We start from the raw sequence: 57,671 nt of genomic DNA, 5'->3' as shown, positions 1-57,671 counted from the left end.
GACGACCCGCTGCGCGCAGGCGACGACGGCGAGGCGGCGTGGGCGCGGATCTCGCACAGCCGCGCGCCGGTCGCCACGCTCCTCATGGACCAGCGGGTGATCTCCGGCGTCGGCAACATCTACCGCACCGAGGTCCTCTTCCGGCACGGCATCGACCCGTACCGCGCGGGGCGCGACCTCGGCCGCGCCGCCTGGGAGGCGGTCTGGGCGGACCTCGCGGTGCTGATGCGCGAGGGCGTGCGCACCGGGCGCATCGACACCGTACGGCCGGAGCATCTGCCCGAGGCGATGGGCCGCCCGCCGCGCGTCGACGAGCACGGCGGCGAGGTCTACGTCTACCGCCGCGCGGGCCGCCCCTGCCACCTCTGCGGCACCGACGTACGCACCGCCACGCTCGCCGCGCGCAACCTTTTCTGGTGCCCCGCATGCCAGCCCACGTGACCCTCGTCCCAACTGCGTTCGCGCAGGCCCTCCTTCGTTCAAAACTCCGTGAATTCGCATACGATTCCGGCAGTGCCGCCCGAAGAGTGCGGTCGGCACGCCGTGAATCGACGCCCGGCGCGGCGGGTGGATAGGGTCCCGGGGCATGGCCGGAGGTGTGGGTTCCACCTCGCAAGCGGCCCGGTGGCACAAGGCGCTGCACCGGGCCCGCGTAGGCGTGCGCAGGGCCGGTGTCGACTACTTCCGCGGTGAGGGCTCCGACTGGATGGCCCTCGTCTTCCTCCTGCTGACCATCCCGGCGCTCGCCGCCGGCACGATCCTCTCGGCGGCCTGGATCTCGCCGGCCGCGCTGGTGCTGCCGATCTTCATCGGCGGCCTGGTGCTGCGGCCCGCCAGCCTCCTCGCGCTGTACGCCGCCTCCGCCACCGCGCTCATCGTCGAGGCGATGCTTCTCGGCCCGTACGCGGAAGGCCCGGCCCGGGTCACTCCCGGCACCGTGCTCGTGATCGCCTCGGTGGGGCTGACGGGTCTGACCGTCGCGCAGTTCCGCAGCCGCGTCGGCGTGCCGTGGCGGCGCGGCGGCACGATGCTCTTCGACCTGCGCGAGCGGATCCGGGTGCAGAGCAAGCTGCCCCGGCTGCCGCGCGGCTGGCACGCGGAGATGTCGCTGCGCCCGGCCGGCGGCCAGTCCTTCTCCGGCGACTTCGTCGTCGCCTCCCGCACCCACGGCGGCCAGATCCTGGAGGCCGTGCTCACCGACGTCTCCGGCAAGGGCATGGCCGCCGGCTCGCGGGCGCTGCTGCTCTCCGGCGCCTTCGGCGGGCTGCTCGGATCGCTGCCCCCGCACGACTTCCTGCCCGCCGCCAACGGCTATCTGCTGCGCCAGGAGTGGCAGGAGGGCTTCGCCACCTCCGTGCACCTGGTGCTGGACCTGGAGTCGGGGGACTACGAGCTGTTCTCCGCGGGGCACGTGCCCGGCGTGCAGCTCAGCGCCGGAACGGGCCGCTGGGAGGAGAAGGGCGCGGAGGGGCCGCTGCTCGGCGTGGTGGAGGAGGCGCAGTTCGACCCGCTGAAGGGCACGCTGCGCCGCGGGGACGTGCTGATGCTCTTCTCGGACGGGCTGGTCGAGGCGCCGGACCGGGATCTGACCGAGGGCATGGACCGGTTGATAGGCGAGGCGGACCACTACGCGTCGAGCACGTTCCGGGGCGCGGCCTGGCATCTGATCGAGAAGGTGGCCAAGGACGTCAAGGACGACCGGGCGCTGCTGCTGATCTGCCGCGAGTGAGGCGGACGTGCCGGGACCGGGGCGCTCGCGCGTCGCCGTCGCGCGCGTACGCCCCGGTCCCCGCGGTCACGTGGCCCCGGCCGTCTCCGGCGCGGGTTCCAGTGCCGTCCCGCCCGCGGGCGGTTTGCCCCCGGGCAGGAAGCGGGCCAGCCAGTGCGACCGCCCCGCCGCCAGCGGCGCGAGCACGGCGAGCACCAGCACGTACCCGGCGATGAACGGCGACAGCCGCCGGTCGAGCCCGGCCGTGGCCGCCATCGTGGCCAGGATGAGCGCGAACTCGCCCCGGGCCAGCAGCGTCAGCGCGATGTTCGAGGCGGGCACCGCCCCGAACCCGTACAGCTTCGCCGCGGCGAGGCCCGCGCTGACGTTCATCACGATCGTCAGCAGCACCGCGAGGGCCACGGGGGCCGCGACCGAGGGCAGGTCGCCCGGGTCGATCGAGAGCCCGAAGCCGAAGAAGAAGATGGCGCCGAAGGCGTCCCGCAGCGGGTGCACGAGCGTGCGGATCCGCTCCGCGGACGTCGTACTGCCGAGCATCAGGCCGACCATGAACGCGCCGATGGCGTCCGCCACCCCGAACCACTCCGAGATCCCGGCGACGAGCACCGCGGCGCCGAGGAAGGAGATGACGAGCAGCTCGTTGTCGCGGGTGTCGAAGAGCCGGCCGATGACCTTCGTGCCGAAGCGCGCGATCGTGGCCAGGACGAGCAGGAAGGCCATCGCCTTGCCGGCCTGCAGGGCGGCCTCGCCGGGGCCTTCGGCACCGGACAGGACGGGCTGCAGCACGGCCAGGTAGAGGGCGAGGAAGATGTCCTCGATCACGATGATGCCGAGGATCGGTTTGGTCTCGCCGTTCCCGATCCGGCCGAGGTCGACGAGGATCTTCGTGACGATGGCGGACGAGGAGATGCCGAGCACACCGGCGAGCACCAGCGCCTCGGACGTGCCCCAGCCGAGCGCGAAGCCGAAGCCGACTCCCGCGCCCACGTTGAGCAGCAGATAGATGCCGCCCGCCACGGCCATGCGACGACCGCCCGACTTGAGGTCGTCCATGTGGAATTCGAGACCGAGGTAGAACAGCAGCAGGACGAGGCCCAGAGCGGTGAGCATCTCCAAGTCGTGCGGGTCCTTGACCAGCACGATGCCGGGGGTGTTCGGGCCGAGCAGGATGCCGGCGAGGATGAAGAGCGGGATGGTGGGCAGCCCGATGCGGCTGCCGATACGGGCGAGGATGGCGGCCGCCATGAAGGCGCCGCCCATGGCAATCAAGGTGTCTGCGTGTCCGATGGGTTCCTCCCGGGGTCGTGGGGACGGCCGTTCCGGGACCTGAGCCCTTTACTTACTTTACCTCATTGTTGCCCTGGCAATTAATCCACCGAGCCCACTTCCCCCGCTCTTCCGCCCCCGGCCACCGCCGCCACCTCGGGTTAACCCCACCTCGGGTCCGCCAGCAGCCGCCATGGCCCCGCGTACCCCCGCTCCCTAGCGTCGACACCACGATGACCAGGGCGGCAGCCCCGGCGACACCACGGCGAACGGCACGGAAGAAGGGCGGACGACATGCGGCTGCGGACCAGGGGAGAGCGGCAGGACCACGAGGCACCCGCCCCGGGCCACGCCGTCGAACTGCGCGGCGTACAGCGGCGCTACGGTCGCGGCGCCGGCGCGGTCCACGCGCTGCGCGGCATCGACCTCGCCCTCCCCCGGGGCACGTACACCGCCGTCATGGGCCCCTCGGGGTCCGGCAAGTCCACGCTCCTGCAGTGCGCCGCGGGCCTCGACCGGCCGACCGCGGGCTCGGTGCTCCTCGGCGGTACGGAGCTGACGCGGCTCGGCGAGAACAAGCTCACCGAACTGCGCCGCAGCCGCCTGGGGTTCGTCTTCCAGGCGTTCAACCTGCTGCCGTCGCTGACCGTCTCGCAGAACGTCCTGCTGCCCATGCGGCTCGCCGGGCTGCGCGCCGACCACGCGCGGGCGGCGGAGGTGCTGGCGCAGGTCGGCCTCGCGGCGCACGGCAGGCGGCGCCCCGCGGAGCTGTCCGGCGGCCAGCAGCAGCGGGTGGCGATCGCCCGCGCGCTGGTCACCAGGCCGGACGTGATCTTCGCGGACGAGCCGACGGGGGCGCTGGACACCCGCACGGCGGCGGAGATCCTGTCGCTGCTGCGGCACGCGGTGGACTCCCTGGGGGCGACCGTGGTCATGGTCACGCACGACCCGGTGGCCGCGTCGTACGCGGACGTGGCGCTGTTCCTCGCCGACGGCGAGTTGGCCGGCAGCCTCCAGCGGCCGACGGCGGAGCAGGTCGCGGCCCGGATGACGACGCTGGACCCGCGGGGTGCGTCTCGCGCGGCGGAGCCGGCGGCGTGAGCGGCGGACTGCCCGGGGCGGGGGTGCGGGCGCGTACGAACGGTCTTGCGCGGGCCGCGCTCCGGTTCCGGCCCGCGGGCTTCGCCGGGACGTTCGTCGCGCTGATGATGGCGGCGCTGATCGTGTCGGCGTGCGGGATCCTGCTGGAGACGGGCGTACGGGCCTCGGTGCCGCCGGAGCGGTACGCGCAGGCGCCCGTGGTGGTCGCCGCGGACCAGCGGGCGCACATGACGGTGGGCAGCGGCGACGACGCGTACGACGCCTCGGAGCAGGTGCCGGACCGGGCCCGGGTGCGGGCGGAGCTGGCGGAGCGCGTCGCGTCCGCGCCGGGCGTCGCGGCGGCGGTCCCCGACGTCACCTTCCCGGCCCGCCTGGCGGCCGGGGAGGGCGCGCCGGACGGCCCCGCGCTCACCGCGCAGGGCTGGGGCTCCCACGCCTTCACCGGCACCGCGCTCACGGCGGGCTCGGCACCGGGGGCGGACGAGGTGGTCCTGGACCGGGCGACGGCCCGCGCGGCGGGCGCGGACGTGGGGGACACGGTCGCGCTCGTACTCCCGTCGGGACAGCAGGAGTTCCGCGTCTCCGGCATCGCGGCGGCCGCGTCGGCGCAGACCTCCGGTGCCGCGTACCTCGCCGACGATGCCGCCGCCCGGGCCGCCGGGCATCCGGGGCGGTTCGACGCCGTCGCCGTGCTGGCCGCCGAGGGGGCCGGTGCAGGGCAGCTCGCCGACGCCGTGCGCGGCGCCGTGGGGGACCGGGCCGAGGTGCACACCGGGGACGGGCGCGGGGGCGTCGAGGACACCGGGGTCGCGGCGGCCGAGGAGCTGCTGACCGGGCTCGGCGGCTCGTTCGGCGGCATCGCCGCCACCGTCGCCGTCTTCACCGCCGCGGGCACCGTCGCCCTCTCCGTGGCGCAGCGCAAGCGCGAGTTCGCCCTGCTCCGGGCCATCGGCGCCACCCCGCGGCAGATCCGCCGCTCCGTGGCCGCCGAGGCGCTGCTCGTCGCACCCGTCGCCGGGCTCGCCGGGCTGCTGCCCGGCATCGGGCTCGCCTCCTGGTGGTTCGGCCAGCTCAAGGACCGCGGCGCCGTGCCGGCCGCCGTCGACCTGCATGTCTCCCCGATCCCGCTCGCCGTCGCCGTCGGCACGGCGCTGCTCAGCGCGCTGGTCGCCGGCTGGGCGGCCGCCCGCAGGCCCGCGAGGACCAAGCCCGGCCAGGCGCTCACCGAGGCGTCCGTGGAGCGGCTGCGCCCCGGGATCGTCCGCACGGTCCTCGGGCTCGGCGCCGTCACGGGCGGCATCCTGCTCAGCGGTGTCGCCGCCCGCTCCGCCGGGGACGACGCGGCCGAGGCGGCGCTCGGCGTCGTGATGCTCTTCATGCTCGCCGTCGCCCTCCTGGGGCCGCTGATCGCGCGGCTGGCCGCCGGGCTGTTCGGCCTGCCGCTGCGCGCCGGCGACGCCAGCGCGGAGCTGGCCGCCGCCAACTCCCGTACGAACGCCCGCAGGCTGGCCTCCGCGATCACGCCGATCGTGCTGGCGACGGCGTTCGCCTCGGTGCTGGTCTTCATGCACACCAGCGAGGACCACGCCACCGCGGCCCAGCAGCGCGCCGGCGTCACCGCCGACCACGTCGTCACCCACCCCGACGGGCTGCCCGCCGACGCCGCCGAGCGCGCGGCGCGGCAGCCCGGGGTGGACGCGGCGGTGGGCGTGCTGCGCTCGGAGGTGCTGGTGCCGGTCGGCGGCGGGGGCGACCGCTGGCTCCAGGGCGCGACGGCGCAGGGCGTCTATTGCGACGGGCTCACCCGCGTCCAGGACCTCGACGTCCGCGACGGCGCCCTGGACCGGTTGCCGGAGCCCGGCACGGTGGCGCTCGACGAGAACCTGGCCCGCTCCGCGGGCGCCGGCGTCGGCGAGCGCGTCGAGCTGCGGCTGCCGGACGGCACGTCGGAGAAGGCCGAGGTGGTGGCCACGTACGGGCGCGGCCTCGGGCTCGCCCAGGTGACGCTCGACCGCGCGGCGCTGACCGGGCACGTCACCGCCGGGTACGACACGGACCTGCTGGTCAGCGGCGGTCGCGCCGCCGATCTCGGCGCCCTGGGCGGCGCCGGCACCGCGGTGACCGACGCGGCCGGCTACGCGCAGCAGCAGGACGTCGACCGCAGCCTCAACCGCTGGGCGAACTTCACCATGGCCGGCGTCCTCGGCGGCTTCGCCGCCGTCGCCGCGCTCAACACCCTCGTCATGACGGTGCTGGACCGCCGCCGCGAGCTGGGCATGCTGCGGCTGATCGGCTCCACCCGGCGCCAGGTGCTGGGCATGATCCGCTGGGAGGGGCTGCTCGTCGGGGTAGCGGGCCTGGTGCTGGGCGGGGCGATCGCGGCGGCGACGCTGGTGCCGATGGTCCGCGGGATCACCGGCGGGGATCCGTACCTGCCGCCGCTGACGGTCGCCGCGTTCACGGCGGGTGCCGTGGGGCTGGGGCTGCTGGGCACCGTGCTGCCGGCCCGCGCGGCGCTGCGGCGGGCGGAGCCGGCGGGCTGACGGGCCGCTGCCGTACGGGCGGGGGCGCGGCCCGTACGGGCAGGGGCCCGGGAACGCGAGCGGCCCGGGGCGCCCTTCCGCGAGGAGGGACGGCCCGGGCCGCGTGCCGTACGGGACTCAGCGGGTGGCGGCCGCCCGCTCCCGCTCGGGGGCGTGCTCCGCCGCCGGCTTCGCGCCCGGCGAACCGCCGCGGCCGCCGTCGTCGTCGGACCTGAACAGCCAGTTCATCTTCGGCTCCATGGCCCACCGGAACATCCGCCGCACCGGCGGGGTGCACAGCACTGTGACGATCACGGCCGCGATCGCCGTCACCGCGAGGGCGCCCAGCGGCGTGTGCGCGAAGTCGTTGTCGTACCAGTCCCAGAAGCGCGAGCCCTTGGCGAGGAACCCGTGCAGCAGGTAGCCGTACAGCGTGCCGGCGCCCAGCACCGTGAACCACATCGTGCGCCGCGGCACCCAGGCCAGGAAGCACACCGTGAGCACCAGCGCACAGCCGAACATCGCGAACGTCATCACCGGACCTGCCCAGATGGGCGCGCCCAACTCCTGTGCGGAGTCGCGGTGGTAGAACCAGCCGGCGTTCATCCGCGGCACCGCCCAGTACGCGACGACCGCTGCCATCAGGCCCACGGGCACGGACAGCAGCCGCACCTCGCGTCGGCGCACCAGGTCGAAGTGCTCGGGCTTGAGCATCAGGCCGAGGACGAAGAAGGGCATGAACTGCAGCACGCGCTGCAGGTCGAGGTCGTTGCCGACGGTGTCGCTCATGGACGCGGCGGTCGCGATGAGCAGCGCCAGCGGCACCGGCCAGCGCACCGCCTTCCACAGCGGTGTCGTCATCCGCCAGACGAAGAGCGCGATGAGGAACCACGTCAGATACCACGGATCGAGGATGCTGATGCGGTAGCCGGGGACGTCGCCCGCCCAGCGGTTGAAGAACGTGTACGCGGTCTCGAAGATCACGTACGGCACGAGGACGCCGGTGACCAGGCGCTGTACGCGTCCGGGGCGGCCGAGGTCGAACGAGCGTGACATATAGCCGGAGATGAGGATGAACGCCGGCATGTGGAACGAGTAGACGAGCATGTAGAGCGCGGAGGCGGCGCGGCTGTCGTCGCGCAGTGGCTCCCACGCGTGGCCGAGTGCCACCAGCACGATGGCCAGGTACTTTGCGTTGTCGAAGAAAGGGTCGCGGGTCTTCGGCTTGCCGGAGTCGCCGGCCGGACGAGCCGCGGTCTGCGGCAGGTGGGTCACGAAGCCTCCAGGTACGAGTCCGGCGGCGGAACCCGGAACCGCACCGGCGGGTTGGGGTCGAGGGGGGATCGGAACATCGTCGGCACCCTAGCGTCCGAGTGTCGGGCCCGTAAATTCGAAGTCAGCGTCGGGAATTTCATAGACATGGAGACAGGCGGCGTGGTCAGCGAGCATCACTGTATGCCAGTTTTGTCCTGAATGAACCGGACATAGGGGTACGAAGCCTCGGCGTGTCCGGTGATCAGTTTTCGGCCGGTTCCGGATGCCGGCGGGCGGTCCGAATGGGGAATTCCGAGCGGTGGGAACGCCCGTCCGCGTACCGCTTATTGCGTATATCCGTGCGCCTGGAACCCGGAATTCGGATTCGCCGCTCCGGTTTCCGCAGGACCGCCGCCGGGGATGGACCGCATGGGCGCGCCACCGGCGCGGAGGTCGTGCGGCGCTCCGCGTGCGCCGTGGGCGCAGATCGGTGTAAGGGGCGCGAGATATCAGCCAGTTGGGCATCCCACGCACCCCCGTGCACCTCTTGGTGGCACGATGGATCCACCGGGGTGTGCGGGCGGCGGGTGCCCTGGGTGGGTGAACGAGAACCTAGGGGTGATCAGGGCGTGGCTATCTCACTGTCATTGGTGCTGCTGATGGGGATCATCCTGGTCGTGCTGATCCGTGGCGGCTCGATCAAGATGGGCCCGGCGATCGTTGCGGTGCTCTTCGGCTTCTTCCTGGCCTCCACCAGTGCTGCACCGGACATTCAGGACGCCCTCGACGAAATAAGCCAGAGCATCAGCGACATCGGCACCTGACGCTGCCACCGGGGCGACCCGGCCGGCCCGCACACGACAACGGCCGGGGCCCCGGCCCGCGCACGTCCCGGAGGACGCGGCGCGGACAGGGCCCCGGCCGTCTCGCGGAGCGGGTGACGGGAATCGAACCCGCGTAGCCAGCTTGGAAGGCTGGAGCTCTACCATTGAGCTACACCCGCAAGCGCCACCCGCGGCGGGTGGCACGCCCAGCATCGTAGCCGCTGCGCCCCCGGTCCCGCACGCCGCTATGCCTTCGGGCGCCCGGCTGCGTGTACCCGCGCGCGGCGCCGCCTGTCGCGTACGGGTCACGACCCCGGCCGGGCGCGGGCCGCGTACGGCGTCACCAGGGGCGTAATCCGCCCCGCCGTGGCTGCGCGGGCATGTACCCTACTGCTCGCACATGCGGGGTGTGGCGCAGCTTGGTAGCGCGTCCGCTTTGGGAGCGGAAGGTCGTCGGTTCGAATCCGGCCACCCCGACCGCGCGGGGACCTTCGTGACGAAGGTCCCTTTATGGGGAGCGGACCCGGCACCGGTACTATGCAAGCTGCGTTCCTGCGTGCCTGGACCGGGCCGCTCCACGCTTCTGCCGGAAGCCGGACGCAGCCACAAGAAGTCCAGAAGAAGTACAGCACTTCCCAGACGCCATCCCAAGGAGACCGACCGTGAAGAGCGCCGTGGAGACCCTGAACCCGACCCGGGTTCGGCTCACTGTCGAGGTGCCCTTCGAGGAGCTCAAGCCCAGCCTCGACGCGGCGTACAAGAAGATCAACCAGCAGGTCACGGTGCCGGGCTTCCGCAAGGGCAAGATCCCGGCCCGCATCATCGACCAGCGGTTCGGTCGCGGCGCCGTCCTGGAGGAGGCCGTCAACGACGCGCTGCCGAAGCTCTACGAGGACGCCGTCAACGAGGGTGACCTCAAGCCGCTGGGCCGGCCCGAGGTCGACATCACCGAGCTGAAGGACAACGAGACGCTGACCTTCACCGCCGAGGTCGACATCCGCCCCGAGTTCGAGATCCCCGACTACTCCGGCATCAGCGTCGAGGTCGACGCCATCGAGGTGCCCGACGAGGACGTCGACAAGTCGGTCGAGCAGCTCCGCGAGCGCTTCGCCTCCACCACGCCGGTGGAGCGGGCCGCGGCCGAGGGCGACGTCGTCACCATCGACCTGGAGGCGAGCGTCGACGGCGAGGTGCTGGACGACGGCGTCGCCAGCGGCGTGACGTACACCATCGGCTCCGGCGAGCTGCTCGACGGCATCGACGAGGCCGTCACGGGCCTGGAGGCCGGCGGCTCCGCGACCTTCGCCTCCGAGCTGAAGGGCGGCTCCGCGGCCGGCCAGGAGGCCCAGGTCAAGGTCGACGTCACGCAGGTCGCCGAGCGCGAGCTGCCGGAGCTGGACGACGAATTCGCCCAGATGGCCAGCGAGTTCGACACGCTGGAGGAGATGCGGGCGGACAGCCGCAAGCGGCTGGAGCAGATGAAGCGCTACGACCAGGCGCAGCAGGCCCAGGAGAAGGTGCTGGACGAGCTGCTCGGCCTGGTGGAGATCCCGGTGCCGGAGAAGCTGCTGGAGGAGGAGATCTCCACCCGCCGGCACAACCTGGAGAACCACCAGTTGGCGCAGATGGGCATGAACCTGGAGGGCTACCTGAAGCTCCAGGAGAAGACCGCCGAGGAGTTCGAGACCGAGCTCAAGGAGCAGGCGGAGCGCGGCATCCGCACGCAGTTCGTCCTCGACGAGCTGGTGGGCAAGGAGCAGGTGAACGTCGGCCAGGAAGAGCTGACCGAGCACCTGATGCGCCGCGCCCAGTCGTCGGGCATGAGCCCGGACCAGTTCGCCCAGGCGGTCGTCGAGGGCGGCCAGGTCCCGGTCCTGGTCGGCGAGGTCGCCCGCGGCAAGGCGCTGGCGGTCGTGGTGGAAGCCGCGACGATCAAGGACACGAACGGCGAGCCGGTGGACCTCTCGGACGAGGACGAGACCGCGGAGACGGTCGAGGCGACGTCGGAGGAGACCGCGGACGCCGCGGATGCCGCGGCGACCGAAGACGAGCAGAAGCCGGAGAAGGCAGACGCCTGACCCGAACCCCACCCACGCGGGCCCCGCGCACACAGCGCCGGGGCCCGCGGCATGCCGCGGGCAGCGGTGTACGACCCGTACCCGCCCCGCCGGCCGGGGCCGCTCCGACCCGCCGCCGGGCCGCACCGCCCACCCACGCGCTCCGCGCGTGGTGGCGGTGGCGCGCGGCGGGGACGACGCGATCACGCCCCACCCTCTGCGCCTCGGGGCGCCCGCCAGAGCCGCACCTGCACCCCACCGCCTCCGGCGGGCGGCGCGGTCGCCCGCGACCGGCCGGCGGCCAGGGCCGTCCGGCACTGGGAATGCCGCCCTGCCCGGCAGCCGCACCTGCTCTCCGCTGCCTCCGCCGGACGCCCGCAGGGTGTCCACCCACGTGGGCTACGCGGGCGCGGCGCCGCGTGGAGCGGGCCGTCGCTCACTTATCCGGCCGCCGGGCGGAGTCACCCGGTCTGGTCCGCTGTCCCGCAGCGCCGCCCGCAGCGCCGCCCGCGGGGCACCGTCGCCGGGCGGCGGGCGGATCCGGCCCGCCCCGGTGCCGGCCATCCCGCCACCCCGCCGCGCACCCCGCCGGGCCTGCGCTCACAGCGAACAGTTCCGGAACCGGGATGGCCGCCGCCTACCTGCGCGTTAGGGTCCATAAGCAAGTCAGGCAACTCAGGAACGTACAGTCAGACGGCCTCAGGCGGCCGTCGCAGAATGAGCAGGTGGACACGTGACGAACCCGATGCTTTCCGGCCCGGGCGAGCCGTCCTTCGGCGGCCTTGGCGACCAGGTCTACAACCGGCTGCTCAACGAGCGCATCATCTTCCTCGGCCAGCCGGTCGACGACGACATCGCCAACAAGATCACGGCGCAGCTCCTCCTCCTCGCCGCCGACCCGGACAAGGACATCAACCTCTACATCAACAGCCCGGGCGGCTCCGTGACCGCAGGCATGGCGATCTACGACACGATGCAGTTCATCAAGAACGACATCGTCACCATCGCCCTCGGCCTCGCCGCCTCCATGGGCCAGTTCCTGCTCAGCGCCGGCACCCCCGGCAAGCGCTTCGCGCTGCCGAACGCCGAGATCCTGATCCACCAGCCGTCCGCCGGCCTGGCCGGCTCCGCGACGGACATCAAGATCCACGCCGAGCAGCTCATCCGCACCAAGAAGAAGATGGCGGAGCTCACCTCGCTGCACACCGGCCAGACCGTCGAGCAGGTCACCCACGACTCCGACCGCGACCGCTGGTTCTCCGCCGAGGAGGCCAAGGAGTACGGCCTGATCGACGAAGTCATGCCGTCGGCCTCGGGCATCCCCGGCGGCGGCGGCACCGGCGCCTGAGGTCCCGGCGCCCGGCCAGCGACCCGCAACAGCCCGCGCAGCCCTTCACAGCCGCACTGCCACCAGGACGGAACACCACGATGCAGAACTTCCCCGGAAGCGGTCTCTACGACCGCTTGGCCGACGAGGCCGCCGACGCCCGTCGATCGCTGGGCGCCGAGTCACGCTACGTCATCCCGCGCTTCGTCGAGCGCACCTCGCAGGGCATCCGCGAGTACGACCCGTACGCGAAGCTCTTCGAGGAGCGCGTCATCTTCCTCGGCGTGCAGATCGACGACGCCTCGGCGAACGACGTGATGGCCCAGCTCCTGTGCCTGGAGTCGATGGACCCCGACCGGGACATCTCGGTCTACATCAACAGCCCCGGCGGCTCCTTCACGGCGCTCACCGCCATTTACGACACGATGCAGTTCGTCAAGCCGGACATCCAGACCGTCTGCATGGGCCAGGCCGCCTCGGCCGCCGCCGTGCTGCTGGCCGCCGGTACGGAGGGCAAGCGCATGGCCCTGCCGAACGCGCGCATCCTCATCCACCAGCCGTACACCGAGACCGGCCGCGGCCAGGTCTCCGACCTGGAGATCGCCGCGAAGGAGATCTTCCGGATGCGTAACCAGCTCGAGGAGATGCTGGCCAAGCACTCGACGACGCCGATCGAGAAGGTCCGTGACGACATCGAGCGGGACAAGATCCTCACCGCCGAGGAGTCCCTCGAGTACGGGCTGATCGACCAGATCGTCTCCACCCGCAAGCTGTCCGCCGGCATCGGCGGCTGACGGCTCGCGGCCGGCTCCCGGCTCCGTATCCGCGGCGCCGGACCTGACGTCCGGGCCCTTGTCCTCTGGACAGGGCCGCCCGTGGAGCGGTCCCCTGGGAAGCGAACCAGTGAGTTGGGCTCAAGGGGACCGCTCGGGGCTCCGGGCAAGGTACCGTCGATACGCAACCAGGTTCCGCCCCCCAAGAGCGGATCCCAGGCGAAGGGGAAGCACCTCGTGGCACGCATCGGTGACGGCGGCGATCTGCTCAAATGCTCGTTCTGCGGAAAGAGCCAGAAGCAGGTCAAGAAGCTCATCGCAGGACCCGGTGTCTACATCTGCGACGAGTGCATCGACCTCTGTAACGAGATCATCGAAGAGGAGCTGGCGGAGACCTCCGAGGTGCGCTGGGAGGAACTGCCCAAGCCCCGCGAGATCTACGAGTTCCTGGAGGGCTACGTCGTCGGCCAGGAGGCCGCCAAGAAGGCGCTCTCCGTAGCGGTCTACAACCACTACAAGCGGGTCCAGGCCGGCGAGAACGGCGCCGCGGCGCAGAACCGCGAGGACGGCATCGAGCTGTCGAAGTCCAACATCCTGCTGCTCGGCCCCACCGGTTCCGGCAAGACGCTGCTGGCGCAGACCCTGGCCCGGATGCTCAACGTCCCCTTCGCCATCGCCGACGCCACCGCCCTCACCGAGGCGGGGTATGTCGGCGAGGACGTCGAGAACATCCTGCTGAAGCTGATCCAGGCCGCCGACTACGACGTCAAGAAGGCCGAGACCGGCATCATCTACATCGACGAGATCGACAAGGTCGCACGGAAGAGTGAGAACCCGTCGATCACCCGTGACGTCTCCGGCGAAGGCGTGCAGCAGGCGCTGCTGAAGATCCTGGAGGGCACCACGGCCTCCGTGCCGCCGCAGGGCGGCAGGAAGCACCCGCACCAGGAGTTCATCCAGATCGACACGACGAACGTGCTGTTCATCGTCGGCGGGGCCTTCGCCGGTCTGGAGAAGCTCATCGAGTCCCGGGCGGGCGCCAAGGGCATCGGCTTCGGCGCCACCATCCGCTCCAAGCGCGAGCTGGCGAACGAGGACCCGTTCCAGGAGGTCATGCCCGAGGACCTGGTGAAGTACGGCATGATCCCCGAGTTCATCGGGCGGCTGCCGGTCATCACCAGCGTGCACAACCTGGACCGGGCCGCCCTGCTGAAGATCCTCGTCGAGCCGCGGAACGCGCTCGTCAAGCAGTACCAGCGCCTCTTCGAACTCGACGGCGTCGAGCTGGACTTCGACCGTCCGGCGCTGGAGGCCATCGCCGACCAGGCCATCCTCCGCGGCACCGGCGCCCGCGGGCTGCGCGCCATCATGGAGGAGGTGCTGCAGTCCGTGATGTACGAGGTGCCGTCGCGCAAGGACGTCGCCCGCGTGGTCATCACGGAGGAGGCGGTCCACTCCAACGTCAACCCGACGCTGGTGCCCCGCTCCCGCGCCGCCGAGACGGAGCAGCGCCACCAGGAGAGCGCCTGAGCCGCACGCCGTCTCCGGCTGGTACGTCCCGTACGAGCCGGGTGCAGCACCCGATACGAAAAGGGGCCGCCCACCGGGCGGCCCCTTCGCGTGTGCCCTGCGGCTCAGCCGAGCGGCACGCGGACGTCGTTGCGGACCTCCGCGGTGGTGGTCGCGGCCTCGTCGATGCTCGTCTCGCCGCCGGTGATGATCAGCGTCGGGTCGGTCATGGCGATGTAGCCGATGGTGCTGCTGTCGGCCCAGGCGCAGGTCGGGAAGTTGAAGCTGTCGACCGGTGCGCCGGAGTCGTCGCTGGAGAACTTCACGTACTGGCACTTCATCGAAGCGCCCTCCTCCAGCCCGTCGGGCTGGACCTCCTCCGGGCTGCCGACCAGCTCGGCCGTGTCGCCCCCGCCCGCGGACGGGTCGGCGGCGGCCTCCTTCGCCATGTAGGTGAAGAACGCGTCCAGCACCATGTCCGGGTTGGAGATGTCGCCGTAGACGCCCTGGAACTGCAGGATCTTGGCCGTTGCCTCGGTGCCCGCCGTGTAGCCGGCGCCGACGTCCTTCGGGTTGGAGACGCCGATGGTCTCCAACTGGTCGATGTCGCTGGAGTTGAGCTCGCCGCCGGGGGCGGAGTCGTCCTTCTGGTACTCGGAGGCGACCGTCGCGGGCGTTGTCAGCTTGTACTTCTTGCCGTCGTCGGCGGGCGGGTCGTCCCCGCTGTCGCCGTCGCCCCCGTCGTCCTTCTTGTCCCCGTCGTTCTGCGAGTTCTTCGACTCGTCCTTCTTGCCGTCATCGTCGTCGCCGCCGATGAGGAAGAACGCGGCCACGGCTATCAGCGCGACCGCGACCACCGCGCCGACGACGACGAAGAGGGTCTTGTTCTTGCCGCCGCCGGGCGGCGGGGGCGGCGGGGGCTGGCCGTATCCGGGCTGCTGCTGACCGTACGGGCCCGCCTGCTGCTGGCCGTACTGCTGCTGCTGGCCGTAATCCCCGGGCTGCCCGTACCCGCCCGGCTGTTGCTGCTGCTGCCCGTAGCCCTGGTCGCCGCCCTGCTGCGGGTAGCCGTAACCGGGCTGGCCCGGCTGGCCGCCCTGGCCGGGCTGGGCCGGCTGGGCGTAGGGCGACTGCGCGGGCTGCTGCGGGGGCTGGCCGTAGGGACCGGGCTGCCCGTACGGGCCTGGCTGCTGCCCTCCACCCCCGTACGGTCCGGGTGGCGGCGGCTGGTTGTGACTCATTACGGTCCCCTCCGTGAGTTAATGCTGCTCCGCCCATACTGTCGGATCGCGCCGCGTTGCGCTGCCTCGGGTCCCGATCGGCGGAGGCGGTTGTCCACAAGGACGCAGCCCGTCCACAAGTGGTTCGCAGCAGGGCGTGACGCGGCTCTACACTGACCGTCGTGACCGACGCAAAGAACCCGCAGAGCAGCGCAGCAGAACTCCCCACGCAGTACACGCCCGGCGAGGTCGAGACCTCGCTGTACGAGGGCTGGGTAGAGCGCGGTTACTTCGCGGCGGACGCCAAGAGCGACAAGCCTCCGTACGCGATCGTCATCCCCCCGCCGAACGTCACGGGAAGCCTGCATCTCGGCCACGCCTTCGAGCACACGCTGATCGACGCCCTCACCCGCCGCAAGCGGATGCAGGGGTACGAGACGCTGTGGCAGCCCGGCATGGACCACGCCGGCATCGCCACGCAGAACGTGGTGGAGCGCGAGCTGGCCAAGGAGGGCCTGTCGCGGCACGATCTGGGCCGCGAGGCGTTCGTCGAGCGGGTGTGGAAGTGGAAGGCGGAGTCCGGCGGGCAGATCGCCGGCCAGATGCGCCGCCTCGGCGACGGCGTGGACTGGAGCCGCGACCGCTTCACCATGGACGAGGGCCTGTCCCGCGCCGTCCAGACCATCTTCAAGCGGCTGTTCGACGACGAGTTGATCTACCGCGCCGAGCGCATCATCAACTGGTGCCCCCGCTGCCTCACCGCGATCTCCGACATCGAGGTGGAGTACCAGGACGACGACGGCGAGCTGGTCTCCATCCGCTACGGGGAGGGCGAGCAGTCCATCGTCGTGGCCACCACCCGCGCCGAGACGATGCTCGGCGACACCGCCGTCGCCGTCCACCCGGACGACGAGCGCTACCGCCACCTCGTCGGCACGGAGATCGTGCTGCCGCTCACCGGCCGCCGCATCCCCGTCCTCGCCGACGAGCACGTCGACCCCGAGTTCGGCACCGGCGCCGTGAAGGTGACCCCGGCGCACGACCCGAACGACTTCGAGATCGGCCGCCGGCACGACCTGCCGATGCTTACGATCATGGACGAGCACGCGGTCATCACCGCCCACGGCCCGTTCCAGGGCCTGGACCGGCTGGAGGCCCGCTCGGCGATCGTCGCCGCGCTGCGCGCCGACGGCCGGATCGTGGCCGAGAAGCGTCCTTACACGCACTCGGTGGGCCACTGTTCCCGCTGCAAGACCACGATCGAGCCGCGGCTGTCCATGCAGTGGTGGGTCAAGGTCGGCCCGCTGGCGAAGGCCGCGGGCGACGCGGTGCGCGACGGCCGGGTCGCCATCCACCCCAAGGAGATGGAGTCCCGCTACTTCGGCTGGGTCGACCACCTCAACGACTGGTGTATCTCCCGCCAGCTCTGGTGGGGCCACCGCATCCCCGTCTGGCACGGCCCGGACGGCGAGCTGGTGTGCGTCGGCCCGGACGAGGAGCCGCCGAGCGGCGAGGGCTGGACCCAGGACAGCGACGTGCTGGACACCTGGTTCTCGTCCGGCCTGTGGCCCTTCTCCACGCTGGGCTGGCCGGAGGAGACCGAGAGCCTGGCGAAGTTCTATCCGAACTCCGTCATGGTCACGGGCTACGACATCCTCTTCTTCTGGGTCGCCCGGATGATGATGTTCGGGCTGTACGCGATGGACGGCGAGATCCCGTTCCGCACGATCGCGCTGCACGGCATGGTGCGTGACCAGTTCGGCAAGAAGATGTCGAAGTCCTTCGGGAACGCGGTGGATCCGCTGGAGTGGATGGACAAGTACGGCTCCGACGCCGTCCGGTTCACCCTCGCCCGCGGCGCCAACCCGGGCACCGACGTGCCGATCGGCGAGGACTGGGTGCAGGGCTCGCGCAACTTCGCGAACAAGGTGTGGAACGCCACGCGCTTCGCGCTGATGAACGGCGCCACGGTCGAGGGCCCGCTGCCCGCAGAGGCGGAGCTGTCCACCACGGACCGCTGGATCCTGTCCCGGCTCGGCGCCGTCGTCGCCGAGGTCGACGCGCTCTACGACGACTACCAGTTCGCGAAGCTCTCCGACGTGCTGTTCCACTTCGCCTGGGACGAGGTCTTCGACTGGTACGTGGAGCTGTCCAAGACCACGTTCGCGGCCGGCGGCCCCGCGGCCGACGCCTCGCGCCGCGTCCTCGGCGAGGTCCTGGACGTCACGCTGCGGCTGCTGCACCCGGTGGTCCCCTTCGTCACCGAGACGCTGTGGACGACGCTGACGGGCCGCGAATCCCTCGTGATCGCCGACTGGCCCGCCGACTCCGGCTTCCGGGACCCGGCGGCCGAGGCGGAGATCGTGAAGCTCCAGGAGGTCGTCACCGAGGTCCGCCGCTTCCGCGCCGACCAGGGCCTGCAGCCGGGCCAGCGGGTGCCCGCCCGGGTGGAGCTGTCCGGCGCAGGACTCGACGCGCACGAGGCCGCCATGCGGCAACTGCTGCGCCTCCAGCCGGAGGGCGACTCCTTCGCCGCCACCGCGTCGCTGCCGGTGGCCGGGGCGACCGTCGCGCTGGACCTGTCCGGGACGATCGACGTGGCGGCCGAGCGCAAGCGGCTGACGAAGGACCTGGCCGCGGCCGAGAAGGAGAAGACGCAGGCGGAGGCCAAGCTCGGGAACGAGGGCTTCCTCGCCAAGGCGCCGGAGCCGGTCGTCGCCAAGATCCGTACCAGGCTGGCGAAGGCCGAGGAGGACATCGTCCGCATCGGCGCCCAGTTGGAGCGCCTGCCGCAGGCGTAGCGCGCATGCGCACGGGCCCGGGGTGCTGCCCCGGGCCCGTACCCGCGGTTACGCGCTGTGGCCCAGGGACTCCGGCCGCACCGGGTGCGCGAAGGGCAACCCCGCGGCGTAGCGGGCCAGTTCGTCGGCCGCCGCCCGGCCCAGCCGCGGCAGCTCGCCCGCCAGCGACCCCGCGACATGGGGCGTCAGCAGCACGTTCGGCAATTCGTACAGCGGCGAGCCGGCCGGCAGGAACTCCGGCTCGGTCACGTCCACCACGGCGTGCAGCCGCCCCGAGACCAGCTCCTCCGTCAGCGCCTCCTGGTCCACCAGCGAGCCGCGCGCGGTGTTGACGAGCGTCGCACCGTCCCGCATCGACGCCAGCCGGGCGCGGCTGATCAGATGCCGGGTGCTCGGCAGCGCCGGCGCGTGCACGGAGACGACGTCGGCGGTGGCGCACAGCTCGTCGAGCCCGGCCGGTGTGGCGCCGAGGGCGCGCAGCTCGCCGTCGTCCGCGTACGGGTCGTGGACGAGCGCCGACAGGTCGTACGGGCGCAGCAGCTCCAGCACCCGCCGCCCGATCATCGAGGCGCCGACGATGCCGACGGTGCGCCGGTAGTTTCCGGCGCCCGGGTGGTCCGCGTACCAGTCGTACGGGCCGCGCCGCCGCCGGTACTCCTCCCGTACCTCCAGCACCCGCTTGTTGGCGAAGAGCACCGCCGCGACGGTGTACTCCGCCACCGGCAGCGCGTTCGCCCAGGCCGCCGAGGAGACCGCGATCCCGCGCCGCCACACCGCCTCGGTGACGTGGTGCTTGACGGATCCCGCGGCGTGCACGACGGCCCGCAGCTCCGGCGCGGCGGCGAGCACCGCCTCGTCCAGCGGCGGGCAGCCCCAGCAGGTGACCAGCACCTCCGCGCCGGCCAGCGCCGCGGCCGCCCGGGGCTCGGCGAAGTCCGCGGCGACCAGGCCGGGTTCGAGATCCGCGAGCCCGGCGAGCCGGTCCCGCGTGGCCGTGTCGAAGAGCCGCGGCAGGGCGTCGGGGCTCATCGCGAACAGGGCGCGCGGGCGGCGCCCCGCACCGTTCGGGGGGTCGTTGGGGGACACGCGGTGGCCTCCTGTGTCGAACGTGCGATCCGAAGCTGCTTCTCGTGCACCCGCCGGTCGGGGGACTGTCGTAGCCGGACCCTAGACTGACACCGTGAGCGCCCGCGAAGAACCCGCTGGTCCCGACCCGGACGAGACCCCCAGCAGCCAGGACACCCCGGAAGACGACGCCTTCGAGGAAATCGTCGGCACGGAGACCGACCGCGATCCCGACCTCGCCGTCATCGAGGCCGGCAGCCGTACGCTGCGCGCGCAGGGCGGCCCGCCCGCCAGTGACGGCGTGCCCGCAGTGCCCGCGGACCCCGAGGTGGCGCGCGCGCTGCGCGAGGCCGAGGCGGAGCTGCTGGCGCGCTGGCCGGAGACGCGCATCGACCCGTCGCTGGAGCGCATCCGGGCGCTGCTCGACATCCTCGGCGACCCGCAGCGGGCCTACCCATCGATCCATCTGACGGGCACGAACGGCAAGTCCTCCACGGCGCGCATGATCGAGGCCCTGCTGGTGGCGTGCGACCTGCGGACGGGCCGCTTCACCAGCCCGCACCTGCAGTCGATCACCGAGCGGATCGGCCTGAACGGGGCGCCGATCGACGCGGAGCGGTTCGTGGAGACGTACCGCGAGCTGAAGCCGTATGCGGAGCTGGTCGACGCCCGGCAGGAGCACCCGCTGTCGTTCTTCGAGATGCTCACCGCGATGGCCTTCGCCGCGTTCGCCGAGGCCCCGGTGGACGTGGCGGTCGTCGAGGTCGGCCTCGGCGGCACCTGGGACAGCACGAACGTCATCGACGCCTCCGTCGCCGTCGTCACCCCCATCGCCGTCGACCACAGCCGGCTGCTGGGGGACACCCCGGGCGCCATCGCGGCGGACAAGGCGGGGATCGTCAAGAAGACCGCGACGTCCCCCGGCGGCGGCACGGGCACCGTCGTGATCATGGCCCAGCAGCCCGTCGACGCCGCGCAGGTCATCCTCAAGCGGGCCGTCGAGATGGACGCGACGGTGGCCCGCGAGGGCATGGAGTTCGGCGTGCTGAGCCGGGAGGTCGCGGTCGGCGGGCAGTTGCTGACGCTGCGCGGCCTCGGCGGGGAGTACCCGGAGGTGTTCCTGCCGCTGCACGGCGAGCACATGGCGCACAACGCCGCGGTCGCGCTCGCCGCCGTCGAGGCGTTCTTCGGCGTCGGCTCCGAGCACGCCCGCAGCCTCGACGCCGACAGCGTCAGGCGCGCGTTCGCCACCGTCACCTCGCCGGGCCGCCTGGAGGTCGTACGGACCTCGCCCACCGTCATCCTCGACGCCGCCCACAACCCGGCCGGCGCGCTGGCCACCGCCGCGGGCGTGCAGGAGGCGTTCGGCTTCAGCCGGCTGGTCGGCGTCGTCGGCACCAGCAGGGAGAAGGACGTCCGCGGCGTGCTGGAGGCGTTCGAGCCGATCTTCTCCGAGGTCGTCGTCACCCGGAACTCGACCACCCGCGCCATGGACCCGGACGAGCTGGCGGCCATCGCCGTCGAGGTCTTCGGCAGCGAGCGGGTGCAGGTCGAGCCGCGCCTGGACGACGCCCTGGAGGCGGCCATCACCCTGGCGGAGGAGGAGGACGAGTACGCCGGCGCGGGCGTGCTGGTCACCGGCTCCGTCATCACCGCCGGAGAGGCCCGGCTGCTGCTGGGCGCGAAGTAGCGGGGCACTACCCTGGCGGAGGACGGGTGCGCCGGTACGGGCGGGCCGGTCCACGGTTCGGTCACCAGCGCTGGAACGAAATAGAGGGGCGAGCGATGCGCACGCTCTGTGCGAGCACGCTGATCGGCGAGATCCTGGTCGTCGGCCTGACGGGTCTCGTCGCGATGCAGCAGTCCGACCTGTCGAACGGCACGATCTGGGGGGTCAGCGGCGCCGCCATGGTGCTGTGCGTGCTGCTTTGCGGCATGCTCGGGCGCCCGGGCGCCGTGCAGGTCGGCTGGGGGCTGCAGATCGCGCTGATCGCCTCCGGCTTCGTGGTGCCGTCGATGTTCTTCCTGGGCGCGGTCTTCGCCGCCCTGTGGTGGGCGTCCGTGCACTACGGCCGGATCGTCGACGAGGCCAAGGCCGCGCGGGCCCGCGCAGCCGCCGAGGAGACCGGCGGCGCCCCCGCCGAGCAGACCGGCGGCGCGCCGGCGTAGCCGCCGGAGGCCGGGATGCGTGCGGGCGCCCGCGGGGGGCCGGGTAAGGTCGGATTCCCCCGAATCCAGCAACGCACTGCCAGGAGCCGTACATGAGCCAGCGCACGCTCGTCCTCCTCAAGCCCGACGCGGTACGCCGTGGGCTGGTCGGCGAGATCATCGGCCGGATCGAGCGGAAGGCCGACTGGTCGATCGCCGCGCTCGAGCTGCGCACCCTCGACCGCTCGATCCTGGAGCAGCACTACGCCGAGCACGTGGGCCGCCCGTTCTACGAGCCCCTGGTGGAGTTCATGGCCTCGGGACCCGTCGTCGCGCTCGTGGTCGAGGGCGAGCGGGTCATCGAGGGAGTCCGCACCCTGGCCGGGCCCACCGACCCGATCGCCGCCGCGCCCGGCAGCATCCGCGGCGACTTCGGCACCATCGTCCGGGAGAACCTCGTGCACGCCTCGGACTCCGAGGAATCCGCCGCGCGCGAGCTGAAGCTGTTCTTCCCCGACCTCGCCTGACGTCCCCGCAGGTCGGCAGCGGACCCGTGCCCCGGAGAGGCGACCGGATCATTCGGTCGCCTCTTGGCATGTGCAAGCGAAAAGGGGGAATGCGCAACCGACACGGTGCCGTATTGACTGCGACACCCTCGCTCCCTCCGCGACCTCGCGAGACTACGATGGCCCCTACGGGCCGTAGCGCGCGTCGCCCTGCTGCCGACCCCCGTCCGCCATCACCCTGGAAGGCCAGACGTACCCCATGGCGAACAACATGAGCTTTATTGGCCGCGATATGGCCGTCGACCTTGGGACCGCCAACACGTTGGTGTACGTCAGAGGCCGGGGCATCGTCCTGAACGAGCCGTCGGTCGTGGCCATCAACACCAACACGGGCGGCATCCTCGCGGTCGGCGCCGAGGCGAAGAAGATGATCGGCCGCACCCCGGGCAACATCGTGGCGGTGCGCCCGCTGAAGGACGGCGTCATCGCCGACTTCGAGATCACCGAGCGGATGCTGCGCTACTTCATCCTGAAGATCCACAAGCGCCGCTACCTCGCCCGTCCGCGCGTCGTCGTCTGCGTCCCCTCCGGCATCACGGGAGTCGAGCGCCGCGCGGTCATCGAGGCCTCGACCCAGGCGGGCGCGCGCCAGGTGCACATCATCGAGGAGCCCATGGCGGCGGCCATCGGCTCCGGGCTGCCGGTGCACGAGGCGACGGGGAACATGGTCGTGGACATCGGCGGCGGCACCACCGAGGTCGCGGTGATCTCCCTCGGCGGCATCGTCACGGCGCAGTCCATCCGGGTCGCCGGGGACGAGCTGGACAACGCGATCATCCAGCACATCAAGAAGGAGTACAGCCTCCTGCTCGGCGAGCGCACCGCCGAGAACATCAAGATCACCATCGGCTCCGCGTACGACACCGACCGCGACGAGCACACCGAGATCCGCGGCCGCGACCTGGTCAGCGGGCTGCCGAAGACGGTCGTGATCTCCTCCGCCGAGGTGCGCAAGGCCATGGAGGAGCCGCTCAACGCGATCGTCGACGCGGTCAAGACGACGCTCGACAAGTGCCCGCCGGAGCTGTCCGGCGACATCATGGACCGCGGCATCGTGCTCACCGGGGGCGGCGCGCTGCTGGCCGGCCTCGACGAGCGGCTGCGGCACGAGACGGGGATGCCGATCCACCTCGCCGAGGAGCCGCTCGACTCGGTCGCGCTCGGCTCCGGCAAGTGCGTCGAGGAGTTCGAGGCGCTGCAGCAGGTGCTGGACGCGCAGCCCCGTCGTTAGCCCCCAAGTCCGCACCCCACCGCCGGGACACCCAGGAAGGCGCTTCGGAAGCACGTGAGGGACACACGAGAGAGCCGGGTCCTGCTCCTGCTGCTCATCACCATCTCGTTCGCGCTGATCACGGTCGACATCCGGGGCGGGGACGACTCTCCCCTGGACGCCACGAAGCGGGGGGCCGCGGCGGCGTTGGGGCCCGTCGAGAACGGCGTCGCGACGGTGGTCGACCCGGTGGGCAACGCGATCGAGGCGGTCCGGGAGTCGGGGGACAGGCACGACAAGATCGCCGAGCTGCAGCGGCAGAACGCCGCGCTGAAGCAGCAACTGGGCAGCGACGACCGCAACCGCGCCCGCGTCGCCGAGCTGGACAAGATCCTGGGCACCGTGGGCGCCGGCCGCTACGGCATCAAGGGCGCCCAGGTCATCGCCATAGGAGCGGCCCAGGGCCTGTCCTGGACCGTGACCATCGACGCCGGCTCTCGCGACGGCCTGGAGCGGGACATGACCGTACTCAACGGCGACGGCCTCGTCGGCCGCATCACCACCGTCGGCCCGTCCACCGCCACCGTCCTGCTCGCCAACGACCCGGACTTCACCGTCGGCACCCGGCTGGAGAAGACCAGCGAGCTGGGCTTCGCCACCGGCCAGGGCGACCGGCCCATGAAGGTCGAACTGCTCAACGGCAAGCTGAAGGTGGAGAAGGGCGACCGGCTGGTGACCTTCGGCTCGAGCGAGTCGCGGCCGTTCGTGCCGGGTGTGCCGATAGGAGTCGTCTCGTCGGTCGAGCCGGTCGGCGACGTCACCCGCACCGTGTACGTCGAGCCCTACGCCACCTTCACCCGGCTCGACATCGTCGGCGTCGTCGTCCAGCCGCCCCGCGACGACCCGCGCGACACGGTCCTGCCGCCCGCGCCGAAGGCCACCCCGACGCCCACCGTCACCGTCACCGTCCCCCCGGGCGGGGAGGGCGAGGCGGACGGCGGCGCGGCCGAGGGCGAGGCGGACGCCGGGGCCGGCGCCGGCGCCGGCCAGGACCCGGCGGCCGATCCCGCCGCCGGGGACCCCGCAGCCGGAGAGGACGTGAACTGACCGCATGAGGCACGTGAACCGCGTCCTGCTCTGCGCCTCGCTGCTGGTGACCGCCCTCGTCTTCCAGGTCACCGTGCTCGCCCGGCTCCATCTGCCCGGCGCCGTACCCGATCTGACGCTCCTCGTCGTCCTCGCCCTCGCGATGGTCTACGGGCACGTCGGCGGCGCCCTCGTCGGCTTCACCGCCGGCCTGCTCGCCGACATCGCGCCGCCCGCCGACCACGCCGTGGGCCGCTACGCCCTCGTGCTCGCCGTCATCGGCTACCTCGCCGGGCTCATCAAGCCCGAGTCCGGCCAGGTGCGTACCGCCGCGGGCCCGATGATGGTCGTCGGCTGCGCCGCCGTCGGCTCCACGCTGCTGTACGCGGGCGTCGGCGCCCTCGTCGGCGAGGGCTCGGTGCGCGGCGTGGGCCTGGGCAGCCTGGTCTTCACCGCCGCGATCTACGATCTGCTGCTCGCCCCGTTCACCGTGCCCCTGGTGATGGCGCTGGCCCGCAAGGCCGACCGGGACACGACCGCCGAGGCCGCCGAGACCGCCACCGGCGGCTCGGCCGCGGGCGACTCCTCGTACCGCTGGCTCGCCGGCGGCACGGCCAGCCGCACCGCCGTCAAGCGCGCCCGCTCCTACGGCCGCGGCGGCATCGGCCGGCAGCGGGGCAACCTGTTCGGCCCCAAGTCCAAGTCCGCCAAGGCCACCCGCATCAAAGGGGTGAAGCGGCTGTGACCAACATCCCGGAGACCGGCAAGTCCACCCGGGTCACCGTCCGGCTCGTCAGCATCCAGGTCCTCGTCCTCTCGCTGCTGCTCACGCTCGGCGGCCGGCTGTGGTACCTGCAGATCCGCAACGGCGACGAGTACGAGGCGGAGGCCGCGGGCAACCACGTCCAGCAGGTCATCGAGCCCGCCGTACGCGGCTCCATCCTCGACTCCCGCGGCGAACCGCTCGCCGACAACGAGACCCGCCTCGTGGTCTCCGCCAGCCGCACCGACCTGATGAAGATGGACGACGACGGCGAGGCGATACTGACCAAGCTCGCGGACGTGCTCGGCATGGACCCCGAGACCGTCATGGAGCGGGTCCGGCTCTGCGACGCCAAGACCCCCAAGCCCTGCTGGAACGGCTCCCCGTACCAGCCCATCCCCATCACCGACGAGGCCACGGCCCGCCAGGCGCTGCAGATCCGCGAGCGCGCCGAGGAGTTCCCCGGCATCACCGCGGAGCCCAGCGCCGTCCGCCGCTACGGCTCGCCGAACGACGCGAACACCGCCCAGGTGCTCGGCTACCTCTCCCCGGTCACCGACGAGGAGATCGCCGCCGCCGAGGACAGCGACAACCCGCTGCTGCGCACCGACCAGATCGGCCGCTCGGGCCTGGAGCGCTCCTACGACTCCGAGCTGCGCGGCCAGGCCGGGGTGACGAGCTACCGCGTCGACAAGCTCGGCCGGGTGATAGGAGAGGCCGACAAGCAGCCGGGCGTGCCCGGCTCCAACCTGGTCACGAGCATCGACTCGCGGGTGCAGTCGCTGGCCGAGGTCGAGCTGGAGAAGGCGATGAAGGAGGCCCGCACCCAGTTCGACGACAACACCGGCACGAACTACAAGGCGGACTCCGGCGCGATGGTGGTGATGGAGGCCGACACCGGCCGCATCGTCGCCATGGCGTCCAACCCGTCGTACGACCCGAACGACTGGGTCGGCGGCATCGACTCCGGCACGTACAAGAGGCTCACCGGCAAGAAGGCCAACTACCCGCTGCTCAACCGGGCGATCCAGGGCCAGTCGGCCCCCGGCTCGATCTTCAAGCCGATCCCGACGGCGGCCGCGGTCAACGCCGGGTACGACTTCGACGGCAGCTACGAGTGCAGCAGCGACTACAGCATCGGCGGCCAGGTCTTCAAGAACTTCGAGTCGCAGAGCTACGGCGCCATCGGCCTCGGCCGCGCGCTGGAGGTCTCCTGCGACACGGTCTACTACCGGCTCGCGCACCAGGAGTGGCAGAACGACGGCGGCAACAAGCCGAAGAAGAAGCCCGACGACTGGTTCTACAAGACCGCCCACCAGTTCGGCCTCGGCGCGGAGACCGGCGTCGACCTGCCCAACGAGGTCACCGGCCGGGTGCCCGACCGGCAGTGGAAGAAGGACTACTGGCGGGCCAACAAGGACGCCTGGTGCAAGCAGGGCAAGAAGGACGGCGGCTACGCCGAGCGCATCGCGTACGAGAACTGCCGGGAGGGCATGCAGATGCGTGCCGGTGACTCCGTCAACTACTCCATCGGCCAGGGCGACACGCTCGTCACCCCGATACAGATGGCGACGATGTACGCGGCACTCGCCAACGGCGGCACGCTCTACCAGCCGACCATCGGCAAGGCCATCGTCAGCGCCGACGGCAAGAAGGTCGACATGATCGAGCCGAAGCCGCACGGCAAGCTGCCGATGGACAAGGAGACGCGCGCCGCCATGGACGATGCCCTCGCGGGCGTCGCCACCCGCGGCACCGCCGCCTGGCGCTTCGGCGGCTGGCCGCAGGACAAGATCCCGATGCACGCGAAGACCGGTACCGCCGAGGTCTACGGCAAGCAGACGACGTCGTGGTTCGCGACGTACACCGAGGACTACACGATCGTCATGACCATGTCCCAGGGCGGCACCGGCTCCGGCGCCTCGGCGCCCGCGGTGCGCGCCGTCTACGACGCGCTCTACGGCGTCGGCGGCAAGAAGAAGGCGCTGCTGCCCGAGCCGGAGAAGAAGCTGCCGAAGATCTCGCCGGACGGCAGGATCGAGGCGCGATGACGGCCGCAGAGGGGTACTCGGTCCGGCGCTTCACCCCCGAGCTGGGCACGTGGGGCAGGCTGACCGCGCGCGACTCGCTGGTGCGCCGGGTCGACTGGATGCTGATGTTCTCCGGGCTCGCGCTGTCCGTCCTGGGCACGGCGCTGGTCTGGTCGGCGACCCGCAACCGCGACGACCTCACCGGCGGCGACCCGTACTTCTTCGTGATAAGGCACGCGATCTTCACCACCATCGGCATCGCGCTGATGGCCGCCACCGTCTGGGTCGGCCACCGCACGCTGCGCGGGGTGGTGCCGGTGCTGTACGGGCTGTCGCTGGTGCTCGTCGCGATGGTGCTCAGCCCGCTGGGCAGCACCATCAACGGCTCCCGCGCCTGGCTCGACCTCGGCGGCGGCTTCACGGTCCAGCCGGCCGAGTTCACCAAGATCACGATCATCCTGGGGATGGCGATGATCCTCGCCGCCCGGGTCGACGCGGGCGACCGCGTGCACCCCGACCACCGCACCGTCGTGCAGGCCCTCGGCCTGGCCGCGGTGCCCATCGGGATCGTCGTGCTGATGCCGGACCTCGGCTCGGCGATGGTGCTGACGTCGATCGTGCTGGGCGTGCTGCTGGCCTCCGGCGCGTCGAACCGCTGGGTGCTGGGGCTGGTGCTGGCGGGCGTCGGCGGCGCGGCGCTGATCGTCTCGCTGGGCATGCTCGACGAGTACCAGGTCGCCCGCTTCGCCGCCTTCGCCAACCCGGCGCTCGACCCGGCGGGCGTCGGCTACAACACCAACCAGGCCCGTATCGCCATCGGCTCCGGCGGCGCGACCGGCAAGGGCCTGGGCGAAGGCAGCCAGACGACCGGCCAGTTCGTGCCCGAGCAGCAGACCGACTTCATCTTCACGGTCGCGGGCGAGGAGCTGGGCTTCGTCGGCGCGGGGCTCATCCTGGTGCTGCTCGGCGTGATGCTGTGGCGGGCGTGCCGGATCGCGCGGGACGCCAGCGACCTGTACGGCACGATCGTGGCGGCGGGCGTGGTGGCGTGGTTCGCGTTCCAGGCGTTCGAGAACATCGGGATGACGCTCGGCATCATGCCGGTGGCGGGTCTGCCGCTGCCGTTCGTCAGCTACGGCGGCTCGTCGATGTTCGCGGTGTGGATCGCGGTGGGGCTGCTGCAGTCCATCAAGGCGCAGCGGCCCCTGTCCGCCTGAGAGCGCTGCTACGAGGTGAGGCCCCGGTGCTGCGCAGCCGGGGCCCGCCCGCGCTACAGCCGCCGCAGGAACAGCACGCCCACCCCCGCCGCCACCCCCAGCAGCACCGCGGCCACCCCCGGGGCCAGCCGCCCGCCGCGGCCCAGCGCACCGTCCACGGAGACCAGCCCCGCCCCGGTCAGCGCCAGCGCCACACCCGCGGCGCCGAGCAGGAACTCGTACTCGATGCCCCGCGGGTCCGTCGCGGCGATCGGACCGCTCCAGTCGAAGCCCCACTTGAGGGCGACCGCGTTGATCATCACGCCGATCACCGCGGCGGCCGCCAACGGGGTGAGGAAGCCGACGACCAGCGCGAACCCGCCGACGATCTCGCTCAGCCCGAGCACCCACGTCATCGTCCGCCCGGAGGGATAGCCGGCCCCGGCCAGCGCCGCCGCCGTCGAGTCGAACCCCGGGCCATCGAACCAGCCGAGGAGCTTCTGCGCCCCGTGCCCCGCCAGGATCACGCCGACCACCGCCCGCAGCACCAGCAGCCCGGCGTCCACACCGGTCACGCCCTCGTCGATGTCCTCGGCGTAGCTGATGGCGGGGATGGTGCGGGTCTGGGCCATGGGCGAGCTCCTTGTCGTTCCAGGCGCGACGCTAGGACACCCCCGGGACCCTCGCCACCCGGCACATTCCCGCGATCCGGCGCCGCGCACCTCATGACCAATCGCCCATCCGCGGCTAAATTCGATTCATGGTGGACACGGTGCGCGAGATCGAGCGGAAGTACGAGGCCACGGCGGGCACCCGCGAACTGCCCCCGCTGCCGGACCTGACAGGCGTCGACGGCGTCGCGTCGGTGATCGACCAGGGCACCGCCCTGCTCGACGCCGTCTACTACGACACCGCCGCCCGCCGGCTGGCGGCCGACGGCATCACCCTGCGCCGCCGCACGGGCGGCGACGACGCGGGCTGGCATCTGAAACTGCCGGTGGCCGCGGGCGTACGCGACGAGATCCGTGCCCCGCTCGGCGAGGGCATCCCGCGCCGCCTCGCGGCCCTCGTCCGCTCCCGTACGCGCGACGCCGAGCTGGCGCCCGTCGTCCGCATCCGCACGGAGCGGGACGTCTACCAACTGCTCGACGCGGACGGCGAACCGGTCGCGGAGGTCTCCGTCGACCGGGTGACCGCGAAGCGCCCGGAGACGGGGGCGACGGCGGAATGGGCCGAGGTCGAGGCCGAGCTGAGCGCCGGGGGAGACCCGGAGGTGCTGGACGCGGTGGACGCGGTGCTGACCGGCGCGGGGCTGCGGCGCTCCGCGGCGGCGTCGAAGCTGGCGCGAGCGCTGGCGGAGACGGACGAGAAGAAGCCGAAGAGCGACAAGAAGAGCGACAAGAAGTCGAAAGACGGCAAGGACGGCAAGGGCGGCAAGAAGAAGAGCGCGGACAAGAAGAAGGCGGGTAAGAAGAGCAAAGGCAAGAAGGGGGACAAGAAGAAGGCCGCCGGCAAGAAGCCCGTCGAGCCCGCCGCCCGCCCCGCCGGCGACCTCGTCCTCGACTATGTACGCGCCCAGATCACCGCAGTCGTCGCGCTCGACCCCGCCGTCCGCCGCGACCAGCCCGACGCCGTGCACCAGATGCGCGTCGCCAGCCGCCGGCTGCGCAGCACCTTCCGCAGCTACCGCGCCGTGCTCGACCGCACCGTCACCGACCCGGTCTCCGCGGAACTGCGCTGGCTGGCCGGCGAGCTCGGCGTCGACCGCGACCGCGAGGTGCTCACCGAGCGCATCCACGCCGGCCTCGCGGAACTGGACCGACCGCTCGTCCTCGGCCCCGTCCGCGGGCGGCTGCGCACCTGGTCCGCCGCCCGCCGCACCGGCTCCCGGCGCCGTATCGTCGCCGTGCTCGACGGCCGCCGCTACCTCGCCCTGCTCGACGCCCTGGACGGCATCCTCACCGACCCGCCGCTGCGCACCGCCGCAGGACGCCCCGCGGAGCCCGTCCTGCGCGAGGCGGTCGACCGCCAGTACCGGCGCTTCGCCGGCTCCCTACAGGAGACCTTCGACCTCGCGCCGGGTCCCGACCGCGACACCGCCATCCACGAGACCCGCAAGGCCGCCAAGCGCACCCGCTACGCCGCCGAGGTCGCCCGCCCCGCCCTGGGCCGGGAGGCCAAGACCGTCACGTCGCTGATGCGGGAGGTCCAGCAGCTGCTGGGCGACTACCAGGACGGGGTGCTGGCGCGGTCCGCGCTGCGCGAGATCGCGGTGCAGGCGCAGGCCGCGGGGGAGCCCTCGTTCACGTACGGCGTCCTCTACGCGCGCGAGGAGGCGCGCGCGGCGGAGCTGCGCGACCGGCTCCCGCGGCTGTCGCGGAAGCATCTCTGAGCAGCGCGAAGAGGGGCACACGCGGGGCGCGCGATACGCTGAATGGTCACGCGTACGTACCACAGGACCGCCGAGGACAGCTTTCCCGATGACTGCCGTGCCCGCACCCACCGTCGAGTCGGTCTTCCCCCGCCTGGAAGCCCTCCTCCCGCACGTCCAGAAGCCGATCCAGTACGTCGGCGGTGAGCTGAACTCCACCGTCAAGGACTGGGACGCGGTCGACGTCCACTGGGCGCTCATGTACCCGGACGCGTACGAGGTCGGCCTGCCCAACCAGGGCGTCATGATCCTCTACGAGGTGCTGAACGAGCGGCCGGACACCCTCGCCGAGCGCACGTACAGCGTGTGGCCGGACCTGGAGGAGCTGATGCGCGCGCACGACGTGCCGCAGTTCACCGTGGACAGCCACCGCCCCGTGCGCGCCTTCGACCTGTTCGGCGTCTCCTTCTCCACCGAGCTGGGCTACACCAACCTGCTGACCGCCCTCGACCTCGCGGGCATCCCGCTGGCCGCCGCCGACCGCGGCGACGACGACCCGATCGTCGTCGCCGGCGGACACGCCGCGTTCAACCCGGAGCCGATCGCCGCCTTCGTGGACTGCGCGGTGATCGGCGACGGCGAGCAGGCCGTGCTGACGATGACCGGCATCGTCAAGGTGTGGAAGGCCGAAGGCCGCCCGGGCGGGCGCGAGGAGCTGCTGCTGCGGCTGGCGAAGACGGGCGGGGTGTACGTCCCGTCGTTCTACGACGTGGAGTACCTGCCCGACGGCCGCATCGCCCGGGTCGTACCGAACCGCTCCGGCGTGCCGTGGCGGGTCTCGAAGCACACCGTCATGGACCTCGACGAGTGGCCGTACCCGAAGCAGCCGCTGGTGCCGATGGCCGAGACCGTGCACGAGCGGATGAGCGTGGAGATCTTCCGCGGCTGCACCCGCGGCTGCCGTTTCTGCCAGGCCGGCATGATCACCCGGCCGGTACGGGAGCGCAGCATCACCGGCATCGGCGAGATGGTCGACAGGGGCCTGAAGGCCACCGGCTTCGAGGAGGTCGGCCTGCTGTCGCTGTCGTCGGCCGACCACAGCGAGATCGGCGACGTCGCCAAGGGCCTCGCCGACCGCTACGAGGAGGACAAGGTCGGCCTGTCGCTGCCCTCCACCCGGGTCGACGCCTTCAACATCGACCTGGCCAACGAGCTGACGCGCAACGGCCGCCGCTCCGGCCTGACCTTCGCCCCCGAGGGCGCCACGGAGCGCATCCGCAAGGTCATCAACAAGATGGTCTCGGAGGAGGACCTGATCCGCACCGTCGCCACCGCATACGGCAACGGCTGGCGGCAGGTCAAGCTCTACTTCATGTGCGGGCTGCCGACCGAGACCGACGAGGACGTCGTGCAGATCGCGGACATGGCGGCCAAGGTCATCGCCAAGGGCCGCGAGGTCGCGCGGTCCAACGACATCCGCTGCACCGTCTCCATCGGCGGCTTCGTGCCCAAGCCGCACACGCCCTTCCAGTGGGCCCCGCAGCTCTCCGCCGAGGACACCGACGCCCGGCTGGAGCAGTTGCGCGACCGCATCCGCGCCGACAAGCGGCACGGCCGCGCCATCGGCTTCCGATACCACGACGGCAAGCCCGGCATCGTCGAGGGCCTGCTCTCCCGCGGCGACCGCCGCGTCGGCGACGTCATCCGCGCGGTCTACGAGGACGGCGGCCGCTTCGACGGCTGGCGGGAGCACTTCTCGTACGAGCGCTGGATGCGCTCCGCGGAGAAGGCCCTGCCGGCGCACGGCGTGGACGTCGACTGGTACACGACCCGCGAGCGCTCCTACGAGGAGGTCCTGCCCTGGGACCACCTGGACTCCGGTCTGGACAAGGACTGGCTCTGGGAGGACTGGCAGGACGCGCTCGACGAGACCGAGGTCGAGGACTGCCGCTGGACGCCCTGCTTCGACTGCGGCGTCTGCCCGCAGCTCGACACCGAGATCCAGATCGGCCCGACGGGCAAGAAGCTGCTGCCGCTGAGCGTGGTCAACGGCCGGACGGGCGGAAACGACGGTTGACGCGGGCCGGCCTTCGGGCCGGCTGACGAGACCCGCACGCGCGGGCGATAAAACGGGTGAGCCCCGGGCCTGAACGCCGGTCCCGGGGCTTTTCCGTGCCCATGCACGTCGGAATTCATGGCATTCCGCCGCCGCATTTCCGGGTTACGCCGACAATCGCACCATTGCTCCGCACGGGGGACTCGTACGCGATTATTCCGGGTGCCGTGTCGTCGGCGCGCCGCCCTCGTTTCGAATAACGAAGGTGGGGCTTCGGAAGAACAGCCGTCGCTCCGACGGTAAGGAATTCGCCCGAAGACTCCGTGGCGGAAAGGATGCCAAGTGAAATACGTCAAGTCTGCCGTGGTCCTGTGCGGTGCCGCCCTGGCGCTCGGCACTGCCGGCCAGGCGGGCGCAATCGACCCCGGGCTCACCAGCCCGGACCTGAGCCTGGACGCCGCGGCCCAGCAGGCCGTGGAGGGTCTGGTCAACCGGCCCGCGACCGAGCTGGTGCAGCACAGCCTGCCGGTCGACGGACCGGCGGTCCGGGAGCTCACCCGGCCGGTCGACGAAGCGGCGCACGACGTCATCCAGGGCGTCCTGCCGCAGAACACCCTGGCGCCCGCCGGCGCGGAGTCGCGCGGCGGCTCCTGAGCGGTCGGTTTCGCTCCGGACATAATCCGATCGTTCGAACGGGCGGTTTCGGATAACTCACTCAAGGGTGCGGAGTTGTGCAGCGTGCCCGCATCGTTGTTCCCTCAGGTGGAAAAGGAAAGAACATCATGAAGAAGTACCTGAAGACCGCGGCGGTTGCCGTCACCATGCTCGGCGCCTCGGCGCTGGCCGCCCCGCAGGCGCTGGCCGCCGACGACACCGGCGACGGCCCGTACGCCAACGGCAACGGCTCGACGCAGGCCTACGGCAACACCCAGACGGGCGGCTACATGAGCCCGAACATGAGCCTGATCAACGGCTCGTTCAACGAGCCCTGCATCGCGCTGCCGCAGGTCGCGAAGAACGTGAAGCACATCGGCCCCCTGCCCGGCGCCATCGGCGTGGACGAGGTCCTGAGCCAGAACCAGAACCAGACCTGCGCCAAGAACTCCAGCGCGGACCAGGGCGACGCCCCGCTGTCCCACCTGCTGGAAGACTTCCCGATCCTCTCGGGCAACGGCGCGGGCAACGAAGCCGGCTGAGTCCCGCACCACACGGGGATCCCGGTATCCGGCCCGGGGCGAGTCCTACTCGTCCCGGGCCGGGGCCTTGTGCGGGCGGGGCACGTACGGCGGTCGCGTACCGCGGTCACGGCCCACGGGGCACGCAGACGGCCCGCGGAGTGTTCTCCGCGGGCCGTCTGCGCCGGGTCTCCGGGCGGCGGCGCTCAGCCGACGAGACCCCCGACGAAGGGGCCGACCGTCGGCAGCTCCGACAACGACGCGCCCTCGGCCAGCGGCCCGGTGACCGCCGCCGTGCTCACCGGCGCACCGCCCTCGCCGACCGCGGTTTCCACCGAGTTGTCCAGCGGGTCGGAGCCGGTCCTGGCCAGCGGGTTGAGCTGGAGGGCCGTCAGCGGTGCGAGCGCCGTGCGCTTGCTCGTGTCCAGGCCCTCGCCGACGCCGGTCAGCGCCGCGGCGACCTGGTTGGTGTCGATCTGGTTGTCCTTGCCGACCTTCAGTTCGTCCAGCGTGTCCAGCGCCGTGCTCGTCGGGCCGTCCGCGGGCGCCGCGGCCGCCCCGGCGGCTCCGCCGGCCGCGAGCGCGGAGCCGGCCGCCGCCGCGATCAGGCCGGCGCGCAGCAGGGCGCGATGCGTACGGGAGGGGAATCGGGAGGCGTGCTGGCCCATGGTCACCACCAGTGAGGAAACGACACTTTCAGTGTCATGCTTTCACAAACCCCTTGATTACCGGAAATTCTCCCTTGCGCCTCACCGTGCGCATTCGCCTCAACTGATTTGTGAATACGCTGTGACCTCCGGTTATCCGGTTGCCGCGGCCCTCCGAACCCCGTAAGCATGGGTCGATGCCGCAACTGACCACCCCCCACATTCGATTCCGCGCCTCCTTCGCCGGGGCGATGAAGGAGTTCGAGGCCGAGGGCAGGGGCGCGGTCGGCGACGACACGTCCATCGGCCAGGACCTGCGCCGCTGGCGCCGGCGCTGGCACGACCCCGCGGTCTTCGCCTCGTACGTCGCGGGGCTGCGCGCCGAGGCCGACGAGACGATCCCGATGATCCGCCCCGGCTGGGTGCACTGCACCACGCTCTGGTACGTGGACGGGGACGCCTATCTCGGCCGGATCGCCATCCGGCACTCGCTCACCGGCTGGCTGCGGGAGCAGGGCGGGCACATCGGCTACGACGTCCGCCCCACCGCCCGCCGCCGCGGCCACGCCACCGCCATGCTGCGCGAGGCGCTGCCCGTGGCCCGCGGTCTGGGGCTTGCGGAGGTGCTGGTGACCTGCGACCACGACAACGTGGCGTCGCGGAAGGTCATCGAGGCCAACGGGGGCGTGTTCGAGGACCGGCGGGGGCTCAAGCTGCGGTACTGGGTCGTCACGGGGGAGGCGAAGGGGTAGCGCGGCGGGCGGCCCGTGGCGGCGCGGGCGGCCGGCGCGGTGTCCGTACGACGTGGAGGAAAGGCCGACTGAGCGGAGCCGCCGGAAAAGCGGGCACGTACCCTGGGGGCAGGACAAGCTCACGGACGAAGGACTGACGACTCTGGGCAAGCGACAGCCCGAAGGCCCGCCGCCCGCACCCGCGGTGCAGCGCATCCGACTCCGCTACACCAAGCGCGGCCGCCTCCGGTTCAACAGTCACCGCGACTTCCAGCGCGCCTTCGAGCGGGCGCTGCGCCGGGCCGAGGTGCCCATGGCGTACTCCGCGGGATTCACCCCCCACCCCAAGGTCTCGTACGCGAACGCGGCCCCCACGGGGACCGCGAGCGAGGCCGAGTACCTGGAGATCGCGCTCGCCGAGGCCCGCGACCCGGAGCTGCTGCGCGCGCTGCTCGACGAGTCCCTGCCCGCCGGGCTCGACGTCGTCGACGCCGTCGAGGCCCGCGCCCCGGGACTCGCCGACCGGCTGGGGGCTTCGGTGTGGGAACTGCGGCTCGACGGCGTGCCGCCCGCCACCGCGCAGGAGGCGGTCCGCGCCTTCCTCGCCGCGGAGACGGTCGAGGTGGAACGGCAGACGAAGAAGGGGATGAGAACCTTCGACACGCGCGGCGCGGTGGCCGCGCTCGACGTGCTCCCGGCCGGGGGCGATAGGCCGCAGGCGGGTCCTTGTGCGATACTGCGCCTGGTAGTGCGGCACCTGACACCTGCCGTACGACCCGACGACGTCCTGTCCGGCCTGCGAGTCGCGGCTGACCTGGCGCCGCCGGTCCCGGCAGCGGTGACCAGGCTGGCGCAGGGGCCGCTCGACGCGGAGACCGGCACGGTGACCGATCCGCTCGCGCCGGACCGCGACGATGCCACGGCCCTCGCCGCCACACCGCAGGTCGCGAGCGGAACCCCGCCCACGGCAGGGGACGGCACCGGATAGGGACGGTGTCGAAGCGCCGCCGGTGGACGAGGGAGCCACCCCGGGCCCGGCAGGCGCATGGACCAGCAGACTTTCGCCGGTCCGCCCGAGAAGGGCGGGTCCGGCGAGCGAGACAAGAGCCCTCGCGCGGCGCATACGTCCCGGGCGGTGGCCCTGTGCACGGCACGGGCGCCGCCGCCGTACGGGAGGTGGCGCCCGGGGGCGTGACGGGAGAACCGCCCGCATGCTCGAACCGATTGAGCCTTCGGAAGCGCAGTCGCCTTCCGCGGGCATCACCGGCGATGCCGGAGCCGCCGTCGGCGGCCCGCTCGACACCCCCAGCGACCGCCTGCCCTTCCGCCGCCGGCGTGCGGCGGCGGAGCCGGCGGGGGAGGTGCCGCAGAGAGCGACGCAGCCGACCACCGGAGAACCGGGGCCGGCGCTGACGTATGGGCCCGCCGGAGAGCCGGCGGGCGCGCCCGCGTCCGCGCTCGCCGAGCCGGCCGTGAACGTAGGAGAGGCCGCCGGACCGCCCGCGGCCGTGGACCGGGAGATCACCGCCGGCACGGCGGCGGCGGAGCCGGATGCCGGCACCGCGGCCGCCCCGCCGGCGAGGCGTTCGCGGCGCAGGGTCGTACGCGACGCCGGCACGCCGGAGGCTGCCGCACCGGACACCGTCGTGGTGCCGGTGGGCGAGCAGCCCGGGCCCGCGGCGTCCGGGCACACCGTGCCCGTGTCCGGCCAGGAGCCGGCAGCCGGGGCCGCGCCGCCGCGGAGGCGGCGGGTCGTACGGGACGCGGGGACGCCGCAGGCGGCGGCCGCCGCCGAGCCCGTACCGCAGCCCGCCGCGGCCGGTGACGCCGCCACCACAGACCACCATGACAGCACCAACGAGGGAGCCCACACCGTGGCCGACAACGAAACAGAGGCCGACGGCGCCGACTCTTCCGCCGATTCCGGCCCGCGCCGCAGGCGCCGCCGGGTGACCCGCACGGCGGCCACCCCGGTCGCCGGCACGGAGGCGGCGGCGCAGCCGGCGGCACCGGAGCAGGCCGACGAGGCCGCGCCGCAGGCGGCGACGGAGGCCGGGACCGGCCCCGCCGCCGCGGAGGCCCGGCCGGAGCCGGACGCCGACGCCGTCCCGAAGGGCCGCAAGCGCCGTCGGGTCGTACGCAGCGCCGGTACCCCGGAGGCCGTGGAACCGGCCGCCGACGCCGCCCAGGCCGCGCCCGCCGAGACCCCGGCGGCCGACGAGGAGCCGGCGCCGCGCGCCCGTCGCGTACGCCGCCGCACGACCGCCGCCGAGGCCGCCGGTGCCGCGGAGCCCGCGGCCGACGCCGCGCCCGGCGACCAGACCACCGCCGCGCCCGCCGCCGAGGACGCCGCCGAGCCCGCCGCGGGCACCCGGCGCCGCAGGTCCCGCCGGGTCACGGCCCCCGCGGGCGAGCCCACCCACGTCGAGCCCGCCGCGGAAGCCCCCGCGCCCGTCGCCGACTCCGCTCCGGCCGCTGCCGAGACCGAGACCGAGACCGCTGCCGAGGCCGAGCCCGCCGCCACCGGCCGCCGCCGCACCCGCCGCGCGACCGCCCCGGCGGGTGAGCCCGCCGCCGAGGCCGGTGCCGCCCCCGAGCAGGCCGCCGACGAGACGCCCGCCGACTCCGGCACCTCCCGCCGCCGTACCCGCCGGGCCGCCGGCGCGGCCGCCGAGGAGGCCGCCGACGCCGACTCCGCCGCCCCCCGCCGCCGTACCCGCCGGGCCGCCGCCGCGGATGAGCCCGCGACGGGCGACCAGCCCGCGCCCGCGGAGGCCGCCGCCGGGCCCGACTCCGCGCCCCGCCGGCGCACCCGCCGCGCCGCTGCCGCCGCCGAGCCGGCCGTGGACGACGCCGCCGGGCAGTTCTCCGACGGCGGCGAGCAGGCGCCCGGCTTCGGCGCGGCGCCGCTCGCGCTGTTCCAGGCGCCCGTCTTCACCGAGCCCGCGTTCCAGACCCCGCAGCGTGCCGCCGCCGAGGCGGCGGTGGGGCCGGAGGAGGCCGAGGAGCCCGAGGAAGCCGACGAGACCGAGGCCGGGGCGGAAGCCGGGGCCGAGGCGCACGGCGAGACCGAGGACGGCGCCGCCGAGGACCGCGACGAGCAGGAGGAGGACGGCGAGGACCGCGGCCGCCGCCGGCGCCGCCGCGGCGGGCGGCGCAGGCGCCGCGGCGAGGGCGCCGAGGACGGCGACCTCGGCGACGAGGCCGCCGAGGACGGCGAGGAGGCCCGCGAGGCCGACGCCGAAGCCGCGGAGGGCGAGGCCGAGGACGGCGAACGCGCCAGAGGCGGCTCCTCCAGCACCAGCCGCAGGCGCCGCCGCCGGCGGCGCCGTACCGAGGGCGCGGACGGCTCCGAGGGGGCGCCCGACGACCCGGAGCGCACCGTCGTCAAGGTCCGCGAGCCCCGCGCCAAGTCCGAGCGCAGCGACGAGGTGCAGTCCATCAAGGGCTCCACCCGGCTGGAGGCCAAGAAGCAGCGCCGCCGCGAGGGCCGCGAGCAGGGCCGGCGGCGGGTGCCGATCATCACCGAGGCCGAGTTCCTGGCCCGCCGCGAGGCGGTGGAGCGCGTGATGGTGGTGCGCCAGCAGGGCGACCGTACGCAGATCGGCGTGCTGGAGGACAACGTCCTCGTCGAGCACTACGTCAACAAGGAGCAGTCGGCGTCGTACGTCGGCAACGTCTACCTCGGCAAGGTGCAGAACGTCCTGCCCTCCATGGAGGCGGCGTTCGTCGACATCGGCAAGGGCCGCAACGCCGTCCTCTACGCCGGCGAGGTCAACTTCGAGGCCCTCGGCCTCGCCAACAGCCCCCGTCGCATCGAGCACGCGCTGAAGTCCGGCCAGTCCGTCCTGGTCCAGGTCACCAAGGACCCCATCGGCCACAAGGGCGCCCGCCTGACCAGCCAGGTCTCGCTGCCGGGACGCTACCTCGTGTACGTGCCCGAGGGCTCGATGACCGGCATCAGCCGCAAGCTGCCCGACACCGAGCGGGCCCGGCTGAAGACCATCCTCAAGAAGATCGTCCCCGAGGACGCGGGCGTCATCGTCCGTACGGCCGCCGAGGGCGCCAGCGAGGACGAGCTGCGCCGGGACGTGGAGCGGCTGCAGAAGCAGTGGGAGGACATCCGCAGGAAGGCGAAGAGCGGGAACGCGCCCACGCTGCTGTACGGCGAGCCGGACATGACCGTCCGCGTCGTCCGCGACATCTTCAACGAGGACTTCTCGAAGGTCATCGTCAGCGGCGCGAAGGGATGGGACACCATCCACGGCTACGTCTCGCACGTGGCCCCGGACCTCGTCGAGCGGCTGTCGAAGTGGACGTCCGAGGTGGACGTCTTCGCCACGTACCGGATCGACGAGCAGTTGATGAAGGCGCTGGACCGCAAGGTGTGGCTGCCGTCGGGCGGTTCGCTGGTGATCGACAGGACCGAGGCGATGGTCGTGGTCGACGTCAACACCGGCAAGTTCACCGGCCAGGGCGGGAACCTGGAGGAGACGGTCACCAGGAACAACCTGGAGGCGGCCGAGGAGATCGTGCGGCAGCTCCGGCTGCGGGACCTCGGCGGCATCATCGTGATCGACTTCATCGACATGGTGCTGGAGTCCAACCGGGACCTGGTACTGCGCCGGCTGCTGGAGTGCCTGGGCCGCGACCGTACGAAGCACCAGGTCGCGGAGGTGACGTCGCTGGGGCTGGTGCAGATGACCCGCAAGCGGGTCGGGCAGGGCCTGCTGGAGTCGTTCTCCGAGCCGTGCGCGCACTGCAACGGGCGCGGCGTGATCGTGCACATGGACCAGGCCACGGCGGCCGGGGCCGGCGGCGGCAAGCGGAAGAAGAAGGGCAAGGAAGGCAAGGAAGGCAAGGAAGCGGCGAAGGACGTCAAGGACGTCCAGGGCGGCGGCGAGGCCGCGGCGGTCAAGGCCGCGCCCGCGGAACCGGCGGCCGAGCCCGTCGAGGCGGAGCGGCCGGAGGCCGGCGAGCCCGCGGAGGCGGTACGCCCGGCCCGTACGCGGCGGCGGGTGACCCGCAAGGCGATGTCGCCGGGCGGCACGCCGCAGGCGGCGGAGCCGGCGGGCGCGGAGCCCGGTATGGCGCCGGCCGCGGAGCCCGAGGCGGCGCCCGTGGCGGCCGTGGAGCCCGCGGAGGCGCCGGAGGCGGCCGCCGCGGAGACAGAGGCCGCGGAGAAGCCCCGGGCCCGTAAGAAGACCGCCGCCAAGCGCGCCTCCGCCAAGAAGGCCACGGCGAAGAAGGCCGCGGCCAAGAAGACGGCGAAGACCACCGCGAAGACCACCGCGAAGAAGGCCGCGACCAAGTCCGCCGCCACCAAGACGGCGACGAAGGCCACGGCCAAGAAGTCGGTCAAGAAGACCGCCGCGGCCGAGCAGGGCTCCCCGCCCTCGGTCTCCGCCACCACGGAGGACTGACGCCGCCCAGGCCGATGCCGTACGCCCCTCGCCCCGCCGGTCCGCCGGCGGGGAGAGGGCTTTCTGCCCCCTTTGTCCGCTCGCTTGACATCGCTTCCGGCGCCGGTTTGGATACACCGCACTCGAACGCGCGGGCGCCCCCACCGCACGGCAGTCGAGGCAGCAGTCGGCAGCCGTGCACCCCAGGGGGTCGTTCCTTCCATGTCCGTGTTCAAGCCCACCGGACGCCACCGGGCCGTGTCGCCGCGCAAGGGCGCGCGCCAGGCCGTCGCGCTGGCCACCGTCCTGTCCGCGGCCGGCGCGCACGCCGTGAGCAGCGCGGGCAGCGCGGCGGCGGAGCCGCGGGTGTGGATCGAGGGGCCGATCTTCAACGACCCGCTGGGCACCGTGGACGAGCAGCACGCGATCCGCACCCGGCTGATCGAGCTGACCGACGCGGCGGTCCCCGGCTCGGTGATCAAGGTGGCGGTCTACCACATCTGGGAGCAGCCGGTCGTGGACGCGCTCGTACGCGCCCGCGCGCGCGGCGTGAACGTGCAGGTGCTGCTGGACGAGTCGAGCCGCAGCGACCGGCCGGACAACACCATGTACGCGAGCCTGAAGGCGGCGCTCGGCACCAGCACGACGGCGGGGTCGTTCGTCAAGCTCTGCCCGGTCGACAAGTCCTGCCTCGGCGACCCGAAGTTCGGGGCGTCGATCATGCACAACAAGTTCTGGCTCTTCTCGGAGGTCGAGGGCGCCCGGAACGTCGTCGTCCAGACGACCTCCAACTCCACCCCCTCCGCGCACACGAAGTTCTTCAACGACGCGCTGCTGCTGCCGGACAACCCGGCGATGTACGGGGCGTACTCGGAGTACTTCCGCGACATGGTCGGCGCCCAGTGGTCGACCTGGCGCTACCGCGCGGTGACCGCCAGCAACGGCCTCTACAAGGCGTACTTCTTCCCCCGGTCCGGCACCACCAACAGCACGGACACGATCCACGCCGTCCTCGACAACGTGCGGTGCACGTACAAGGACGCCGCCGGCGTGACCCAGCGCACCCTGGTCCGGGTCGCGATCTTCAAGATCACCCGCAAGGCGATCGCCGACAAGCTCGTCTCACTGAAGAAGGCGGGCTGCGGCGTCAGCCTCGTCTACGCCGAGTCCGACAGCGCCGGGAGCCAGGGCGGCACCCCCGGCACCTGGGAGGTGCTGCACGCCTCCGGCGGGCCCTCGCTGCGCTGCTACAACGACGACCGCGACCCGCAGAACCCGGGCCAGAAGCTGACCACGCCGTACATCGTGCACAACAAGTACGTGCTGATCGACGGCATGTACGCCGGCTCCCGGGACAAGCTGGTCTTCACCGGCTCGCAGAACTTCACCGGCCCCGCGCTGCGCGAGAACGACGAGGCCGTCGTCAAGATCGACAGCGACCCCGTGCACGACACGTACCTCGGCCACTACACCTCGGTGCGGGACGTGGCGTGGCCCGGGACGGCCGACAAGACGAACCTGTGCCAGGGCGTGAAGTCGCTGCCCCAGGACGGCGAGCGCGCCTTCCGTTAGACCGGTTTGACCAGGCGGTCAAGGGGCCCGTAATCTGTATCGTCGGCGTGTCTGTATGACACGCCAGGCTCCTGAGCACATCCCTCCCGCAGTCTCCTCGTGAGCGGCGGGAGAGGCCGCTCATCCCATGCGTCCCAGCCGAGCGGCTGGCATCAGGGGTCTCCGTCGCGACTGAGGAAGAGAGCTGAAGCGCGTGTACGCGATCGTGCGCACCGGCGGCCGCCAGCAGAAGGTTTCTGTGGGCGACGTCATCGAGGTAGACCGGATGGCAAGCAAGGGCGTCGGCGACAGCGTCGAGCTCTCCACTCTGCTCGTCGTCGACGGCGAGACCGTGACCAGCGACCCCTGGGTCCTGGACGGGGTGAAGGTCCAGGCCGAGGTCGTGGACCACCACAAGGGCGACAAGATCGACATCCTGAAGTACAAGAACAAGACCGGTTACCGCAAGCGGATCGGTCACCGCCAGTTGCACACCGCGCTGAAGATCACCCAGATCCCCGCGCCGGCCGCGAAGTAAGGACTGAGGAGAGATGGCACACAAGAAGGGCGCATCGTCCACTCGGAACGGTCGCGACTCCAACGCCCAGCGGCTCGGCGTCAAGCGCTTCGGCGGTCAGGTCGTCGGCGCCGGCGAGATCATCATCCGGCAGCGCGGCACCAAGTTCCACCCCGGCACGGGCGTGGGCCGCGGCGGCGACGACACGCTGTTCGCGCTGATCCCCGGCTCGGTCCAGTTCGGCACCAGCCGCGGCCGCAAGGTCGTGAACATCGTGCAGGACGCCGAGTAAGCACCGGCTCCGGACACCACACACCTGATCCGAGGGCGGTCCGCCGCTCCGCACGTGCCACGGACGACGTGCGGGGAAGCCGGGCCGCCCTCGGCGCGTTCCCATGACGTCGTACGGCACGAGCGTTCCGTACGGCGCGAGCATCCCGTACGGCGCGAGCGTTCCGTACGACACCGAACGACCCCCGATCGCACCTCAACGCCGGGAGGCACACCCTCATGACCACCTTCGTGGACCGCGTCCCCCTGCACGTGGCCGCGGGCAACGGGGGACACGGCTGCGCCTCCGTACACCGCGAGAAGTTCCGGCCGCTCGGCGGCCCCGACGGCGGCAACGGCGGTCACGGCGGTGACGTCATCCTCACCGTCGACCAGAACGTCACCACCCTGATCGACTACCACCACACCCCCCACCGCAAGGCCACCAACGGCAAGCCGGGCGAGGGCGGCGACCGCGCGGGCGCCAACGGCAAGGACCTCGTCCTGCCGGTGCCGGACGGCACGGTCGTCCTCACCAAGGACGGCGAGGTGCTCGCGGACCTCGTCGGGCACGGCACGACCTTCGTCGCCGCCCAGGGCGGCCGCGGCGGCCTCGGCAACGCGGCGCTCGCCTCCCAGCGCCGCAAGGCCCCCGGCTTCGCGCTGCTCGGCGAGCCGGGCACCGCGCGCGACGTGGTGCTGGAGCTGAAGACCGTCGCCGACGTGGCGCTCGTCGGCTACCCGAGCGGGGGCAAGTCGTCCCTGATCAGCGTGCTGTCCGCGGCCAAGCCCAAGATCGCCGACTATCCCTTCACCACCCTGGTGCCCAACCTCGGCGTCGTCACCGCCGGCGCCGTGACGTACACGATCGCGGACGTCCCCGGCCTCATCCCGGGCGCCAGCGAGGGCCGCGGCCTGGGCCTTACGTTCCTGCGGCACGTCGAGCGCTGCTCGGTGCTCGTGCATGTGCTGGACACCGCGACCCTGGAGTCCGACCGCGACCCGGTGAGCGACCTCGACGCCATCGAGGAGGAGCTGCGCGCGTACGGCGGGCTGGACGACCGGCCGCGCGTGGTGGTCCTCAACAAGATCGACATCCCGGACGGGCACGACCTCGCCGAGATGGTCCGCCCGGACCTCGAAGCCCGCGGCTTCACGGTCTACGAGGTCTCGGCGGTCGCGCGTACGGGCCTGAAGGAGCTGTCGTACGGGCTCGCCGGGATCGTCGGCGAGGCGCGCGCGGCGCGGCCCAAGCAGGAGTCCACGCGCATCGTCATCCGCCCGCAGGCCGTCGACGAGGCGGGCTTCTCCGTCGTCCGCGAGGGCGGCGACGCGGACGGGGCCCTGTTCCGTATCACCGGCGAGAAGCCGGAGCGCTGGGTGCGCCAGACCGACTTCGGCAACGACGAGGCCGTCGGCTACCTCGGCGACCGGCTCAACCGGCTCGGCGTCGAGGACCAGCTCCGCAAGGCCGGGGCGAAGCCCGGCGACGACGTCGTGATCGGCACCGGCGAGGACGCCGTCGTCTTCGACTGGGAGCCCGCCATGGCCTCCGGCGCGGAGATGCTGGGGCGGCGCGGCGAGGACCACCGCTTCGACGCCCCGCGGCCGGCCGCGCAGCGCCGCCGGGAGCGGGACGCGGAGCGGGCGGAGGAGGAGTACGAGGACTTCGACCCCTTCGCCTGACCGGGACCCTCCGGTCCCGGTCCCGGTCCCGGTCCCGGTCCCGGATCCGGATCCGGATCCGGATCCGGATCCGGACCTGACGAACGACGATGGCGGCGGCCCGCGGGAAGTGCTCCCGCGGGCCGCCGCCGTTCACGGCACCGGGTCCGGATCGGCGTCCGGGTCGACGCGCGCCTCCGCGATCGCGTCGGCGTCCTCCTCCGTTACCGGGTCCGTGTCGGGGACGCGGCCTAGACGCCCGCCGGCTCCTCCGGCTCCAGCTCCATCTCCTCCGCCGCGTCCCGACGTTGAGAAGGGATATCAGACTCCCCTCGCGCGTCGATGCGCGCCGCGCGCGCGTCCGCCTTGGCACACAGCGCCACCGCGGCGGCGTTGAAGCGCACCAGCGACGGCGGTTCCGACGGTCCCAGCAGGTGCTCCTTCAGCTCCGCGCGGGCCCGTACCAGCGTGTCGTGCTCCGGGTCGCGGACGGCCTCCAGCAGGGCGGGGATCTGCTTCGCCTGCGGGCCGAGGATGGTGCCGGCCCGTACGGTCGGGAACTCCGCCTTGAACTCCGCCTCCGTCAGCCCGCTGGTGTTGGCGACCGCGTACGGCTTCTCGCTGGTCAGGTAGTCGGAGATGACGCTGGAGACATCGCTGATCAGCACGTCCGCGACGTTGAAGCAGGCGTAGATGCCGGGGCGGGAGTCGGTGATGATCTGGTGCTCCCAGGCGGGCAGCGAGGCCCAGTACGCCTCCTCCCAGGCGGCGGTCGCGGCCTGCACGGCCTCGGCCCGGCCGGCCTCGGGGGAGGACTGCATCAGCATCCGCTCGATCTCGTCGGCGCCGGTCCTGAAGGACGTGGTGGCCAGCCCGTCCAGCTCCGCCTGCACCCGGGCCAGCTCGGCGGCGGCCTCGGGGCCCGGCCGCTCGGCGCCCCGGCCGCCCTCGGCCTGGCCGGCGGCGGCCTCGGCGACCATGGCGGCGTTCGCCTCGGTGATCATCGCCTGGATCCGTTTGTTGGCCTCGCCCGCGCGCGGGTCGACCGAGCCGGTCAGCGGGTGCGGCTTGTACAGCAGCCGCACCTTGGGGTCGGCGAGCAGCTCGCGCACGATGTTCTCGCCGGCCAGCACGACGGAGGTGTTGCCGGGGTTGCCGTCCCAGCCCTCCCAGGTGGGGGCGTACAGCACGGTGGTCAGGCCGCCGGCGGGCGGCGGTCCCGCGTACGGCAGGATCGGGGCGAGCTGCGGGCGGCCGACCTCCACCACGTCGCGGTCGTCGACGCCGATGTCGGCGAGCTGGTAGCGGGCGCGGGCCGCGGGGCCCGCCACCCACACCTCGTCGTACGCCTTGGCGTACGGGTTGCAGCTCGACAGCTTGTCGCTCTCGCCGTGATTGGTGAAGGCGTGCTTGATGGTGGGGATGCGCAGCACCTGCGAGGTCTTCCCGGAGTTCGCCGGGTGCAGCAGCATCTTCAGCGTCGAGTGCTCCAGCAGCATCAGGTCGGCGACCTTGGGCAGGCAGACGATCGGCACGTCGGTGGCGGTGATCTTCTGCACCATGAAGCGCTCGCGAAGCACGATCAGCGGCCTGCCGTCGAGGGCGGCCAGCGTGGACACCCACATGTTGGCCTGGTACGCGGAGGTGGCGCCGCCGGAGAAGTAGAGGCCCACCGTCGGCTGGTACTCCTGCAGCCAGCCGACGAACCACTCGCGTACCCGCTGGTCGTCGGCCGTGCGCTTGGCGGGCAGCAGCCAGGTCGACAGGTACAGGGCGCCGCCCACGCTCAGCGCCAGCGAGATGCCGAGGCCCAGCACGCCCCACACCGCGTCCGCGGTGGAGGCGGTGGTCAGCAGCCCGACCGTGACCGGCACGGAGAGGTACAGCAGGCGGTGGCTGGAGCGGCGGGCGAGGATCCGCGGCGGCGCGGGCGCGAGGCCCAGCGCGGAGACGTCGATGTTCCGGGTGACGACCGGCACGGTGCGGTCCCGGCGCACCATGATCGTGACGCCCTGGATGAGGAAGTGCACCAGGTACGACGACAGCAGCATGACCGTCAGCGCGGACTGCTCCCGCAGCGGCTCGATGCCGTCGATCTGCAGCAGGCCGAAGAGGATGAGCATGTCGCGCAGCAACTGGCGGACCATGACGTCGAAGCGGACCCTGCTGAGCAGGGAGAGCAGCCCGGGCTGCCGGTGCTGCAGATAGAGGTCGAGGGCGAGGCCGCCCGCGGCCGCGGCGACGAGCAGGGGCACGTTGGGCTTGAGCGCGCCGACGAGCTGCGCGCAATACGCTGCTAGCAGCGTTGTCAGCGCCATGAGCTGCACGGCGCGGCGGGGGGCGATACCGGCGAAAGGCACGGGTGCTGACTCCTGGCAGGGAGGTCGTGAGGACGGTCCCGGGACCGCCTGGTTCCGGGGGTGGTAGGGAGTTGACCCCAGACCGTATGACGGTCACGGGGCAGGAGACAATTCTCCACCCGGCATGGGCCGCCAATCGGGCGCAAATGCGTGTACCGGTCCTTGATGGTCATTTCGTTTCTGATATCAGCCCAAGAATTCGGGGGCGGCGCACCTGCGGATTCCCGTGGGGAAGTGTCCGGGCGGGTGTCCGTACCGTGGGACGGCGCCGCGGGGCGGCCGGGCGGTGGCGTAGATTCGCAGTTCCGTACGTATGGGACGCGGGCCGGGAAAGCGCAGGGGTACAGGTGGCAGGGGCGAGTCGGGAAGCCGCGGCGGGTGCCCGCAGGATCGTCGTGAAGGTGGGGTCGTCCTCGCTGACCACGGCGGCCGGCGGGCTGGACGCGGACCGGGTCGACGCCCTGGTGGACGCGCTCGCCAAGCACGGCGACCGGGAGATCGTGCTGGTCAGCTCCGGGGCCATCGCCGCCGGGCTGGCGCCGCTGGGGCTCGGCAAGCGCCCCCGCGACCTGGCCAGGCAGCAGGCGGCGGCCAGCGTCGGGCAGGGGCTGCTCATGGCCCGCTACACCGCCTCGTACGCCCGCTACGCCAGGCGCGTCGGGCAGGTGCTGCTGACCACGGACGACATGAGCCGCCGCACCCACTACCGCAACGCGCAGCGCACCCTGGAGCAACTGCTGGCCATGGGCGCGGTGCCCGTCGTCAACGAGAACGACACCGTGGCCACCGAGGAGATCCGCTTCGGCGACAACGACCGGCTCGCCGCCCTCGTCGCCCACCTGGCCCGCGCCGACCTGCTGGTGCTCCTCTCCGACGTCGACGGCCTCTACGACGGCCCGCCGAGCGCCCCGGGCGCCTCCCGCATCGCCGAGGTGCGCCACCGCGGCGAGCTGGCCGGGGTCCGGCTGGGGTCCGCCGGGCGGGCCGGGGTGGGCACGGGCGGCATGGTGACCAAGGTGGAGGCCGCCAGGATCGCCACCGGCGAGGGCGTGCCCGTCGTGCTGACGTCCGCCGTGTACGCGGACGCGGCGCTGGCCGGGCAGCCCACCGGCACGTACTTCCACCCCACCGGGCGGCGCGCCCGCGGCCGGCTGCTGTGGCTCGCGCACGCCTCCGCCCCGCTGGGGGCGCTGGTGCTGGACGAAGGCGCGGTACGGGCCGTGACCGAGCGGCGCACGTCGCTGCTGCCGGCGGGGATCAAGGAGGTGGAGGGCAGGTTCACCGCGGGCGACCCGGTGGAGCTGCGGGACACCTCGGGCCGGGCGGTCGCGCGCGGGCTCGTCGCCTTCGACGCCGAGGAGCTGCCGCGGCTGCTGGGGCGCTCCACCCGCGAGCTGGCCAAGGAGCTGGGCCCGGCGTACGAGCGCGAGGTCGTGCACCGGGACGACCTCGTGGTGCTCGATAAGTGAGGCGCGAGCGGTGCGGCGCGGCAGGCGCAGGCGACAACTGAGGTGCCACAAGTGGCGGGCGATAACTGACGGTTGACCGGCGGGGCGCGGCAGGTGCCGCACGACGGGCGCCGTACCCCGCGTGAGACCGGCGCGCGGCGCGCGAAAAAACCGGTGTCCCGGCAGAGACCTTGGGCAAAAGCACCACGGGCGGGCGCGTCGGCTGGTCAACTTTGTTGTATGGGGCTGCCGTGGCGCGCAGCCCGTTGCAGACTCGTATTCAGGAGGCCGCCCGTGACACAAGGGCGTCCAGGGGCGCTGCCCTGGGGAACGGCACAGCGGACGTTGACCAGCGTCCAGGGGACCGGAGGCGGGCATGCGGGCAGCGCGGAGGAGCCGGCGACCGCGGCGGACGCCGACGGGCCCGCCGTCGACGGTGCCCACCGGCTGTGGCACGTCACGCTGAGCGTCGCAGGACCCGAGGCCCCGCTGAAGGAGATCAGACGCGGTCTCGAACGGCTAGCGCACGACCATCCCTTCCTGCTGACCAGCCGCTATGCCAACGACCACGCCGAGATCCGCTACTGGGAAGAGGCCCGCGACCTGCACGACGCGGCGGCCGTGGCGCTGCGGCTCTGGGGGGAGCACCGGGCGTCGGCGCAGTTGCCGCCGTGGGAGATCGTGGGGCTTGAGGTGATCGCCCGGGAGACGTACCACCAGCGCATCGCCGACGGGTACGGGCCCGCCCCGGCGGTGCCGGTGGGGGTGCATCCGTTCTGAGCCGCCGCGGGGGGCCGGGGGCGGCGCGGTCCGTAGCGGGCGGTACGGGGGGCGTACGCCCCGGCGCGCGCGGCAGCTCCGCGCCCTGGGGCGGCTACCGGCGCACGCGCACGAGGTGAAGCGCGGGAGCACGCACCCGCCGGTGCCGCGTCTCGCGGAGTGATACGGCCCGTCCGCGATGTCGGCACCGCCGACTACCCTGCTCGGCATGAGCAGCGAAACCCAGTCCCCGGTCCGCCAGGCCGCCCAGCGGGCGCGTACCGCGGCGGCGATGATCGCCCCGCTGCCCCGCGCGGCCAAGGACGCCGCCCTGCTGGCCGTCGCCGACGCGCTTCAGGCGCGCGCCGCGGAGGTCGTCGCGGCCAACGCCGAGGACGTCGCCCGGGCGCGGGCCGACGGGGTCTCCGACGCGATCGTGGACCGGCTGACGCTGACCGAGGAGCGCATCGCGGGCGTCGCCTCCGACGTCCGTGACGTCGCCAAGCTGCCGGACCCCGTCGGCGAGGTGGTCCGCGGCTCCACGCTGCCGAACGGCCTGGAGCTGCGCCAGGTGCGGGTGCCGCTGGGCGTCGCCGGCATCATCTACGAGGGCCGGCCCAACGTCACCGTGGACGCGGCCGCCCTGTGCCTGAAGTCGGGCAACGCGGTGCTGCTGCGCGGTTCCTCCTCCGCGTACGCCTCGAACACCGCCCTCGTCGCTGTGCTGCGCGACGCGGTGGCGTCGGCCGGGCTGCCGCCGGACGCGGTGCAGTTGGTGCCCGGGCAGGGCCGGGAGTCCGTGCACGAGCTGATGCGCGCCCGCGGCCTGGTCGACGTGCTGATCCCGCGCGGCGGCGCGGGCCTCATCCGCACCGTCGTCGAGGAGTCCGCGGTCCCGGTGATCGAGACCGGCACGGGCAACTGCCACGTGTACGTGGACGAGCACGCCGACCTCGACCTCGCCGAGAAGATCCTCGTCAACTCCAAGGCGCAGCGCCCCAGCGTCTGCAACGCCGCCGAGACCGTCCTCGTCCACCAGGCCGTGGCCGACGCCTTCCTGCCCCGCGCCCTGCGGGCCCTGGAGGCCGCGGGCGTCACCGTGCACGGCGACGACGCCTGGGTGAAGGCGGGCGCCGCGGCCGGCGTGGAGGTGCAGCTCGCCGACGACGAGGACTGGGCCACGGAGTACCTGTCGTACGACATCGCCGCGGCCGTGGTGCGCTCCCTGGACGACGCGGTGGCGCACATCCGCCGCTGGTCCTCCGGGCACACCGAGGCCGTCGTCACCCGCGACACCGGCGCGGCCCGCCGCTTCACCTCCCTGGTGGACTCCGCGGCGGTCATGGTGAATGCCTCCACCCGGTTCACCGACGGCGCGGAGTTCGGCTTCGGCGCGGAGATCGGCATCTCCACCCAGAAGCTGCACGCCCGCGGGCCGATGGGGCTGCCGGAGCTGACCTCGACGAAGTACGTCGTCACGGGCGACGGCCAGCTCAAGGGCCAGTAGCAGGGCGCCCCGCCGCCGAACGGCCCAGTGGGGCGCCACGAGTCCGTGCGGAAGCGTCCGGGCCGGGAGGAGGCCGTACAGGCGCTTCTCAGGCCCGTCCCGCCGGCGGCGCGGGTCCGCCGGGGTGGCCGGGACCCTTCGCCCGGATCCCCGCGCTGCCTGGCGCATCCCGACTGTCCCGGTTTACGCTGGTCGGGTGCCGGACGATGTGGGGGGCAGGCCACCGTACGCCGACGGTGACGAGCCCGACAGCCACCACCACGGAGGCGCGGACGAAGAGTTCGCCGCCGTGGTGCTCGACGAGGACTTCGTCCGTTCGGCCCACTTCCACGAGCCCAGCGCCGTGGAGCGCATGGTCGGCGCCGCGGAGGCGCGGGCACAGGCGGAGGCCGTCCTCGACGACGCGTCGAGCGACGACCGGATATACGACGGCTGGGACGACCCGGACGCCCCCGACCCGTACGGCCCCTACGGCGGCGCCCTGCGCCCGTACCGCGGCCACGGGCACTGGCAGCGCCCCGTCGCCCTGCTGCTCGCCCTCCTCCTCGGCGTCGGCATAGTCGCGCTGTCCTTCGCCGCCGTGTACCGTTCCGGCCCCGACGGCCGCGACGACGCCCCGCCCCCCGGCGGCTCCAGCCCCTCGGCCACGACCGGCGCGGACGCCCTCGAACCGTCGCTGTCACCGCGCTGACACCGCGCTCACCCCCTGCGGAACCCCTTGCGCGACCTCCGCGCGAGCGTCGCCTTCGATCTGCCGCAACCGCTTCCGCCCGATTGCTCCTCACCCGCCCGGCGCAGCGGCAAGTTGGCGTTGACGCGCCGGTTTACGGGGGGCGCCGCGGACCTACTCTTCTGTATATGGCCGGGCACGAAGGCCCGCCCGACGGGACACCCGAGCGCGCCCCCGGAGGCGGAGACGACGAATACCGCTCCATCGTCTTCGATGAGGCGTTCGTCAACGCTGCCCGCCTGGAGGAGTACTCCGCCCGCGAGCGCGTCGGCGACCACGCCCCCGCCGTACGCAGCCGCCGCCCCCAGCGGCCCGGCGCCTCCCGGCAGGCCCTGGTGCTCGTCCTGCTCATCGCGCTCGCCTTCGGCACCGCCATCTACATGGGCGTACGCATGCCCTACCGGCAGCCCGGCGCCCCCGCCGCGGCGCCGCTGCGCAGCACCGTCGTCCCGCTGACGCCCGACGGCCCGGTGCCCGGCGGCGAGCCCGACGAGCTGATCGCCGGCAGCCCCGCCGCGGACTTCGGCACCGGCGCAGACGGCATCGACCTGCCGGACCCGGACGCGACCCGGAACTTCACCGAGGAGCAGGTCGTCCAGGCGCTCACCGCCAGCAAGGACTACCTCGTCACCTCCGCGGTCGACGTCCGCACCCTCACCGGTGACAACGTCCGCGACGTGCGGATCCAGCTCGACCCGCAGCAGCACGGCCAGTTCGACCAGAGCCTCGCCCGCCCCGCCGACGACGGCAGACACGCCGCGACCGGCTGGATGGTCCGCTTCGACCCCGAGCACGTGCGGCTGGCCGACCGGAAGGTACGGGTCGACGGCGCGGTGACGTTCGCGGAGGTCAGCGACCAGGAGCTGGAGGTCAGCGCGGACCACGTCTTCGTCTACGTGCTGCGCCCCGCGAAGACGTCCGCCGGGACGCCCAAGGCGGAGGCGTCGCTGTTCACCGTGCGCCGCCAGGTGCGCATCCGCTTCGACCACGACGACCTGCGCGACCGGCAACTGGAGCTGGCCGAGACCGCGCTGACCGCCGGGCCGCTGGCGTGCACCGCGGACGCCTCGGCGTATCTGCGGCCGCTGCTGGCCGGCGAGCGGGACCCCCGGAAGACGCCGCACGGGACCAACCCGTTCGCGACGCCGGGGCAGCTGAGCGGGTCGCTGTGCGGGGTGCTGGACACGGGTCAGGCGGCGAAGGCGCCGTAGCGCGCGCGGGTACGGGCCGGAGGCGCGGAGCGTGCGTCCCGTACGACGACGACACACGCCGCAACGAACGACGCCGCCGCCCCCGGGACGAGGGGGCGGCGGCTTGCGTACGGTTTGTGCTCGCTGAGCGGAGGGGGACGGTGCTCAGTTGGGCGAGGGGTCCGCGGGGCCGGAGCCGTCCGCCGGGGCGGAGCCGCCGGAGCCGCGGTTGTTGAAGCGGTCCCGCAGCTTGCCGCCTATGTCGGCGGTGCCGCCCGCGATGTCGTTCACGAGCCGCAGCAGCGGGTCCTTGCTGTTCTTCACCGTGTCCGCGTAGCTGCTGGCGGACTCGCGGAAGGACTCGCGCGCGGAGGCGTCCTTGTCCTCGTCGCGCCGCGGGTAGTGGCCGTCCATGATCCGCTGGTAGTCGCGGCTCTCCGACCACTTCTTCAGCTCGGCGGCGCGGATGGTGGTGAACGGGTGGCTGCGCGGCAGCACGTTGAGGATCTTCAGGACGGAGTCGCGGACGTCGCCGCCCTTGTCGTACTCCTCGGCCTGCTGGAGGAACGCGTCGATGTTCATCTGGTGCAGGTGGTTGCCGCCGGCGAGCTTCATCAGCCCGCGCATCGACGCCTCCAGGTCCTGCCCGACGAGCAGCCCGGCGCGGTCCGCGGACAGCTCCGACTTGCGGAACCACTCCAGCAGCGCGGCGATGATGGCCCGTATCGCCAGGGCGCCCAGCGGGATCCAGGCGAGGGCGAGGGCGAGGTTGGTGAGGAAGAGCATGATCGTGCGGTACACCGAGTGGCCGGACAGCGCGTGGCCCACCTCGTGCCCGACGACGGCCCGCATCTCCTCCTCGTCGAGCAGCTCGACGAGGCCGGTGGTGACGACGATGATCGGCTCGTCCATGCCGATGCACATCGCGTTGGGCTGGGGGTCCTGCTTGACGTACATCTGCGGGACCTTGTCGAGGTCCAGGATGTAACAGGCGTCGCGCAGCATGTCGTGCAGGTGCTGGAACTGCTGGTCGCTGACCCGCACCGAGTCGGAGAGGAACAGCAGCCGCAGCGAGCGCTCCGGCAGCATGCCGCTGATCGCCTTGAACACCTTGTCGAAGCCGGTGAGCTTGCGCAGCGAGACGAGCGCGGAGCGGTCGGCCGGGTGCTCGTACGCCCGGGACGAGATGCCCGGGAACCTCCTGCGTTCTCGGCTCGGCACGTTCTTGTTGAGTTCAGGCATGTCTGTCCGTCCCCTCCCCGTACGTCTGACCCCCAAGGCTAGTGCGACAACGGGCCGGCGTGGCCGGGAGTTCCGTAGCAGGTTCGTCACGGCATCCGTACCGCACGGTGACCTCGGCGTCCGCGGCGCCGGCCGCGGCCGGCGCCCCCCGATGGCGGAGCCGACGTGGGAGCGGGCCGCGGACCCGCTTACGATGTCGAGGCACGCCCACCCGACGACACCGGATTGGCCACCGTGACCATGAGCGCTCTGACCGCCGCCCACGACCTCGCCGTGACCCTCGCCTCCGCATCCGAGAGCGGTGGCGGCGGCGAGCACGAGAGCAACCACGCCAGCCTGAACCCGTACTTCGTTGGCGGGAGCACGCTGTTCATCCTGCTCCTCCTGCTCTTCATCACCACCCGCTTCAACCGGGACCGCTGAGGGCGGTGAGACGCAGACTGGGCGTGATGGGCGGGACGTTCGATCCCATCCACCACGGTCACCTGGTGGCGGCGAGCGAGGTCGCCGCCCGCTTCCGCCTCGACGAGGTGATCTTCGTGCCCACGGGCGAGCCGTGGCAGAAGAGCGACAAGGTGGTCTCGCCGCGCGAGGACCGCTATCTGATGACCGTGATCGCCACGGCGTCGAACCCGCAGTTCTCGGTCAGCCGCATCGACATCGACCGCGAAGGGCCGACGTTCACGATCGACACCCTCCGGGAGCTGCACGAGCTCGAACCGGAGGCGGAGCTGTTCTTCATCACGGGCGCGGACGCGCTCTCCCAGATCTTCACCTGGCGGGGCGCGGAGGAACTGTTCTCGCTGGCCCACTTCATCGGGGTGACCAGGCCGGGTCACCGGTTGCACGACCCCGGACTGCCCGAGGGCAGGGTGTCGTTGGTCGAGGTTCCCGCGCTCGCCATCTCGTCCACGGATTGCCGTGAACGGGTGGCTCGGGACGAACCCGTCTGGTATTTGGTGCCTGACGGCGTTGTGCGCTACATCAACAAGCGAAGGCTTTACCGCGACGTCGATTGACGCGCAGGATCTACGAAGCGGCGGGGGCCGCACGGGGAGCGAAGGGTAAGCACGGGGGAACCATGGGCGGGGATTGCCCATTATGGAAGGGGCACCAGTGAACGACGGATACCGCGGCCCGCAGGGCCACGACCCGTACCAGGACCCCTACGCCCGCGGCTACGACCCGTACGGACAGCAGGGCTACGACTACGACCGGCAGGACGCCCCCCAGGACCCCGGCGCCCAGGGCTACCCGGAGCCGTCCTCCGGCTACGGGTACGACTACGACCCGTACGCCCAGCAGCCGCCCCCGCCCCGGCAGAGCGCCGCCTACCCGCCCCAGGCCCCCCGGGCGCAGCAGCACTACGCCCCGCAGGCCCCGCCCCCGGCCGTCGGGTACGACTACGACTACGACCCCTACGGCCCCGCCGCCCACTCCGGCGAGCAGCCCGTGACGCCCGTACCGCCCGACGGCGAGTGGGGGCGCATCCCGCAGCAGCGCCCGCCCGGGGAGGAGCCCCCCGGCCAGGGCCGGCCGCCGCACGAGCCGCGCGAGTACGCCACCGAGCAGTTCTCCTTCGTCGAGGACGAGACCGAGTCCTCGGAAGACGTCATCGACTGGCTGAAGTTCACCGAGAGCCGCACCGAGCGCCGCGAGGAGGCCAAGCGGCGCGGCCGCAACCGCCGCGTCGCGCTGCTGCTCGTCATGGTCCTCGCCGTGCTCGGCGGCACCGGCTATCTGTGGGCCACCGACCGCCTCCCCTTCGTCGGCGGCGACGCGGCGCCGGCGGAGGCGGGGGAGGAGAAGCGCGACACCCTCGTGGTGCACCTGCACGACACCGACGGCGGCGGCAGCGCCACCGCGCTGCTCGTGAACAATGCCACCACCGGCAAGGGCACCACCGTGCTGCTGCCCAACGACCTCGCCGTCTCCGGCGACGACGGTACCGCCACCACCCTCGGCCAGGCCGTCGACGAGCAGGGCGCGGGCGCCACCCGGGACGCGATCGACGCGCTCCTCGGCTCGCAGATCAAGGGAAGCTGGCGGCTGGACACCCCGTATCTGGAGATCCTCGTGGAGGGCGTCGGCGGCATCACCCTCGACGCCGACGCGACCGTGCCCGGCGCGAAGAAGGGCGAAGATCCGCTGGTCGAGAAGGGCCAGAAGCGCAGGCTCAACGGCGAGGAGGCCATCGCCTACGCCACCCACCAGGCGGACGGCGAGCCGCAGACGGCGCAGTTGCAGCGCTTCGGGCAGGTCATGGAGGCCGTGCTGAAGAAGCTGCCGAGCGACACCGCGGGCGCGAAGAGCCTGGTGAAGTCCATGGGCATGGTCCTGGACCCGTCGCTCTCCGAGGCCGAGCTGGCCGCGTCGCTGGCGTCGCTGTCGGAGCTGGCCAAGGAGGGCGCGTACGCGACCGAGACGCTGGAGGTCGGGGGCGACGGGCGGCCGAGCGAGCAGGCCACGCAGAAGGTCGTCGAGGACGTCCTGGGCGGCACGGTCAAGAACCCCGGCGGGGCCACGGCGGCGCGGGTCAGCGTGCAGAACGGCGTGGGCAGCGCGAAGTCGGCGGAGACGGCGAAGGTCGCGCTGGTGAACGGCGGCTTCACCTTCGTCGACGGCGGCCAGGCGGCGGAGCCGGCAGCGGCCTCCGAGGTGCGCTACGGGGACGCGGCGGCGAAGGAGCAGGCCGTGCAGGTCGCCAAGACGCTGGGGCTGCCGGAGAAGGCGGTGGCCAAGGGCAAGACGCCGGCCAACGCCGACGTGGTGGTCGTCCTCGGGCAGGACTACGAGGGGTGACGGAGCCGGGAGCCACGGGGCTGTCGTACGGGCGTGAGATCCTGGAATACGTATCCGCAGCGATACCCCGAGTTCCCGACAGAAGTGGACAGCCCTGCCCGTGACCGCAACGGACCGCTCCATCGACCTGGTCAGCACCGCGGCCCAGGCCGCCGCGGACAAGCTCGCGCACGACATCGTCGCGTACGACGTCAGCGACGTCCTCGCCATCACCGACGCCTTCCTGCTCGCCTCGGCGCCCAACGACCGCCAGGTCAAGGCCATCGTGGACGGCGTCGAGGAGGCGCTGCTGAAGGAGCGCGGCGCCAAGCCGGTGCGGCGCGAGGGCGAGCGGGACGGCCGCTGGGTGCTGCTGGACTACTCGGACATCGTGGTCCACGTGCAGCACTCCGAGGAGCGGGTGTTCTACGCCCTGGAGCGGCTGTGGAAGGACTGCCCCGAGCTGGACCTGCCGCCGGACGCGGTGGCCACCCGCGGCCGCGCCGCGGAGTACGCGGAGGCCCACGGCGACGGGGCCCGGCGGGATGCGTGACCGCCGGATCGTCCTGTGGCGGCACGGCCAGACTGCCTGGAACCTGGAGCGGCGCTTCCAGGGCCAGACCGACATCGAGCTGACCGAGGCGGGCGTGCTGCAGGCGCGGCGCGCCGCCCGGCTGCTGGCGGCGCTGCGGCCGGACGCGATGATCTGCTCCGACCTGCTGCGCACCCGCGCCACGGCGGCGGAGCTGGCGTCGCTGACGAACCTTGAGGTGACGTACGACAGCGCGCTGCGGGAGACGTACGCGGGCGTCTGGCAGGGGC

The 57,671-nt window shown here is 72.5% G+C and carries 47 protein-coding genes and 2 tRNA genes (2 of these 49 cut by a window edge); 40 read left to right on the top strand and 9 right to left on the bottom strand.

Features of this window, described 5'->3' with window-relative positions; all coding sequences use genetic code 11:
* A protein-coding gene (locus tag OG946_RS10795; RefSeq protein WP_326795915.1) for an Fpg/Nei family DNA glycosylase crosses the window boundary here: on the top strand, window positions 1–441 show its 3' portion. It extends 369 nt beyond the left edge of the window; 441 of the gene's 810 nt are visible here — the last part of the coding sequence; the start codon falls outside the window, past its left edge; it ends in the stop codon at window positions 439–441.
* A 145-nt stretch (window positions 442–586) separates the two neighbouring features.
* A complete protein-coding gene (locus OG946_RS10790) occupies window positions 587–1,729 on the top strand; it encodes a PP2C family protein-serine/threonine phosphatase (RefSeq protein ID WP_326795914.1) in 1,143 nt (380 codons plus the stop codon).
* A gap of 66 nt (window positions 1,730–1,795) precedes the next feature.
* On the opposite strand, the gene OG946_RS10785 is transcribed toward OG946_RS10790, so the two are convergent.
* A complete protein-coding gene (locus tag OG946_RS10785; RefSeq protein WP_326795913.1) occupies window positions 1,796–2,989 on the bottom strand; it encodes a cation:proton antiporter in 1,194 nt (397 codons plus the stop codon).
* A 300-nt stretch (window positions 2,990–3,289) separates the two neighbouring features.
* Here OG946_RS10785 and OG946_RS10780 point away from each other — a divergent pair, with 300 nt between their 5' ends.
* On the top strand, window positions 3,290–4,096 hold the full coding sequence (locus tag OG946_RS10780) for an ABC transporter ATP-binding protein (protein WP_326795912.1): 807 nt from the start codon (window positions 3,290–3,292) through the stop codon (window positions 4,094–4,096).
* Window positions 4,093–6,639 (top strand): FtsX-like permease family protein, encoded by a 2,547-nt coding sequence (locus tag OG946_RS10775; protein WP_326795911.1) that lies wholly within the window; start codon window positions 4,093–4,095, stop codon window positions 6,637–6,639. Before OG946_RS10780 ends, OG946_RS10775 begins: the two co-directional genes overlap by 4 nt.
* 117 nt (window positions 6,640–6,756) lie before the next feature.
* Here the strand turns inward: OG946_RS10775 and OG946_RS10770 are convergent, their stop codons facing one another.
* A complete protein-coding gene (locus OG946_RS10770; RefSeq protein ID WP_326795910.1) occupies window positions 6,757–7,893 on the bottom strand; it encodes an acyltransferase family protein in 1,137 nt (378 codons plus the stop codon).
* 608 nt (window positions 7,894–8,501) lie between these two features.
* On the opposite strand from OG946_RS10770, the gene OG946_RS10765 reads away from it, so the two are divergent.
* On the top strand, window positions 8,502–8,696 hold the full coding sequence (locus tag OG946_RS10765) for a hypothetical protein (protein ID WP_326795909.1): 195 nt from the start codon (window positions 8,502–8,504) through the stop codon (window positions 8,694–8,696).
* A 108-nt stretch (window positions 8,697–8,804) separates the two neighbouring features.
* Here the strand turns inward: OG946_RS10765 and OG946_RS10760 are convergent.
* Window positions 8,805–8,875: transfer RNA gene (locus OG946_RS10760), tRNA-Gly, on the bottom strand.
* A 224-nt stretch (window positions 8,876–9,099) separates the two neighbouring features.
* Here OG946_RS10760 and OG946_RS10755 point away from each other — a divergent pair.
* The 5 genes from OG946_RS10755 (at window position 9,100) to clpX (ending at window position 14,383) form a co-directional block, all read left to right on the top strand.
* Window positions 9,100–9,173: transfer RNA gene (locus OG946_RS10755), tRNA-Pro, on the top strand.
* Window positions 9,174–9,358: 185 nt separating this feature from the next.
* Entirely contained in the window at window positions 9,359–10,774 is a 1,416-nt protein-coding gene (gene tig / locus OG946_RS10750) for a trigger factor (RefSeq protein ID WP_326795908.1), read from the top strand.
* Between the two features lie 724 nt (window positions 10,775–11,498).
* On the top strand, window positions 11,499–12,101 hold the full coding sequence (locus tag OG946_RS10745; RefSeq protein ID WP_107086199.1) for an ATP-dependent Clp protease proteolytic subunit: 603 nt from the start codon (window positions 11,499–11,501) through the stop codon (window positions 12,099–12,101).
* Window positions 12,102–12,181: 80 nt separating this feature from the next.
* Window positions 12,182–12,874, top strand: coding sequence for an ATP-dependent Clp protease proteolytic subunit (locus OG946_RS10740; RefSeq protein WP_326795907.1), 693 nt, complete (start codon window positions 12,182–12,184; stop codon window positions 12,872–12,874).
* Between the two features lie 216 nt (window positions 12,875–13,090).
* Complete coding sequence (gene clpX / locus OG946_RS10735) at window positions 13,091–14,383, top strand: ATP-dependent Clp protease ATP-binding subunit ClpX (protein WP_326795906.1); 1,293 nt, start codon at window positions 13,091–13,093, stop codon at window positions 14,381–14,383.
* Window positions 14,384–14,487: 104 nt separating this feature from the next.
* Here clpX and OG946_RS10730 read toward each other — a convergent pair whose 3' ends face one another.
* Window positions 14,488–15,603 (bottom strand): hypothetical protein, encoded by a 1,116-nt coding sequence (locus tag OG946_RS10730; protein ID WP_326795905.1) that lies wholly within the window; start codon window positions 15,601–15,603, stop codon window positions 14,488–14,490.
* 161 nt (window positions 15,604–15,764) lie between these two features.
* Here OG946_RS10730 and OG946_RS10725 point away from each other — a divergent pair, with 161 nt between their 5' ends.
* Complete coding sequence (locus tag OG946_RS10725; protein WP_326795904.1) at window positions 15,765–18,383, top strand: valine--tRNA ligase; 2,619 nt, start codon at window positions 15,765–15,767, stop codon at window positions 18,381–18,383.
* Window positions 18,384–18,431: 48 nt separating this feature from the next.
* Here the strand turns inward: OG946_RS10725 and OG946_RS10720 are convergent, their stop codons facing one another.
* Entirely contained in the window at window positions 18,432–19,412 is a 981-nt protein-coding gene (locus OG946_RS10720; protein ID WP_326800205.1) for a hydroxyacid dehydrogenase, read from the bottom strand.
* A gap of 151 nt (window positions 19,413–19,563) precedes the next feature.
* Here OG946_RS10720 and folC point away from each other — a divergent pair, with 151 nt between their 5' ends.
* The 8 genes from folC to rodA all read left to right on the top strand — a co-directional run bounded on the left by folC (window position 19,564) and on the right by rodA (window position 28,468).
* Window positions 19,564–21,138: a bifunctional tetrahydrofolate synthase/dihydrofolate synthase gene (gene folC / locus OG946_RS10715; protein ID WP_326795903.1), complete on the top strand. Its 1,575-nt coding sequence runs from the start codon at window positions 19,564–19,566 to the stop codon at window positions 21,136–21,138.
* 95 nt (window positions 21,139–21,233) lie between these two features.
* The gene (locus tag OG946_RS10710) at window positions 21,234–21,617 is read left to right on the top strand and encodes a DUF4233 domain-containing protein (RefSeq protein ID WP_326795902.1); all 384 of its coding nucleotides are present in this window, start codon (window positions 21,234–21,236) and stop codon (window positions 21,615–21,617) included.
* A gap of 92 nt (window positions 21,618–21,709) precedes the next feature.
* The gene (ndk, locus tag OG946_RS10705; protein WP_326795901.1) at window positions 21,710–22,123 is read left to right on the top strand and encodes a nucleoside-diphosphate kinase; all 414 of its coding nucleotides are present in this window, start codon (window positions 21,710–21,712) and stop codon (window positions 22,121–22,123) included.
* Between the two features lie 250 nt (window positions 22,124–22,373).
* Window positions 22,374–23,393: a rod shape-determining protein gene (locus OG946_RS10700; protein ID WP_047019910.1), complete on the top strand. Its 1,020-nt coding sequence runs from the start codon at window positions 22,374–22,376 to the stop codon at window positions 23,391–23,393.
* Between the two features lie 54 nt (window positions 23,394–23,447).
* Window positions 23,448–24,479: a rod shape-determining protein MreC gene (mreC, locus tag OG946_RS10695; protein WP_326795900.1), complete on the top strand. Its 1,032-nt coding sequence runs from the start codon at window positions 23,448–23,450 to the stop codon at window positions 24,477–24,479.
* Window positions 24,480–24,483: 4 nt separating this feature from the next.
* Window positions 24,484–25,203, top strand: coding sequence for a rod shape-determining protein MreD (mreD, locus tag OG946_RS10690; RefSeq protein ID WP_326795899.1), 720 nt, complete (start codon window positions 24,484–24,486; stop codon window positions 25,201–25,203).
* A complete protein-coding gene (mrdA, locus tag OG946_RS10685) occupies window positions 25,200–27,272 on the top strand; it encodes a penicillin-binding protein 2 (protein ID WP_326795898.1) in 2,073 nt (690 codons plus the stop codon). Before mreD ends, mrdA begins: the two co-directional genes overlap by 4 nt.
* Entirely contained in the window at window positions 27,269–28,468 is a 1,200-nt protein-coding gene (gene rodA, locus OG946_RS10680) for a rod shape-determining protein RodA (RefSeq protein WP_326795897.1), read from the top strand. The genes mrdA and rodA overlap by 4 nt, the downstream gene beginning before the upstream one ends.
* 53 nt (window positions 28,469–28,521) lie before the next feature.
* Here rodA and OG946_RS10675 read toward each other — a convergent pair whose 3' ends face one another.
* Complete coding sequence (locus tag OG946_RS10675) at window positions 28,522–29,079, bottom strand: DoxX family protein (RefSeq protein WP_326795896.1); 558 nt, start codon at window positions 29,077–29,079, stop codon at window positions 28,522–28,524.
* Window positions 29,080–29,207: 128 nt separating this feature from the next.
* Between OG946_RS10675 and OG946_RS10670 the strand changes: the two genes are divergently transcribed.
* The 4 genes from OG946_RS10670 to OG946_RS10655 all read left to right on the top strand — a co-directional run bounded on the left by OG946_RS10670 (window position 29,208) and on the right by OG946_RS10655 (window position 34,070).
* A complete protein-coding gene (locus OG946_RS10670; protein ID WP_326795895.1) occupies window positions 29,208–30,839 on the top strand; it encodes a CYTH and CHAD domain-containing protein in 1,632 nt (543 codons plus the stop codon).
* An 88-nt stretch (window positions 30,840–30,927) separates the two neighbouring features.
* A complete protein-coding gene (locus OG946_RS10665) occupies window positions 30,928–32,895 on the top strand; it encodes a TIGR03960 family B12-binding radical SAM protein (RefSeq protein ID WP_326795894.1) in 1,968 nt (655 codons plus the stop codon).
* Window positions 32,896–33,216: 321 nt separating this feature from the next.
* Window positions 33,217–33,528 (top strand): hypothetical protein, encoded by a 312-nt coding sequence (locus tag OG946_RS10660; protein WP_326795893.1) that lies wholly within the window; start codon window positions 33,217–33,219, stop codon window positions 33,526–33,528.
* 128 nt (window positions 33,529–33,656) lie between these two features.
* On the top strand, window positions 33,657–34,070 hold the full coding sequence (locus OG946_RS10655; protein WP_326795892.1) for a rodlin: 414 nt from the start codon (window positions 33,657–33,659) through the stop codon (window positions 34,068–34,070).
* A 185-nt stretch (window positions 34,071–34,255) separates the two neighbouring features.
* Here the strand turns inward: OG946_RS10655 and OG946_RS10650 are convergent, their stop codons facing one another.
* A complete protein-coding gene (locus OG946_RS10650; RefSeq protein ID WP_326795891.1) occupies window positions 34,256–34,717 on the bottom strand; it encodes a hypothetical protein in 462 nt (153 codons plus the stop codon).
* Window positions 34,718–34,893: 176 nt separating this feature from the next.
* Here OG946_RS10650 and OG946_RS10645 point away from each other — a divergent pair, with 176 nt between their 5' ends.
* From OG946_RS10645 to obgE, 7 genes are all read left to right on the top strand, one after another.
* Entirely contained in the window at window positions 34,894–35,448 is a 555-nt protein-coding gene (locus OG946_RS10645; RefSeq protein ID WP_326795890.1) for a GNAT family N-acetyltransferase, read from the top strand.
* A 184-nt stretch (window positions 35,449–35,632) separates the two neighbouring features.
* Complete coding sequence (locus tag OG946_RS10640; RefSeq protein ID WP_326795889.1) at window positions 35,633–36,415, top strand: TIGR03936 family radical SAM-associated protein; 783 nt, start codon at window positions 35,633–35,635, stop codon at window positions 36,413–36,415.
* Between the two features lie 223 nt (window positions 36,416–36,638).
* On the top strand, window positions 36,639–40,850 hold the full coding sequence (locus OG946_RS10635) for an Rne/Rng family ribonuclease (RefSeq protein ID WP_326795888.1): 4,212 nt from the start codon (window positions 36,639–36,641) through the stop codon (window positions 40,848–40,850).
* A gap of 201 nt (window positions 40,851–41,051) precedes the next feature.
* Window positions 41,052–42,401 (top strand): phospholipase D-like domain-containing protein, encoded by a 1,350-nt coding sequence (locus OG946_RS10630; protein WP_326795887.1) that lies wholly within the window; start codon window positions 41,052–41,054, stop codon window positions 42,399–42,401.
* Window positions 42,402–42,594: 193 nt separating this feature from the next.
* A complete protein-coding gene (rplU, locus tag OG946_RS10625; protein ID WP_326795886.1) occupies window positions 42,595–42,918 on the top strand; it encodes a 50S ribosomal protein L21 in 324 nt (107 codons plus the stop codon).
* Between the two features lie 13 nt (window positions 42,919–42,931).
* On the top strand, window positions 42,932–43,189 hold the full coding sequence (gene rpmA / locus OG946_RS10620) for a 50S ribosomal protein L27 (RefSeq protein ID WP_047015771.1): 258 nt from the start codon (window positions 42,932–42,934) through the stop codon (window positions 43,187–43,189).
* 218 nt (window positions 43,190–43,407) lie between these two features.
* Complete coding sequence (gene obgE, locus OG946_RS10615) at window positions 43,408–44,853, top strand: GTPase ObgE (RefSeq protein ID WP_326795885.1); 1,446 nt, start codon at window positions 43,408–43,410, stop codon at window positions 44,851–44,853.
* Window positions 44,854–45,083: 230 nt separating this feature from the next.
* On the opposite strand, the gene OG946_RS10610 is transcribed toward obgE, so the two are convergent.
* On the bottom strand, window positions 45,084–47,192 hold the full coding sequence (locus tag OG946_RS10610; RefSeq protein ID WP_326795884.1) for a hypothetical protein: 2,109 nt from the start codon (window positions 47,190–47,192) through the stop codon (window positions 45,084–45,086).
* A gap of 347 nt (window positions 47,193–47,539) precedes the next feature.
* Here OG946_RS10610 and proB point away from each other — a divergent pair, with 347 nt between their 5' ends.
* The 5 genes from proB (at window position 47,540) to OG946_RS10585 (ending at window position 52,847) form a co-directional block, all read left to right on the top strand.
* Window positions 47,540–48,661 (top strand): glutamate 5-kinase, encoded by a 1,122-nt coding sequence (proB, locus tag OG946_RS10605; protein ID WP_326795883.1) that lies wholly within the window; start codon window positions 47,540–47,542, stop codon window positions 48,659–48,661.
* Window positions 48,662–48,934: 273 nt separating this feature from the next.
* The gene (locus tag OG946_RS10600) at window positions 48,935–49,420 is read left to right on the top strand and encodes a hypothetical protein (RefSeq protein WP_326795882.1); all 486 of its coding nucleotides are present in this window, start codon (window positions 48,935–48,937) and stop codon (window positions 49,418–49,420) included.
* 208 nt (window positions 49,421–49,628) lie between these two features.
* Complete coding sequence (locus OG946_RS10595) at window positions 49,629–50,906, top strand: glutamate-5-semialdehyde dehydrogenase (protein ID WP_326795881.1); 1,278 nt, start codon at window positions 49,629–49,631, stop codon at window positions 50,904–50,906.
* A 196-nt stretch (window positions 50,907–51,102) separates the two neighbouring features.
* Entirely contained in the window at window positions 51,103–51,597 is a 495-nt protein-coding gene (locus tag OG946_RS10590; protein ID WP_326795880.1) for an SCO2584 family spore wall biosynthesis protein, read from the top strand.
* Between the two features lie 167 nt (window positions 51,598–51,764).
* Window positions 51,765–52,847, top strand: a complete 1,083-nt coding sequence (locus OG946_RS10585; RefSeq protein ID WP_326795879.1) for an SCO2583 family membrane protein — start codon at window positions 51,765–51,767, stop codon at window positions 52,845–52,847.
* Window positions 52,848–52,991: 144 nt separating this feature from the next.
* Here the strand turns inward: OG946_RS10585 and OG946_RS10580 are convergent, their stop codons facing one another.
* Entirely contained in the window at window positions 52,992–54,068 is a 1,077-nt protein-coding gene (locus OG946_RS10580) for a M48 family metallopeptidase (RefSeq protein WP_326795878.1), read from the bottom strand.
* Between the two features lie 240 nt (window positions 54,069–54,308).
* Between OG946_RS10580 and OG946_RS10575 the strand changes: the two genes are divergently transcribed.
* The 5 genes from OG946_RS10575 to OG946_RS10555 form a co-directional block, all read left to right on the top strand.
* Window positions 54,309–54,491: a hypothetical protein gene (locus tag OG946_RS10575; protein ID WP_326795877.1), complete on the top strand. Its 183-nt coding sequence runs from the start codon at window positions 54,309–54,311 to the stop codon at window positions 54,489–54,491.
* 5 nt (window positions 54,492–54,496) lie between these two features.
* Window positions 54,497–55,087 (top strand): nicotinate-nucleotide adenylyltransferase, encoded by a 591-nt coding sequence (gene nadD / locus OG946_RS10570; RefSeq protein ID WP_326795876.1) that lies wholly within the window; start codon window positions 54,497–54,499, stop codon window positions 55,085–55,087.
* Window positions 55,088–55,184: 97 nt separating this feature from the next.
* Window positions 55,185–56,870 (top strand): LCP family protein, encoded by a 1,686-nt coding sequence (locus tag OG946_RS10565; RefSeq protein WP_326795875.1) that lies wholly within the window; start codon window positions 55,185–55,187, stop codon window positions 56,868–56,870.
* A 100-nt stretch (window positions 56,871–56,970) separates the two neighbouring features.
* Complete coding sequence (gene rsfS, locus OG946_RS10560) at window positions 56,971–57,402, top strand: ribosome silencing factor (protein ID WP_047015762.1); 432 nt, start codon at window positions 56,971–56,973, stop codon at window positions 57,400–57,402.
* Window positions 57,395–57,671, top strand: the 5' end (the start) of a protein-coding gene (locus tag OG946_RS10555) for a histidine phosphatase family protein (RefSeq protein ID WP_326795874.1). The gene runs 359 nt beyond the window's last position; only the first 277 of its 636 coding nucleotides appear in the window; it begins with the start codon at window positions 57,395–57,397; its stop codon lies beyond the right edge, outside the window. The genes rsfS and OG946_RS10555 overlap by 8 nt, the downstream gene beginning before the upstream one ends.

The organism is Streptomyces sp. NBC_01808 (assembly GCF_035917395.1).
GTDB lineage: Bacteria > Actinomycetota > Actinomycetes > Streptomycetales > Streptomycetaceae > Streptomyces.
Note: the sequence above shows the minus strand (reverse complement) of the source record. Positions and strands in the feature narration are given on the sequence as shown.

What these genes read in the sequence shown, in the direction of transcription:
- OG946_RS10790 (WP_326795914.1), top strand. Translation starts at nt 587, where the DNA reads ATGGCCGGAGGTGTGGGTTCCACCTCGCAAGCGGCCCGGTGGCACAAG.
- OG946_RS10785 (WP_326795913.1), bottom strand. Translation starts at nt 2,989, where the DNA reads ATGGGCGGCGCCTTCATGGCGGCCGCCATCCTCGCCCGTATCGGCAGC.
- OG946_RS10780 (WP_326795912.1), top strand. Translation starts at nt 3,290, where the DNA reads ATGCGGCTGCGGACCAGGGGAGAGCGGCAGGACCACGAGGCACCCGCC.
- OG946_RS10745 (WP_107086199.1), top strand. Translation starts at nt 11,499, where the DNA reads ATGCTTTCCGGCCCGGGCGAGCCGTCCTTCGGCGGCCTTGGCGACCAG.
- OG946_RS10740 (WP_326795907.1), top strand. Translation starts at nt 12,182, where the DNA reads ATGCAGAACTTCCCCGGAAGCGGTCTCTACGACCGCTTGGCCGACGAG.
- OG946_RS10730 (WP_326795905.1), bottom strand. Translation starts at nt 15,603, where the DNA reads ATGAGTCACAACCAGCCGCCGCCACCCGGACCGTACGGGGGTGGAGGG.
- OG946_RS10720 (WP_326800205.1), bottom strand. Translation starts at nt 19,412, where the DNA reads ATGAGCCCCGACGCCCTGCCGCGGCTCTTCGACACGGCCACGCGGGAC.
- OG946_RS10710 (WP_326795902.1), top strand. Translation starts at nt 21,234, where the DNA reads ATGCGCACGCTCTGTGCGAGCACGCTGATCGGCGAGATCCTGGTCGTC.
- ndk (WP_326795901.1), top strand. Translation starts at nt 21,710, where the DNA reads ATGAGCCAGCGCACGCTCGTCCTCCTCAAGCCCGACGCGGTACGCCGT.
- OG946_RS10700 (WP_047019910.1), top strand. Translation starts at nt 22,374, where the DNA reads ATGAGCTTTATTGGCCGCGATATGGCCGTCGACCTTGGGACCGCCAAC.
- mreD (WP_326795899.1), top strand. Translation starts at nt 24,484, where the DNA reads ATGAGGCACGTGAACCGCGTCCTGCTCTGCGCCTCGCTGCTGGTGACC.
- rodA (WP_326795897.1), top strand. Translation starts at nt 27,269, where the DNA reads ATGACGGCCGCAGAGGGGTACTCGGTCCGGCGCTTCACCCCCGAGCTG.
- OG946_RS10675 (WP_326795896.1), bottom strand. Translation starts at nt 29,079, where the DNA reads ATGGCCCAGACCCGCACCATCCCCGCCATCAGCTACGCCGAGGACATC.
- OG946_RS10670 (WP_326795895.1), top strand. Translation starts at nt 29,208, where the DNA reads ATGGTGGACACGGTGCGCGAGATCGAGCGGAAGTACGAGGCCACGGCG.
- OG946_RS10665 (WP_326795894.1), top strand. Translation starts at nt 30,928, where the DNA reads ATGACTGCCGTGCCCGCACCCACCGTCGAGTCGGTCTTCCCCCGCCTG.
- OG946_RS10655 (WP_326795892.1), top strand. Translation starts at nt 33,657, where the DNA reads ATGAAGAAGTACCTGAAGACCGCGGCGGTTGCCGTCACCATGCTCGGC.
- OG946_RS10650 (WP_326795891.1), bottom strand. Translation starts at nt 34,717, where the DNA reads ATGGGCCAGCACGCCTCCCGATTCCCCTCCCGTACGCATCGCGCCCTG.
- OG946_RS10645 (WP_326795890.1), top strand. Translation starts at nt 34,894, where the DNA reads ATGCCGCAACTGACCACCCCCCACATTCGATTCCGCGCCTCCTTCGCC.
- OG946_RS10635 (WP_326795888.1), top strand. Translation starts at nt 36,639, where the DNA reads ATGCTCGAACCGATTGAGCCTTCGGAAGCGCAGTCGCCTTCCGCGGGC.
- OG946_RS10630 (WP_326795887.1), top strand. Translation starts at nt 41,052, where the DNA reads ATGTCCGTGTTCAAGCCCACCGGACGCCACCGGGCCGTGTCGCCGCGC.
- rpmA (WP_047015771.1), top strand. Translation starts at nt 42,932, where the DNA reads ATGGCACACAAGAAGGGCGCATCGTCCACTCGGAACGGTCGCGACTCC.
- obgE (WP_326795885.1), top strand. Translation starts at nt 43,408, where the DNA reads ATGACCACCTTCGTGGACCGCGTCCCCCTGCACGTGGCCGCGGGCAAC.
- OG946_RS10595 (WP_326795881.1), top strand. Translation starts at nt 49,629, where the DNA reads ATGAGCAGCGAAACCCAGTCCCCGGTCCGCCAGGCCGCCCAGCGGGCG.
- OG946_RS10585 (WP_326795879.1), top strand. Translation starts at nt 51,765, where the DNA reads ATGGCCGGGCACGAAGGCCCGCCCGACGGGACACCCGAGCGCGCCCCC.
- OG946_RS10580 (WP_326795878.1), bottom strand. Translation starts at nt 54,068, where the DNA reads ATGCCTGAACTCAACAAGAACGTGCCGAGCCGAGAACGCAGGAGGTTC.
- OG946_RS10575 (WP_326795877.1), top strand. Translation starts at nt 54,309, where the DNA reads ATGAGCGCTCTGACCGCCGCCCACGACCTCGCCGTGACCCTCGCCTCC.